The organism is Sphingopyxis sp. YR583 (genome assembly GCF_900108295.1).
GTDB lineage: Bacteria > Pseudomonadota > Alphaproteobacteria > Sphingomonadales > Sphingomonadaceae > Sphingopyxis.
Map to the genome: position 1 here is coordinate 1 of NZ_FNWK01000002.1, position 57,671 is coordinate 57,671.

A 57,671-nucleotide genomic window follows, 5' to 3' on the forward strand; every position below is an offset into this window, starting at 1 on the left:
CGGGCAGCATTTCCTTGGGGATCGCCTTGGTCGCGGGCAGGAAGCGGGTGCCGAGGCCGGCGACGGGAAAGACGGCTTTGCGGATCGGTTTCATGCCGCTGATGCTAGCGAGGCGCCTTCGTTTGAAACAGCCGGATTTTAGCTGTTCTCAGTTCCACCTTTCCCAAATTCGGACACCGGAGGAATGAGCGGGGTCGGAAAGCCATTAGTTTTCGGCGAGACGTCATGCCATGCCGGAGAAATTGGCGCCTTTCCGAACTGGGGCCGGAATGCTAGACCATGGCTTCGAGCCAAAGGGCCGCAATGGGCTGCGGTTCGACCTGCAGTAGCAGGCAGAGGGGGCGGGACGTGGAAACATTTTGGGACTGGCTAACCGTGTTTACATTCGCCGGGCTCGCCACTTTGCTCTTGCAGAGATCGGCGGAAGAAGAGCCCCGCGATCATCTTTGGCAATATGCCCCGCCGGCCGTCGGCTGCGCTCTGGTCAACTTTCTCGGTAACGAAGGCTATTCCGCCCCGGCAGCGGTGCTGTTTGTCGCGGTCGTATTCTACATCTTCAAAGTGCTGAACGTTCAACTGCCATTCGCAAAAAAATAGGCAAATCCCGATCCGGGAATATGGCTCGGGATCAAGATATTACAGAACTTAACAGCGGTTGTTTCATCCTGTAAGCCGGGAAGGCGAAGGAGCAGCGGCGACTTGCCGCATGCCCGCGCGTTTGAGGCGAGGCTGTCATGTTAATTTTGCTGCATTCTCGAATGGCGCCACCGGTCGCGAGGCCGGAAGCCGGTTTGGACTGTTGCCTGCTCATGCCGGCTGCCGGATCTGATACTTCGACATATCTCCCGATTGGAGCTGAATTCCTCCAGTTTCGACATTTTTGCGATGCGTAAGGAAGCGCCACTAGAGGCGCAGCGGATCGGCAAGGCTCCGGCGGACAATGCCAACTGGCACATCGCGCCCGCGCCGATCGGATTTGGTGGAGGTTTCGTAACAGGTATCGACATTGCCTCCGACGGATCGTTCATGGTCTGCAATACCGATGTGTTCAACGGCTACATCCGGCATGCCGGAGATGATCGCTGGCGCCTTTTGCTGCGTCAGGACAATCTTCAGAGCTCGGAATATGATCCAAGGCCCGACAACAGCAAGATATTGCGAGCGAAGGTCGGCAGCGGTGCCAACAACGGGACCTACTGCACGCGGATTGCGCCGTCGGATCCCCGAGTTATCTACACGGCCTGGAATGGCTATTTTTACCGATCGACGGACGGTGGCGCGAGCTTCCGCCGAACCCCGCTCCCGCCAAAGGCATTTCTGTCCGACACCGGTCCGTCGCGGCGGTTCAATCGCTCGATCGATGTTCATCCACGCGATGCTGCGCAAGTGCTCCTCGGTACCAACGGGGACGGCTGCTATACGTCCACTGACGGGTTTGCCTCCTTCCAGGAGGTGAAGCTTCCGGACACGGGGAAGGATTTCAGTGAAACCCCCGGTCGCTATCTCGTTGCGTGGGGGGACGATGGTAGCGCGTGGATCCACGTTTTTGGTGTCGGACTGTACCATTCGCCCAAAGGCATTTCCGGGCAGTTCCTCTTCGCCGGTGGGCCGCTCACCGCCTCGAGCCTGGTGGCTGCCAAGGACGGTGCCGTTTATGTGTGCGAGTTTCGGACAAGCGCAACGCAGATACCGGACGCACTGCATGTCCTGAGAGCCGGCGTGTGGCGGCGCGGCGCGGGCACGTTGAATGCCGATCAGGTTGCTGTAAGTCCTTTCGATCCTCTCCATCTGGTCTGGGCGAACGAGAATTCGGGGCAATGGTGGCAGAGTTTCGACGGAGGCCTGACGTCGACGGATTTCGGCAACGAACGAAGGGGCGTCGGCGAGAGCAAATGGTTGTCGAACAGCAGCAAGGCTGTTTTTCCCGCCCAGATATTATTCGATCCTGTTCGGCGCGGACGCCTTTGGATATGCGAGGGCGTCGGAATCAATTACTGCGATCTGCCGTCCAAAACCGCCGATCCGGTGATTTTCCACGACATGAATGCCGGGATATCCGAGTTAGTCTCGACTTGCGGACTAACGTCGGCGGACAACCCGATTGCGCTGCTCGGAGTCATGGACAAGGGCGTATGGCAGGTTGCCGGCGACACCGAAACGGGATGGGCCTATAGTCCGCCTCAAGGCCGGATTGCCGACCCGAGCGCCGTTGCCCATTTGCGCAGCATCGACAATGCGTCGGACGATCCCGATTTCGTGGTCGGCCTCTTCCAACAGGATGGCGGCAACGGTTGGTCCGACGACTGGGGCCGGACATTTACGTCCTTCCCGCCTCCGCCCGGTCAGGAGGCCTGGCTCCCGGGCGGTGATTGCGCCGTGTCGACGCGCAGCAATATCATCATTGCGCAGGGAAACCGCGGAGGCGCTTGGTGGACGAAAGCGGGCGGGCTGCGTACGGAGGACTGGCGTCCGGTTTCCTTCGGCGGATATTCGCCCGTCACATCGTGGCTCAATGCTTATTATGTACACCGCGACTGCATCGCAGCGGACAAGACCAGGCCCGGTGTCTTCGCGGCACTCGTAAACAACATTTACAAGCTACCGAACAACGATGACGCGATTGGGCGCGACATCGCCGGTCTCTGGCTCAATCGCAGTGGCGGCGAAGGGGAGTGGGAACATCGAGTGAAGGGTACACTCGCCCCGCTCGGATCCAAAAACCATACGTTGAGCCAGTTTTGGCAGGCGCGGCTCGCCTATGTCCCCGGACGCAGCGGAGAATTGCTATACGCCAATTGCGAGGGCGGAAACCGAAATGATCAGCTGATGTGGCTGCGGGACGATGGTGCAAAGATTACTGGACTTCCCGCCTTTCGCCTGTTCGCGTTCGATTTCGGCAAGGCGGCTCCCGGACAAGAGCGGCCTGCCATATATTTTTACGGGACGGCTGGCGGTATCCAAGGGCTTTATGTCAGCTTTGACTGGTTCGCGACCGATCCCATCCTGATCAGCCGGTTTCCAAACAGCAGCTTTGACATCGTTTCGGCGGGTCTCGGCCTTGTAGGTGACATGCACAGCTTCGGTCGATGCTATCTGGGCTTTGGAGGCAATGGGTGGGTCCGCGCTGACCTTGCCGAAGGCCAAGGTCCGGCCAAGGCAACGCAAAATCCACACTTATCGTCTAACAGAATGCGGAGCGTCTAGGGAAAGCGATGAACCGATCGAGAACAGACCTGTCGGCAGAAGGGCACGCCCGCCTTCGCGTCGTGGATCCTTCCGCAGGCGCGCGCCCGATATTTTCGTCGGCGCGCGACAAAAGGACGTTTCTCTATTGCCTCTCGCTCCTGCTCGATATGCTCTCGCTGGTCGCGGGATATCTGGTTGCCCTTGAGCTTCGCGAGGAGAAATGGCTCGCCGCCGGCGGTCAGTCGATCATCTATATCGCGCTTCCCATATTTCTGATGTTCGAAATTGCGCGCGAAGCTCAGGACGTAGAGACTCTGGGAAACCGTCTCACCGGAATACAGCGATCCCTGAGCGCGCTCGGCGCAACCGCGATCTTGGTGATCGGCATGGGATTTTTGTTCAAGGCCGAGGAAATATCGCGCCTCGGTCTAGCCGTCACCTTTGGCGCCGCGGGTGTTTTCATCATCCTGTCGAAGGTCTTTCTCAATTTCGTCGTGAAGAAAACGATGGGCGATGCGGTTGTCGCGACGATCCTTCTGCTCGACGGCCTGCCGGCCCGGGCGGAGCCGCATGCCGCGGTCGTCGACGTAGCCGCCGACGGGCTCTGGCCGGACCTCGACCGGCCCGACATGATCGACGCGCTCTCGCGCCTCATTGCGCCCTACGACAGAGTTGTGGTGGCGTGCAGGTTTGACCACCGCCCGGCATGGTCGACCTTTCTCAAAGGTCATGATGTTGGAGGCGAAATACTGCTTGATCGCGATCTCCTGCACGGTGCCGTCGCGATCGGACGATATGACGAGCATGATACGATCATCTTGTCGCGCGGCCCGCTTAATCTCATGAACCGCATTCAGAAGCGCGCGTTGGATCTCGTCGTCGCAGTGATCGCTCTTGTCCTTCTTGCGCCGTTCCTCGCTATCGTGGCGCTCGCGATAAGGCTTGAGAGTCCGGGTCCCGTTCTCTTCACCCAGCTACGGGTAGGGCAGGGCAACCGGCAGTTCAGGATTTTCAAGTTCCGCTCGATGCGCGCCGACAGCAGTGATGCCGCCGGGACCATGTCCACGGGACGCGACGATCAGCGCATCACGAAGGTCGGGCGTGTGATCCGGCGCACCAGCATCGACGAGCTGCCGCAATTGTTGAATGTCATCCGCGGTGACATGAGCATGGTGGGGCCGCGGCCGCACGCCCTGGGGTCGACTGCCGGCGACGAGCTTTTCTGGCATGCGTCCCAGCAATATTGGCTGCGCCATGCATTGAAACCGGGTATCACCGGCCTCGCGCAAATCCGGGGATATCGCGGTGCGACCGAGCGCGTCGAAGATCTGGCGCGAAGGGTCCGCTGCGACCTTGAATATCTGTCCGACTGGTCGTTATGGAGCGACGTCCTCATCCTGCTCAAGACCATCCGCGTCGTGATGCACAAGAACGCATATTGATGATCTCTCTACATTTTGAGGAATTCCGGCTCCACCCCGGTTCGAAAAGTCGGGGGCGAGCGCCTTTTGCCTGCGCGCTCACATCCCAGGGGCGTCGCTGATGAGAATCGTCGGTATCCTGATCATCATATTCTCATTGCCCGTCATCATCGCGTGGTTACGTCGCTATTCCAAGCGGCGGCACTGGGCCTATCTGACGGTCGGATTGCTCCCCTTCATCATCAGCGCCTTCAATCTTGATGCCGCCTTCATCAGCTGGGAAGGGTGGCCGGGTTACAGCAAAGGCCTCGTGGTTTCCCTCCTCGACTGCCTTGCCCTCGGAATACTCTTCACCAGCAAGGCGCCGTTTCGCAAGCTTCCCTTCGTGGCCGTGTTTCTCCTTTATATTTTTGCCGCGGTCGCCTCGGTCGCGGCTTCGAACCTGCCGATGAGCGCGGCGTTTTATGTATTTCAGCTGATGCGCGTTTTCGTCGTTTTCGCGGCAGTTGCCTCCTTCGCCGGCCGCCCCGGCGCGGTACGTTGGCTTTGCTTCGGACTGGCTCTGGGTGCGGTATTCCAGGCGGTTGTCACCATTGATCAGCGGTTTTCGGGCGCTATCCAGGCCACTGGAACGATGGGGCACCAGAACCTCTTGGGGCTGATGCTGCATTTCGTGACCTTGCCGCTGCTCGCCCTGCTCCTTGCCGGTGAACGGAACAAGCTGATCATGGCCGGGGTGCTGGCAGCGCTCGTCGCCGTGGCACTCGGCGTGTCGCGAGGCGCGATCGCCTTCGTCGCGCTCGGTATCGGCATCCTCTTCCTTCTTTCGCTCTCGCGCCGTCCGACGCCCCACAAATGGAAAATCACCGGGCTCGCTGTTCTATCGTTGGCGGTACTCATCCCGATCGGGATCACCAGTTTTCAGGAACGCTTCGCAGGCCGATCGGTCTACGAAGGTCCAGATGGAGAGAGGCAGGCCTTCGAGCGCGCGGCGAAGATGATGTGGAGCGACCATCCGATGGGCGTTGGCGCCAACAACTATGTTGTGACGGCGAATTCGCAAGGTTATTCCGAGCGGGCGGGGGTCATCTGGAACTATGCCAGTCGATCCACAAATGTGCATAACATGTACTTGCTCACCGCGGCAGAAATGGGCTGGATCGGCTTGTTGTCGCTGATCTTGCTCGTGACCTGGCCCGTGATGCGCGGGCTGAAGTTCGCGTTTGAATACCGAAAGGATCCTCGCGGTGACGTTGTTTTGGGAGCAACGGTCGCGATCTTTGTCACCTCGATCCACGGACTGGTGGAATGGATCTTTGTAACCGGGCACGCGCAATATGTCTTTGCCATCTCTTTGGGAATTATCGCCGGAGCGATCCGGCAGTTGCATCGCGAGGCAATTTTGCAGTCGCGGACGGCGCGCCGCCGAGCAGCGCTGCGGCGAACCGACGCGAAGAAGGAAGCTGCCGATGAGAGCGTCGCTTCGTCCGGGACGCAAGCGCGGGGGAACATATTAGGTTCGCCGTTATGAGCTTTGCTTTCCTCGACTCGAAACTGGGACGTCCTCTTTGACGGTCAGTTCTGCTCCCCGAAGGCTGGTCTCGAGCCTGCGGCTTATGCTCCGCTCGCGCCGGTCGCTCTTTGATGCCGCGGGGTGGGTGACTTTGACATTTTTGGCCACGCAGGTCCTGCGTCTGGTCTCGAACGTCATTCTCGCCTGGCTGCTCGCGCCGGCGCTTCTCGGCACAATGCTCCTGATCAACACGCTTCGAACGGGCGGGGAACTGTTGACCGACGTCGGTGTCGGGCAAAGTATCGTCAACGACCCGCGGGGAAATGATCCCGTATTTTACAACACCGCCTGGACGATACAGATCGTGCGCGGCCTTCTTCTGTTTGTGGTCGCACTCCTCCTCACGGTGCCGATCGCGCGGGGCTATGACAATCCCGAACTGCTCTATCTGCTCCCGGCCGTCGCCCCCATTTTTATTCTGACCGGCGTGACATCGCCGTCCCGGTTTATTCTGCAAAAACGCTTCGAGGTGCGAAAGCTTGCACTGTTCGATCTCGGTGCAGCTGTTTTCGGTGCCGCGGCGCAGATTGCGCTGGCCTATTTTATGCCGACGATCTGGGCGCTTGTCTTGGGTTTGCTCATCGGCGCAGCCGTGCCGGCGGCCGCGAGCTTTTTCCTGATCGAGTGGCGATCGCACCGATTGCGCTGGGACAAGGAGGCCGTCGCCTCGATACTTCATTTCGGGAAATGGATTTTCCTCGCGTCGCTTATCTACTTTCTCGCGATGAATTTCGACCGTCTCTATTTTGCGGATGCGATCAGTCTGGCGCTGCTCGGTATCTACGGTATTGCCCGAACCTTTTCGGAAACGGCAATGCTGCTGTTTCAGCGCATGGGCAGCCTGCTGATTTTTCCGAAGATCGCGGCCTCTGCGCAGCGGGGCTACGATCTTCAACAGGTCATCCGCCCGATGCGGCTTGCCGCCCTTGTCGTTGTCGCGATCGGGCTGGCCGGAGGGATCGCACTTGCGGATCAGTTCATCTATCTCGTTTATGATGAGCGATATCACGCCGCCGGTTTTTTTCTCTCGGTGCTTCTCGTCGGAAGCTGGTTCGGGATCCTGGCCTCAATGGCAGATGCGATGATGATGGGCGTGGGAAAACCTTCCGGGGTTGCGTTCAGCAATGTCGCCAAGCTTGCGGTCATCGTGATCGCATTACCCCTCGTCCTTACACGTTACGGGATGAACGCGGCGCTCGCGGTATTTGTGGTGTCCGAGGCCGGACGATATGCCGTGCTCGCTTGGCGCAAGCGCGGCGTGGGCCTGAGCTTTCTCCGGCAGGATGCCGCAATGACCCTGTTGTTTTTCCTGCTTGTCATTCTGTTTCGGGAAGCAAGCATGCTCGCCGGCCTTACGGGCGGGCTGGAGGCTTGGGTGTCGCAGGCGCGGATGTCGCATGGATAAAAGTGGTAAGATCGGAGTGGTCGCGATCGGCCGTAATGAAGGCGAGCGACTCCGCCATTGTCTTCAGTCGATCCCCGAAAATGTGCCAGTGGCATATGTCGACAGCGCGTCGACCGATGGAAGCGTGGTCTATGCAAGGACGCGAGGCGCCGAGATCGTGGAGCTCGACCTCAGCCGACCCTTCACAGCGGCGCGGGCACGCAATGAAGGGCTTCAGGCGATGCTACGTAAATGGCCTCGGCTGGAATATATCCAGTTCGTCGATGGCGATTGCGAAATCGAGGAAGGATGGCTCGGTGCGGCTGAGCGGTTTTTAAGCTCGGAGCAGTCGGTCGCGGCTGTATGCGGGCGGCGGCGCGAACGCTATCCCGAGCGCAGCTTCTATAATCGCCTATGCGATGCCGAATGGAATACGCCCGTGGGAGAAGCCGACGCATGCGGCGGCGACGCGATGTTCCGAACCGACGCGCTCGCGCAGGCTCGCGGTTATGACCACACGCTCATAGCTGGAGAGGAGCCCGAGCTCTGCCATCGGCTCCGCGGTCTGGGCTGGCGCGTCTGGCGGATCGACCATCCGATGACGATCCACGACGCTGACATGCATCGGACCCGCCAATGGTGGATGCGGACCGTCCGCAGCGGATTTGGCTATGCGCAAGTCTGGCGGAAGACGCGGCAGGGTCTTGGACGGCCTTTATATGGCCGCCAGCTATTCAGCGCCCTGGCCTGGACGGCCGGCGTGGCGCTCGTCGGCATTCTTCTCGGGATGCTAATAGGGCCTGTCGGGTTGGCGATCGCACCAATGCTATGGTTGCTTCAATTTGGAAGATTGGCGCTGCGAGGGGGTGCCCGACCGGCTCTCCACACGCTAGCAGGCAAGGTCGCCGAAACCATAGGGGTGCTTCGATACGCATGGAGCGTCATCGCCAGCACGAAACCCGGTGCGATTTTCTACAAATGACGCGCGTCGCCTATCTTGTGAGCGATTATCATGCTCCGTCCCATACTTTCGTCCGGCGCGAGATCGCGGCGCTGCGTGCGCTTGAGGTCGATGTGGTTGCATACAGCGTTCAGCGCGGGAACAGCGCCAGCGCAGCCGCTGAACATCTACTCGGCCGATCGCCGTTCGCTTACCTTGCCGCGCTCGTGAGCAACCTATGCGCGGGCCCCGGGCGGTTCATCTCGGCTTGGTGGTTGGCAACCCGGCACCGGGCGCCTGGCGTGCGCGCCCTTATCTGGTCGCAATTTCATTTTGTCGAAGCCATGCTCCTTGCGCGTCTGATGCACCGTGCGCGTGTCACGCATCTTCATAGCCATTTCGCAAACAGCGGGGCGACCGTCGCGCTCATCGCATCGCGCTACGCCCGAATTCCCTGGAGCCTTACCCTTCATGGAATTTCCGAGACGGATTATCCCGCAGGCATGCTCTTGGCGGACAAGATCGAAAGATCGACCTTCGTCGCCTGCGCGAGCTTCTTCATGCGCGCCCAAGCCATGCGCATTGTCGCTCAGCACCACTGGGCGAAGATGTCGGTGGTGCGGTGCGGTGTCGACCTCGCTTCGTTGCCGCAGCCCGCGCCTCATAGCGAGGACGGACCAGCCCGGATCATCTGCGTGGGCCGCCTGTCGCCGGAAAAAGGCTATCTCGGCCTGCTCGACGCGCTGGCCGCCATCGCGGCCGAAGATCTCGAATTTGAGTTGCTCATCGTCGGTGACGGCCCATTGGCAGGCGAAGTGCGAGCAAAGGCCTCAGAAATGGGACTTTGCGATCGCGTCGATTTTGTAGGCGCATTGCCTGAATCTGAAACGCTTGCCGCGATCGCACAGGCCGATATTCTCGTCCTGCCTAGCCTCATGGAAGGGCTTCCTGTCGTCCTCGTCGAAGCGATGGCGATGGGACGACCGGTCCTCGCAAGCCGCGTCGCCGGGATACCGGAATTGGTCGAACAGGGCGGAGGAGGCTATCTGTTCACCCCATCGGACCAGTCCGACCTTCTGCGGGGATTGAGAATGCTCATATCGGACCGGAGTCATTGGCAAGGCATGGGTCTCGCCGGTCGAACAAAAGTCGAGGAAGAATTTCAGATCCAGAGGTCCGGCTTGCGCATGAAAAGGCTCTTCGACGGCGAAAAATTGTCCTGACGCTGGCTTGACCTTGCGCCGCTACAAACTTTTTGCAGCCTGGTTTTCTCAGTTCGCGATCGCCTCCAGTTATGACGCGTTCGCTGCGACGTCTGAAGGCTCAAGCCGCGTCCGCAGCGAATTCTCCGGGGTGATGACAGGCACGGCGCTACCGCGATACAGGCGCGGCGAAGAAACGGCGACGGCGTCGGAACTTGGTCACCAGAAGCCGGCCGATCCCTTTTGGCGCAAGATCCTGTTCGCTTGGACTGCCGGCCAGATATTGAGGATCGTCGCGACGAGAGAGAAGGGCACCCGCGTCAAGGCTTTCCGGAAGCCGATTCCTTTGAGGTTGTGAAGCCGCCAGGTCAGAATACGCGGCGGCAGGGCCCATCGACGTCCGGCAACGCGGCTTTCGACAAGGCGTCCGACCCACTCGGGATCGGCTTCGTTCCGGTCGCGGATCGACGCGCCTGCATTCTCCTTATAGCCTCCCGCCCACAGGAATTCGCAGATCCAGCCGTTTATGACCGTCCCGACTGCCATCCGCCGTTCATGGCGAAAAAAACCGGAAACGGAATGCGCCTCGAAATAATGGGTTGGATGCGCGATCTGGGCGACAACCTCCGGGCGTGCAGGATGTGAGAAGCCGTCGGTATGGATGAACGCGGTCAGCAATCCGTCTTCGCCCGGAGTTGGAACGGGGAGCCAGATCTTGCGCAATGCCGCCATATGCGCGGCATACAGCGAACCATTGATTGCGTGCGGTGCTACCGACTGCCGCGACACGATAAGCGAGAAGCGATCGATCAGCGTTTTGTGCGTCTTTCTTGCAATATCCTTGATGGGATGACCCGAGACAGCGAGAAGTTCCGGATCCCCGAGCAAGGTTTCGACAAGCAACTTCAGGACGCCAGCATCGATAAGTTCAATGTCGGCGTCGAGGAAAAGAGCGACGTTGACGTCATTATCGACAAGGTCGTGCACCGTAACGTTCCAGGAGCGGGCCTTTCCGCCCAGCGGGGTTTCATGGACCAGGGGTCTAGCCGCATGGTCGCGGAAAGCCGTGTTGAGGGCGGCTCGTGCCACTCCTGGAGTATTGTCGGTGCAGGCATTTGCCAAAATAACAATCTGGAACGCGTAAGGCTGGGCAAGTAAAGACTGGCGGGCCAGCTGCGCGATCAGCGGACCGATTGACGCCTCTTCATTTCTCGCAATCACGCAAATTGCGATCTTCACGCTACAGTCTCCGTAGGGGCCGACGCTTCGGTACCCCGGGGTCGAAATTGCGGCACGCTAAATCTCTTTGCCGTTACGCGTCCGGGTCACTTCGTGCATAATATTTGCCATAGTCGGGTCCGCCATAACCATAACCATAGCTGTCACCAAGGCCGCCGCGATAGCGGTTGAGGATCGAGCCGATGCAAGGCGTCGGATAGAGCATGCTCATGACATCCTGCACGTGGCGCCGCGTCGTTTTGCCCGAATCCACGACAAGGACGAAGGCGTCCAACTGGGCGAGGCTAATCATTGCGTCGTCGTTCGCGAACGCGGGCGGAAGGTCGAACAAAATGACCGACGCTTCGCTGCGGTTACGCAAGGTGTCGATCATCTGGGCGAAACGCTCCCCGGCGAGCAATTCCGCCGTATTTCGCGTGCGCCGAACCGTGGGGAATACCGCGAGCTTCGTGCCCTCGATCCGGTGCCCCACTTCGCGAAGGTCCTCGACGGCCCCCTCTAGGTAACTCTCGATGCCGCGGTCCGGCACGAGCCCGATCTCGTCGGCAAGCGAGGCGCGGCGGATATCCAGGTCGACGAGGAACAGCGGCTCTTCGATGACCCGCGCAAGCGAACTTGCAAGATTCATCGACAAAAAGGATTTGCCTGCCGCCGGCGTAGCCGAGGTGATCCCGATGAGCCGATGGCCTTCTTCCTTGAGCTTCTTCGCAAAACTCGTTCGCAGGAGATTGAACGGGCGCGCGCGCGCGTCCCGATTGTCGAAGCCCACGATCCGATGCTTTTTGATTGCGGTCAGCGGCGGCGCGAATGAAGCGAGGGCGGAAAGCGTCAGCAGCTGCTGGTCTCTCGAGAGGGGCATATCGGCATCAGCCATCGGTCCACCTTAATGATATGGAAGTCAACGATTGCCGCGTAGCGGCAGGAAGCGGCGCCATCCCGCGCGCCGGACGGGCAGGCTGTCGACCAGAGGAATGATGCCAAGCGGAGGGGCGCCTAAAATCGCCTTCAAAGTGGAAGGGTCGCGTATCGGCCGGAGGAAGAATTCGACAGCGATTGCAAGGATGAAACCGAGCCCGAGACCGCCGGCCAAGCCCAGCGCCGCGATAATGAGGCGGTTGGGCCAGCTTGGCTGGTCGGGGATCACCGGCGGTTCGACAACCGACAGCCGTTCCGACATCTGCTCGTCTTCCGCCCGCACCCCGGCGCGCGCGCCCATGAGCTGGTTTTGCACCTGCTCATATTGCGCATTTACGGCTGTGAGCCTCTGCTGGAGCTCCCCGAGCTGCTGCTGCACAAGCGGCGCGCGGGCTTGCGCCGCGAGACGCGAGCTTACCTGTGCGGTCTCGCCCGCCTTCGCGCTGCGAAGCGCTGCGATCTGGGCGTTGTTGAAGGCGATCTGCTCGTCGAGGGTTTGGAGCGGCAGTTTCTCGCTATTGTCCTTGGCCAACCGCTTGGCTTCGGCGAGCGCCTGTTTTGCCATCACCACATCGGGATGGGTTTCGGCATAGACGGCCCGGGCGCTGGCGAGCCGCTGTTCCGCCGCGGCAACGATCGGATCGCGCTGGTCGCTTGTCTGTGCGAGATTACGCTGCTGGATCAGCAGCTGATTATCACGCTGGATTGCGGCAATCTGGACATCGTAGCTGCCCGTACCGCCTCCCATGATCATCCCGCCCCCTGCAAGAATATTGCCGTTGCGGGCGTTGATCTGCGCGATCTGGGATTGGAGGGCGGCAATCTGGGTTTCCAGCCCTGCCGACTGATCGCTCAGAAACTGGACAGTGTTGGTGGCCTGTTCGGCGTTGCCCCGGGCGTCGAGCTGGAGCACACGGTCCATAAGGTCCTGGGCGACGGCCTGCGTCTGCTCGGGACTTGAATACTCAAATGCAAGCTCGAACGCTATCGCCCGGTTCTCCGTGCCCCCGCCAGGCATGCTCGTTTCCGACGGCGTCAGGGTGATCGCGGAACGCATGTCGGTGAGGATTTCGGAGAGCGGCGTACGCTTGCGTTCACTGGCGTAGAGTCCATGCCGTTCGATCAGTTGAACCAAATCGGGCCGGGCAGTAATCTGCTGCCGGATAGCAGCGACGCGTCGTTCGATCATGGTCCCGGGATCCAGCCCGATTACTTCCTTTGGAAGCTGGGGCGACTCCACGAGCATGATAGCGTTGGCCCGATAAGTTGGCGGGATCAGGATGATCGCCGCGATGGCAGCGACGATCCCGACAAGCGTCGGAATGATGATCCACCAGCGACGCTGCGAAATAACAATGGGCAGTTGCTGGAGAAAGCTGCCACCGGATTCATCGTCATCAAACGCTGCATCGAAATTGCCGTCGTCCACTAGCGCCGCTTTCCAAATTTCATTGTCAAACCGACCATCAGCGAATAATTCGCACTGCGTCGCTGCGTGTCGTCGAAGATCTTCGAATAACCCGGCGTCACCGTGAATGCCAGCCGATCGTTGAGATCGCGTGCATAGGTCGCCGAAACGCCGATGAAATCCGTCACGCGGACGACAGGCAGGCCGGCGCCGTCCTGGTTTGTGCGGCCGTATCTTGCCGACACGGACAAGCGATCGATCCGGCTCAACTGCGCATTATAATTCAGCGAAGCCGTCGTCACGGTTGATACGCCGCCAAGCGCGGTCGGCTGGGCGCTTCGTCCTCCCGACAGGCAAAGCGTCCGGTTCGGGCCGCGATCGCAAAGGCCGACGCTGCCCGCGAAGGACACCAAATTGCTGCGATCGCCGCCGCCGACATCGGTGCGGACGTAGGATATGCCCGCATCGGCGACAACGCTGAGGCGATTGGTGAGCTGCTGCTGGATTCCAACGCGCGGCGAGACGATCATGCTGTCGCCGGTTCGCCGGCTCAGATAATCGACAAATCCAAGCTGCGTATCGAAAGTAACTGTCGTTCGCTGCGTGAGCTGGCGGCGATAGCCGGCATGGCTCGAGACGCTTCGATAATCAAAGCCCGCACCTTCGTCGATATATGTCCCGTTGAGCTCGATCCCGGCATCGAGCGAACTGCGTTCGTTCAGGACATGCGAGAGCCCGAAGCTCGTGCTGAGCGACGTAATGCGCGCGCGCGTTCCTGCGAGCGTCGTATCGATGATCGGCACCGTTGGCGGAAGAAGCGGGCCCGGACCTTGCGATCCTCCGCCGCTTTCGAAGATCAGGCCATCCTGGATAGCCGATCGCAAACGCTGTGCCGAGGCTGAAACCCGCACCGTGTTGCGCTCGTCGAGCCTTCGTTCGGTGGCGGCTTCGATACGTGCCGACACGTCGTTGCCGTAGAATTTGCTATATTGTGTAAAGCGAAGATTCCCGTTGATACGGGTCTCGCCAAGCTCGTCTTCGACAACCACATATGGCGCAATATCGACATTCGCCGATACCGCAGTCTTGCCGTCTGCATAGAGGAACGGGTTGGTGGAGACACCGCCTCCCACGGAAACGTCGACGCCAATCTGAGGCTCATATTGAGCGTAGGCCATCGGTGAGCAGCAGGCATATGCTGCCAGCACGATGGAAGAGGCAATCTTCCTCACAACCTAACTCCCCCCGTTCGATCAGCGTACGATAACCGTATCGCCTGGTTCGATTAGCAAAATATTTCCGTTGGCAACGTCTTTCGCATCGGTGCCGGCTTTGAAAAGCGGAGCGAGGCGAGCGTTCAGCGTTCGTAGCTGGTCGCCCGACTTGCGAATAATGAGGACATTGTCGAGGTTCGCGAACTCGGCCGGTCCGCCCGCCATACTGAGCGCCTCGAGCACGTTCACATAGCGGCCGGGCGAGAAGGTGCCCGGCGCCTTGACCCGTCCCATCACGGAAAATTGCATTCCTGCGGGAACGAGAACCGATACGGTCACCTGCGGGACCGCGCCCACATATTGCGCGCTCAGTCCGCTGGTGATGAGCGCTTCGACTTCCTTGGGAAGAAATCCCTGAACCTTGATCTGGCCGACCAGCGGAAACGCCATGGTCCCGTCGGGAAGGACCTTCACCTTGCGCTGAAGTCGCTCCTCACCCCAGACATAGATCTCAAGTTCATCGCCGGCGTTGATGCGATAAGTCGACGCGGCCGTGCTCACCTGCGCGGCGGTCGCAGCGATTGCGGGCTTGGGCGCGGGGACGGGCGCTTCAGCCGACTGAGCCTGCGCGGCGGACGCGACAACAGCCAAAGATGCGACCACGACGGATAGCCAATTTTTGATCATGCAATGTCTCTCAGTTCAGCGGTCGACAGGTTAACACAATATACTATAAAATCTGCTAAGGCCTTTGGCTACCGCGTTAACCCTAGGAATCGTGGCTCTTGATGCATCGTTTCAATACAGTACCACCTGTTTCTCGCGGCATAATCTTTACATTTGCTTTAGGCATGGCCGCCACGCTCGCGGCCTGCGGTCAGTCAGAAGCGGCCGCCGCGAAAGATGCCGCGGAGGCGCAGTCCCTGCTCGACCAGCGCCGCTTTGCCGAGGCCCGCCTGGCGATAAAGGAAGCGATCGCGACACGCGATGACGAACCGGAATTCCATATCCTTCGAGGACGGATCGAGCTCGCCGCGGGTTCGGTCTCTGGCGCCTATGACGCATATAGCGACGCCATATCGCTCGATCCGGCAAACAGGGAAGCGCTCCAGGCTGTTTCGCAATTGGGCCTGCAAACAGGCCATTTTCGCGAGTCGCTGCAGGCCACCGACGCCATCTTGTCGCTTGCTCCCGATGAGCCGAATGCCCTTCTTGTGCGCGGCCTTCACGCTGTCATTCGCAGTCGTTTCGATGAGGCGGACGCATTTGCCGACAGAATATTGAAGCAGGATGCCAGCAACGAAGGCGGTGTCATTCTGAAAGCGCGGGTCGCGGTGCGCAAGGGCGCGCCTCAACGCGCGCTCGAGGTTCTTCAAGGCTACGGAACCTTGAAACCCAACACCCTCGGCGTCGTCATGACCCGGCTCGAAATTTATCGGGTGATACGCGATGCGGCAGGGATGAGAGCCCAATTTTCTCTTTTGCGCAATCTTGCGCCCGAAAATCGCGAAATAAAGATGGATGAGGCAAATTTCGCGTTCAAGGACGGGCGACCGGCCGACGCCAATTCCGTGATGATTGCATTGCTGGCCGACCCGAAGTTGCCCGAAGAGCAGATACCTCTGATTCTGGCAATCTGGCGAGAATATGCGGCTGCAGGCCCCGGCGATGCAGGCCTCGCAAAAGTGGCGTCGACCGGGACCCCGGCGGCGCGTCTCGCGGCGGCCGAGTTTCTGGTGGACCGGCAGCGCTTAGCTGGCGCGCGCAGCCTGCTCGATGGCCTTCCTCAGGGGCAGCGGCAAGCGGTCGACGCCGCGATCGAGCTTCGCGAAGGGCGGATGCGCGAGGCATTGAGCGCAGCCGACGAAGTCCTTCGCAGCGATGAAACACATTGTCTGGCGCTAACCGTTCAAGCGGAAAGCCTCCTGAAACGAAAAGATTTTCCGGGCGCGCTTCGCGCTGCGCAAGTGGCTGTGAGCCAGTGCCCGGGGCAGACGAGGGCCTGGGGACTGGCTGCCGATGCTTACGCCGGTCGCGAGGACATGGAAAATGCACGGCGTATGTGGCGGCAAGGCGTTCGCGCCAACTCGCAGGATTCGTCAATGTCGAAGTCCTATGTCGAGTGGCTGCTAGTGCACCGCCAGGAACGAGAGGCGCTTGCCGTCGCTCGCCGGCTTACCCACGAAGCGCCGGCGCTCCTTGGTGGATGGCAGCTTTACCGCAACATCTGCCTTCGCCTGCAGCAAGATTGTGCGCGAGCGGCCCAGGCTGGCTTCGAAAACGCGTCAACGCTTTACGGGATCGATCTTTTGCCGGGCCAGGCACCTCCCAATGGGCTTTTTGGCAGGATAATAACGCGGTGACCGTCGTCTATGGACCACAATGCGAGTTCCTCGGAATTCGGTTCGATCGCCTGGACCCGCCGGCGGCGGCGGCAGAGGTCCTGTCGCTCTCCACCCGTAGCGATTTCTCTTATGTCGTGACGCCCAATGTCGATCATATCGTCCAGTTGAGCAGCAAGGACGATCCCGTGCTGACGATGAGTTATCGCGACGCTGCGCTGCGCCTCTGCGACAGCCGGATATCGTCGCGCCTCGCGTATCTGTCCGGAATAGACCTTCCGGTCGTGACAGGAAGCGATCTGACGGCGGATCTGCTGGGCCAATGGCTCACGCGCGAAAAGCTGGTGGTCGTCGGCGGCGATGCAAAGCTCCACCACGCACTCAGGTTGCGCTATCCGCTATTTCACTGGCAATTTTATCAACCCCCGATGGGGGTGCGCCACGACGCGAAGGCGCGCATGGAGATAGCGCAATTTGTTGAGGATGCCGCCGCGGATGTCGTCTTCTTCGCCATCGGTGCGCCGCAAAGCGAAATTGTTTGCGCCGAAATATTGGCGCGGGGCCAGGCCCGGGGCGTTGCGCTGTGCATCGGGGCTTCACTTGAATTCCTGACCGGCGCGAAAACGCGAGCGCCGCGCTGGATGCAGCGTGCGGGCTTGGAATGGCTGTTCAGGCTCGGCACCGAGCCGCGGCGTCTGTGGCGCCGCTACCTCGTCGAAGGGCCGAAGATATTCGGCATCTGGCGGCGGTGGCGCAAGCTCAACGCTGCTCTCCCTCGCGCTTCGTCCGGTTCCAGTGTGTCTGGCTGCGAGTAAATAATCCAAGATAGATCGGAATCTTCCAGACAATATAGAGCGGAACGCGAAGCAGGGCAGCGAATGGCAACATCGCGCGGCCGTATCTCCACCATGCGACCGTCAGCAGCGTGCAGGCATAGGCGAATGCCGTTCCTGCAAAAATGGCAGGCACCCATGTCTCCGATATGGCAGCGATGACGACCAGGGCCGCGATGGCGATCGACGAAAGAAGCATCAGGAGCGCGAGCGGCGGGACCATCAGATGCGCGCCGAGCGTCATCAGGTTGCGCGATGCTTTCGCAAGCCCGCGCAAGAACAGGGGCAAGCCTTGTTTGGCAGCCGTGCGCAAGAACCCATGCTCCCACCGGCTCCGCTGTGCTCTGCTGCTTTCCAATGAAGCAGGGGCACTCGTTACCAGTGCTTCGTCGTCCATGCCGACCTTGATCCCCTTTTTTGCGAGCCAGAGGCCTAGGCTCAAATCTTCGACCACATCGCCCGTCGCGAGCGGAAGGCGCGCGAACAGCGGCCAACTGAACGCCATGCCCGTTCCGAACAACATGGCTCCGCCGCCGAGCCGCAGGAGGCCGCGGGCGCGTACAAGGTTTTTGATCAACATTGCGAAATTCGAGACCGCGACGAGCGGCGCGGGCTTTTCGGCCGAGACCAGCAGGTTCGCCGACTGGACCGGCCGGCCGCTTGCGATCGCTTGCGCTGCAAGTCTCGAGGCGCTGCCATCGCCGAGCCGGCAATCGGCATCGACGATTATAACGGCCGCAGGGGGATCGTGAGAAAGTGCATCCCGCCCGAAGGCGAGCGCGTAGCCCTTGCCACGGCGATCGGGATCGCTTCGTTCCGCGACCTTTGCGCCCGCCTGCGCGGCAAGCGCCGCGGTCTCATCGGTGCAATTGTCCGCAACGACCAATGTTTCCGCGCCGGGTGCGGCGCTTTCAAGCGCCAGAACCGTTGCCGCTATTCCGGCGGCTTCGTTATGAGCGGGGACAAGGATGGCGATCCGCACGGGCGTGGGCTGCGCCCCGCCGGGCTGGCCGCGAAGAGGGCGCAGTCCGAAAAGGATTTCGGTGCCGAGATATAGGAGAGAAAGGGACAAGGGGAGCGCGATCAGCCACGCAATTAAGACGATCATCGCGGTACGCTCTCTGTGCGACGCCGCGGTGCCAGCAAGACTTCCAGCGGCTCATGTCCCATATTGTCACTCTTCCCAATGCGTGCTTTCAAACAGCTGATAGTCAGTTTAGACGCAAACAGGCAATCAGGGGTTAAGCATCTATGGCGCGCGAGTATTTTTCGGCCCGCAGGGTTCTTGTTACCGGGGGTGCCGGCTTTGTTGGATCCCATCTTATCGATCGGCTGATAGCGGCCGGCGACGAGGTGCTCTGCGTCGACAATCTGTTCACCGGCGCGAAGGCCAATGTGGCCCATTTGCACGGCCATCCGCGCTTCGAATTCTTGCGGCACGATATCTGCCTGCCCCTGTTTGTCGAGGTCGACGCGATCTTCAATCTCGCATGCCCTGCATCGCCCATTCACTACCAGCACGACCCGGTGCAAACAACGAAGGTTTCGGTCATCGGGTCGATCAACATGCTCGGGCTCGCGAAACGCATCAAGGTACCAATCCTTCAGGCCTCAACCAGTGAGGTCTACGGGGATCCGACACAGCATCCGCAAACCGAAAGCTATTGGGGAAACGTGAACCCGATCGGCTTGCGCAGCTGTTATGACGAGGGCAAGCGCTGCGCCGAGACCCTCTTTTTCGACTATCATCGTCAACACGGCCTCGACGTGAAGGTCGCGAGAATCTTCAACACCTATGGCCCGCGCATGCATCCGGCCGACGGCCGCGTGGTGTCGAACTTCATCATGCAGGCGCTACGCGGCGACGACATTACCATTTTCGGCGATGGTTCGCAGACGCGCAGCTTCTGCTACGTCGACGATCTGGTGGAAGGCCTGCTTCGCCTCATGGATTCCCGGGACGGGTTTACCGGGCCGGTCAATATCGGGAATCCGGTCGAATTCACGATCCGAGAATTGGCGGAACTGGTGATCGAGATGACCGGGGCCGGCTCGAAGCTTGTTCAATTGCCCTTGCCGTCCGATGATCCGACACAGCGTAAACCCGATATCTCCCTTGCGAGGAGCGAACTGGACTGGGAACCTTCGATCGCGCTGCGCGACGGTCTTGCGAAGACGATCGACTATTTCCGTCGATTATCCAACTGACGCGCGAGCGGCGAGCAAGCTGGCGATGAAATCGCGATATTGATCCGCTATCGTGGACCAGGCAAACCGCTTTATTCCTTCGGGCGGCTCAGCACGCACGGGCCCCCTTGCCAACGCGGTGCCAAGCATCGCAATCAGCGCGTTGCTGTCTTTAGTGTCGCAGAGAAATTCCGCGCCAGAGCCCAGAATCCAACGCAGGCGCTCGCTGTCATGGCCGACGACCGGCAGCCCGCTTGCCCATGCTTCGACAAAAACATTGCCGAAGGATTCCAGAAGCGAAAGGTGAAGGAAGGCGTCCGACGAGCGGTACAGCGCCGGCATGTCGGCTGCGGCGAGGCTCAGTCGCTTGAATCGTCCCGGTAGCAACCTGTCCGCGAGTGCCTGGCCTTCATCACGCAGGGGGCCGTCTCCGGCAACGACGAGAAACGCATCGTCAAGCTGTGCGACCGCCCGAATGCCATCGAGGACGCGCTTTGTTTCGATAAAGGCGCTCACCATCAGAATGATCGGGCGATCCTCGGGCAAACCGAAACGGGCACGCTCGGCTGCCCCTGGACGGAAACGGGAAAGATCGACACCATTGGGTATCAACGCGCAATCCCACTGGTCGCGATTGCGCTCAAGATAATCCGGATTGGTGCAGACAAGCCCGTCGCACTGGAAACTGCGATATTCGGAGTTTGAGGCAAAGGCGGGCCAGTCCCCATTCTGTGTCACGAAGATTTGCAGAGGCTTGTTTCGCGATGGCCGCCGCAGCGCCCAATGGGTGAAGGGAAAGGAGCAGGTTACGACTGCGTCATAGTCAGCCGGGCGGTAGGCGTTGAGCAGGCCGGGCACAAAACTGGCATCTTCCCACGCCGTCTCGCTGCGAAGCGGAGGGAATTTGGGAAAGCGCTCGAACCTTTCCCTGCGCACCGAAGGCACGGTGCGGAATTGGTAAGCTGCATCGGTCCTGCTCGAGCCCGAACCCATGACCGTGACGGCGTCGCCGCCCCTAGCGATTGCATCGGCAACCGCGAGCAGGGCAACCTCCGCACCCCGGTCGTATCGATGAAAGCCGGGCAGCGCGAATAAGAGGTTCATCTACGTTTCAATCCCACTTTCCGGGCCTCGATGAGCGCCCCCGCGAGCGTTACCGCACCGAGCATCAGCCAAAGCCACCCAATCACCAACAGCCCGCCGACAGGTCGATAAAGCACCGCATCGATGTCATGCAGCGAAATGGTTTCCAAGACAAAAAGCAAAGCGGACAAAAGCGTCGTCGCTGCAGCGGCATTGCGGGGCCGACCGGCTTTGTCTGTGCGCTGACGGAGGAGCGATACGATGCCGAGGCCTAGTGCCAGGAGGATCAGCAAAATCTGGACCAGACCGCGGCCGGAATAATATTCGCCCATCGCGGCCGCGACGGCATTGTGCAGTCCGTGCCGCAAGCCCAGCGCACATTCTGCCGCGAAGCAGCCGTTTGCCATGAAAAGTAGGGGCCACGGCCGACAGGCCGTGACCAGGCAGATCAGGGAAGCCAGGCCGAACGAGATGACACCTGCCCATTGCGTCGCATCCATGTGCTTCTCATTTCTTCTTCTTTCCGCTCGAAAGCGGGTTACAACCTTCGCGTGATGCTCGCCCTATACAGCTGTTGGATCTTGGCTGCGCTCTGCCTGTTCCGGTTCGTCCGCCGGGACGTGGCGATCTGGATCGTCATCTTCGGCGGCTGGCTCCTGCTTCCGCCCGGAAATTACGTCGATCCCGGCGACCCGCGCGTCCTGCCCTACTGGATCGTCGGCGGAGCTCTTCCCTCCGACATCCTATTCGCCAAGGCGTGGACGGCGCCGGCCATCGCAACTCTCTGCTCGCTGATCTTCGACCGCGGCCGATGGCGCGAGCTGCGGTTTGTCCCGATCGATATCCCCATCCTCCTCTTTTGCGCCTGGCCTTTGGGGCAGGCGTTCTTCACGGGGCCTGCCGATCCCGCCGGTCTTGCAAGCGCCGTATATCTCGCTGGAGTATGGGGCTTGCCCTGGCTGATCGCCAAGCTCTATCTGCGCGACCTCAACGATGCGGTCCGTTTTGCAGGGGCGCTTGCTTATCTATCGCTGGCGCTCGTTCCCATAGCCGTGATCGAGGGCGTGACGAGCTGGCGGCTGCACAGCGCGCTTTTGGGTGTGCACCCGTTCACATTCGACGGCATGATGCGATATGCGGGGTTCCGGCCTCAGGGCTTGTTCGAGCACGGCAATCAATATGGGATATGGTGCGCCGGGGCGACCCTGGCGGCTTGCTGGCGGCTGCGCGAAGAGTGGGCAGGGAAGGGGCGGCTCAATTGGTCCGTCGTGGCGACGCTCCTTTGCCTTATGACGCTGATGTCGCAGTCGGTTGGCGCGATCATCCTGCTCGCGGCGTGCGGTGCGATACTCATCGTCCCCGGTATTCCGAACCTGGCAAAGATTATTCTTCCGCTTGGAATCGCTGCATCGCTTGGTCTTGGCGCCCTCCATGTAAGCGGCGCCATGCCGTTGCGGTCTCTGGCGGACAGGACGGTCGCGGGCCAGGCGGCGCAAGATGCTTTTCGCGCACTTGGCCGCCAGTCGCTTCCCTGGCGCATCGGTCAGGACCTCAAGACAATACCGATCATCAGGGAGAATTGGATTGTCGGCCATGCGCGCTGGGACTGGTTCGAGCCGGCACACAGCCGCCCCTGGGGGCTACCCCTGCTGCTACTCGGTCAATTCGGTCTTGTGGGCTTTGCCTGTCTAACCGCGTCGATAATCGCCGCCGTTTTTCGCCATATGGCGAGGGCGGCCTTGGGCAGCGCCCCCGAAAGGCTTTTTGCCACATTGCTCATGCTGTTTGCCGGCGACGCGCTGCTCAACAGCTTCCTCTTCTACCCGGCGATACTGGCCGCAGGCGCGGCCGCGGCAACACGCAATGGCCAGCGGAGTTTGATGACCGTCCGGGCGAGCGAAAAGGTCCGTGCCAAACGCCGCGCTTGATCCGGGCGTTATTTTTTGGAGGCTGAAGCCGGGGAATTGGCCGCAGGGGCAAACCCCGGTTGATATTCGATCTCCGCTGCGGCCCGGCTCTGCTTCAGCCGCTGCTGGATCGTATCGGTAAGCTGCTTGTTGCGAATAGCCTGGACCGCGATCGGTCTCGCGTTGGCCGGCGAAACCGGTTCGGCGCGTTCGCCGGTTATAACGCCGACGGTCACAACGCCATTTTCCGGAATCACGAACGGTTCGCCGGCCGGCAGGGCTTGGATCTGCTGAAGGCGTTGCTGGCCGAGTGCCGCGGAATCCACTTGCGTATTGTCGCGGCGGAACTCGATACCCATCTGCTGAAGTCGCGCCGCGACCGCATCCATCGAATGATCATCCTCGAGCGCCTTCAGCTGATCCGGATTCTTGGGCAGCGCGAACTGAATGCGGTCGACCATGAGCTGCTTGCGATTGCCGAACATGACGGGATTGTCCGCAATGAATTTGTCGATTTCCTGCTGCTCGGGCACCTTGAGAGAGCGCTCGGCACGCTGTCCCATAAGTTGGACGAGGAGCGCATCGCGCAGCTGGCGTTCGCGTAAAAGATAATCCGGCGTCTTGTCGAGCTCGTCATCGCGCGCAGCCTGCGCGAGCAACCGGCGCTCGACGATCCGCTGGAGCGCGGCCTGTTGCACGGCCTTCTTGTCAACGCCGTCGGGAATGGCCGTACTGCCAAGCTCCGCGTTGATTTCCTGCAACGTGATCTCTTCGCCATTGACGACCGCCGCGACTTGGCCCGTCGCTTCTTTTCCGCATCCCGCCACCGAGAGGGTCGCAAGGGTCAATGCAATGCTGATAGTGCGGTTCAATGCCTTATCCTTTCGAATCTGGTCCGAGCAGCAGGCGCTGCATTCGAGGGTTTGAGTGTTCGATGAATTCACGGGAGAAGCCGGCGAGCAATGGCTGCGCTTCCTGCCGGTCGATACCAAGCGCCGAGACGCGCATCATCATCCCATCGGGAATATCGCCCGCAAGATTGGCGCGAATAACGGCAGCTCGCTGCTCGCTCCACTTGCGTGGATAGGATGCGCCGAGGCGCGTGAAATAGGCCACTTGCTCCACACGGTTCGGTGCCGTCGCCGTAAAGAAGTTCGCGGGAACGTCCTTGCCGCGCACCTCGAGCATGATGTCGCGGGTGTCGCTGAGCACAAATCCTCCGACGGGATAGCAAAATTCCGGACGGTGTACCTGTAGGACGCCATCCTGCGCATTGTTATACGCCAGTAGCAGCATCACCGGCGGCCGATCCGCCGCTGTATAAACACGGGTGACGAGATTGTCGTAGAGGCGATCGCGAAGCGTGTCGGGAGGTGGAAGCACGACACCGCTTTGCGATACCGACTTCCAACTGCCAAAGTGCTCGGGAACCCAGCTCTCGAAGACTTTCTCCGCAACGACCGGGTTGGCGATGGCCGGCTGACGAAAGAATGCTATCGCCGATGCGCCGCCAAGAACCGCGCCCAAAAGCATGTTGCGCCGGGAGACGGCGAGATTGGCGATTTTGCGAGATTCCCCATGATCAGCCATGGGAAGGCTCCGTTGTTGTGCCAATGTAACGATCCCACAGCGGCTTCAGGATGATATCGAGCGCGAAAATCGTCACCAGAGCGATCGCGAACATCAAAATGCCAGCGAAGTTGTGCAGGAAGCCCTGCGCCGCCGCTTCGCCCGCATGATAGGTCAGAAGGATGAGGATGAGTACGCGGAAGAAGTTCGCCACCAATGCGACGGGAACGATCAGGAGGACAAGCAACAGCGCATACTGCCAGTGAGCCTGATGCCGCATGTAAATATAGAAGAGCGAAATCGCGGAAAGCGAGATAATGGAGTTTATGCCCGAGCAGGCCGCTGCCACCAGAAGCTCATATTGTCCGATGAATATGCGCACGCCTTCGCCGCCGATCGGATATCCGAACATGTCGAGGAACCATATCGCTGCCTCGGACAGCCAGATCTTCATGGGAACGGTTACGAACGCCACGACAGTTTCAGGAGGTGGGAAAATGAAGGCGAGATAGAAGAGAGGGAACCAGAGCTTCTTGATCGCCTCGAGGCCGACCAAGCTGTAAAGGATCACGAGCAGGATCGCGTACATGAGATAACCTTCGATCTCGACGATCTGTGTGATCCGGGTAAAAATCTGCATCGGGATCAAAACGGCGAGCATGATCCAGACAGGCGCCGACGCGGCGGGCGCGGCGAGATGCGAAATCTCTTTCCAACGCCGATAAAGGAGCCAGAGGCCCGTCACCAGGACGATAGGGCCGTGGGCGCCCTCTTCACCCGTCCACGACTGGCGTACGACGAACAACATCGTGGGGATGGAGAAAATCAGGGCACCGAGCGCGAGCGCGATCGTCCCGGCCGAAAGGTTTCGCGCAAAGGGACCTGAAAGACCCGGTCGAGCTTCTATGTCGGCGGCAGTAGCCATTACTTACCTGACTTCAGTTTCGACCTTGCGATAGAGCAATTGGCGAGATGTGCCAACGCCTGTATCCGCATAAACCGTATCGCGACGGGACATAAGCCAGTTTCGGTGCGCGTTGCCCCTATGGACCCGGCGTATGCTTTCACTTAGCAGCGTATCACTATATTCGATGGTAAAGCGCAAACGATGCAAAAGGTGATATTGAAACGCTGGCGCGATCGCCGGCGGGCTGGGATCGTAGGCGGATTGCTCCTCTTAGCTTCCGTCATCGCCGCAGCCTCCTGGTGGTGGTTCGCAGATGGTATCGGACCAGATGGCATGGCCCCGGCGGATGCGCAGCGCAGGGCCGCCGCGGTTGCGAATGCTACGCCCCCGGCGCCACCTCCCCAAATCTACAAGCCTCTCGCGCCCGACGACGCCATAGCGGAAAATGCGACCTTGCCATTTTCCACTGCGCCGATCGAACGGGCCTTGCCGCTCGTCGTGCCGTTGAGCGCATCGGCGTTCGTCGGACGCCGTTCGGCCATGGATTGCCTGACAGCGGCGATCTATTATGAGGCCGCGCAGGAATCCGAGACGGGCAAGCGAGGTGTCGCGCAGGTTATCCTCAACCGGGCGCGCCATCCAGCCTTCCCGAACAGTATCTGCGGGGTCGTATATCAGGGGGCCGAACGAAAGACCGGTTGCCAGTTCACTTTCACCTGCGACGGGAGTCTGGCGCGGAAGCCATCGCGCGCTGGCTGGGAGGCGGCACGCCGCGTGGCGCTAGCCGCCCTGTCGGGATATGTAGAGCCGAGCGTAGGCATGGCGACCCATTATCATGCCGATTATGTCGTGCCTTATTGGGCTTCCTCGCTCGCGAAAATCGCACAGGTCGACCATCATATCTTCTACCGATGGTCGGGGTCCTGGGGGCGCCGCGCCGCGTTCGCTCAGTCAGTCAGCCAGGAACAGTTGCTCGCCGACCAGCCGCAGATGGCCGGAATGACCGACTTGGGAATGAACCCCGTGGAACCTCTCCCATATTCTGACGTCACTCTGCCGGCATCGCGAATAATTGCCGACGAGGGGCGAGGGGCTTTAACAAGAGGCGAGGCGACCCCGCTTTCTGGGCCGGCAGTCACCCCTTCTATCAGGGCCGATGAAACGGCCGAGAAGCCCGCGGCCGATCTGGCTAAAGGGTCTCTGAAGGTTGATTGACCTGTTTCGGCGGAGGCGAAATTTTTGCTCCACGGACGGCCGAATGGGTCGCGGCCCTTCACATTGCCGGGCTCGCTATAGCGGCAAACGAGGATTTCCTCGGCACCGAGGCGGCTGAGCCCGCAACCGACCTCTCCTGAACGGCCCCAGATCAACTGGGTGTAATGCGAGACGTCCTGAGGGCGGCCAGTGCGGCTGTTCGCCGGAAATACGCCGGGGATGAAATCCTTCTTCTCGTCGATCCATAATTCGACCATGGATTCGGGCATGAACGCGCCGCTCGTTCCACCCCAGATATTCTCGCCCTCGAGCGGACGACCCGGGATATTGGGTGAATGTTCGAATTTTCCGGTTTTCGAGAGATGATCGGCCCAAGCCTGTGCCCGGCCGGCCAGCTCATCATTCCAGCGAAGCGCAGGAACACCAGCGAGCGCGCGTTCGCGGTTGTGGCTCGCAAGAAGCCGGTCGTTCAGGCCGCCAAGCCTCGTCTGCGCACCCGTCAGAAGTGCGGCAGCCGCTGCAAGAAACGCAATTTTGCCCGCCGTCTTGATGAGCCGTTGCATGCCAAATCCCCAAGAAACTTGGGGACGCTACGTCGACGCGTCCTAAAACAACGTCGCAAGCTTTGGTTAATTCGGCGTTAGCGAGCTTCGCGGCGGCTCGCTCGCAGCGGATTGGCGTTCGATCGCGTAATCTGAACTTCGTCGCCCTGATTTGCCGCCGCGAACAGAAGCCGCGCGAAATCCACCGGTAGGCCTATGCAGCCGTGGGTGGCGCGCCGGCTCGACATCGGGCTACCGTGCAAGGCGACGCCCGTGTTTGTGATGAACAGCGAATATGGCATGGGCGCGTCATATGTGCGGGAGTGATAGTCGCGGTGCTTTGAGAGGATGGGAAAGATGCCGATGGGCGATTGCATCGTGTCGGCCCCATAGACGATCACCGACGTTCCGATCTCGTGCCCACCGCGAAAGACCGAGATGAGCTGGGTCCGCAAATCCACCCAAATGGTGACCTTGCCCGGTGCGACGCCTTTTTCGTCCCATTTATATTCCCCATGCCGCATCCTGCCCGTCGTCGCCAAAAGCGACTTTGTTCCAGAAGGGAGAACGCCGGCCCGCGTTGCGGTCAAAAGTTGAGCTGATGTGAGAGTCTCTCTGCCATTCTCAATGAATGGCGAATTGGCCCGTTCAGTGGCGATGGTAACGGGAGGCTGGGGCGCCGCGGGATCGGCTATCGTGTTGTTCCCGATGATAACTCCGCCGATCGCAGCCAGGGCAATCAGCAGCGCTGCAATCAGGCCGCGCCGCATCGTGCGGCGCCCGAAAACCCCGCGGGGGAAACTTCGCGGCGGCGGCGGAGAAGGGCGCCGCAAAGGCCGAAGCCGAGCAGCATCAAGGCCCAGGTTTGCGGCTCGGGAACGGCCGGAACCGGAGTTTGTTCGCCCGGCGTTGTCGGGTTGCCGGGAGTAACCGCCGTCGTCCCCGGAGGAACTACCGTGCCGATGCCACCAGGGAATCCGGAAACAGGGTCCGGAATGGCAGTCGGGCTCCCGATCTCACCAAGCGGTAACAAGCCCGAGCCCGGCGGCGAAGTCACGTCCGTCGGCGCGGGAGGACCAGCAGTCAGTTCCTTCACCGAGTCCTCGGGCGGAGTGTCGAAGATTTTTCCCAATGCGCGCTGGTCGGGACCGCCTGCATTTACTCGGCGTCCAAAAAGACGGTCGGCGACCGACGGGCCTTTGCGAACCTTGCCCTTCAAAAGATCGGTCTCACTGCGCTCGCCGGGCGACCGTCCGACGAAGCGATCGAGCGCGTCGGTTGTCTGGGCAAGCAGAGTTCCGCCGTCGCCGCTCAAGGCGGGGATGGTCATCGACATGGTCGCGAGCAGAAGCAGAGCGACTGCCGTCGCCCCCACGCGCATCCTCGAGCCCAGAAAGGTTTTTATAACGGTCACACCTCTGGCTACCGCAAAGATTACATTTAGTGAAGATTTTTGTTTCGTTGGAAACGTGGCTAATGTCCCGCTGAGGTACAACGGATCCACTGGCAGCACTCTTCGATTGCCGAGGGCGATGCGAACTTGCAAGTCGGGAATTTGTAGATAATCGTTCAAAAATATACGGTTACATAATAGCATTCGATAGGCTTCGGGCCGTATTGTTGCACAGACCGGCAGCATCGCGGTCGTATCAAGAGAGGTCATCCCGAACGAGACGGATCGAACCCGGCAGCCGAATATGTAAAATATTAGTTTGGAAAATTACATATTATCCCAAGCGCTTGGAGTTCTCGTCTCAGCGACTCGGTAAAACACTGCGGAAATCGCGCGCGGTTGGTTCGGGCTCAGAAACGAGGCGTAATGTCGACGCATTGGCCGAATTCTTGCGCCGCGTTAGTTCTATAGGGACCGGGTGAGGAAGGAGCATGGCTTGCCGTGCGCTAATATGGTTCAATCGGTCGATACTGTCCGGCCTTGGGCGACGCCACCGTCGATCGGTTTACAGGCGTCCTTCGGGGATCGCAGGAACGCTCCGGCTCGTTCCGGAAAATGGGTCATATTAACTGTTCGGGATTGCAGGGATAGCTAAATGCAAGACGCACTGCGCATAAGGCACGTATAAATCCGGGGGCTGGCCGGATTTATGAACAAGCTTCTTTTTTCCTGTGTCGCTTTGCTTTTCGCTTCCGCAGCCGGCGCTCCAATTCTCGTCTACGAGACCGGCGTATCCGCTGCCAGCGCAAGCTACGTCTTCGTCTTGCTGGCGGAAGGTCCGGGTACGGACATTTTCCTCGCCGGCGATCCGCTACCATCCTCTTCAAACATGTTGGCGATCAGTTTACGCGCCAAGGGTGTTTTGTATCGGCGTGCGTCCGTGCAGCGAGTTTCTATCGTCTGAGTTCCCGCGGGTCGCGCTGCGGAAAGCCGCGCCGAAGACGGCGCGGCGTTTTGCATTTCTCCGATAAGATCTCAATTCGGGCCGCATCAGCTTCTGACGATATTGGCTGCGATAGCGGCAGAACCCGAACGCTTAGCTAGACGCTTTCGTCGAGCCAGGCCTCGACTTCGTGGGCAGCGGGGTGCGCCTCAGAATTGGCGCAGGATATTCTAACATGCCTGGCCGGATAAGCATGGGGATGGAGTGTTGAATTTGTCATGGTGCTGCGTGTGGAGGGCGGCCGTCTTTCGCCAGCCCCGGTTCGTCGAAACTCGGTGCAAGCAGGGCTTTGACCGCTAGACACGGGGCGTTGGAACGCGCAGGAGCATCTGCCAACTATTTGAGATCATGATGCGATTCTCGTGATAAGTAGTTGTTAACTCGGTGCCGCGAATAATAACATTATGGTAATTTCAGCATATCTGCGACCGCCGATCGAGGGTGCGTCCAAACGCCAGTCTGCGCGGCGTCAACTGCAGCTCGAGGTGCGCGGAACCGATGCCTCGGACGCGGTAATCGATGTTAAAATTCACAATATCTCGCTGTCGGGGATGCTGATCGAATGCAGCGCAGAAATGACTGTCGACGACCAGTTTGACGTTCACCTGCCGCAGGCCGGCACCGTCGTGACGCGCGTGATCTGGTCCAGCGAGAGCCTGTACGGGTGCCAGTTTGAGACGCCGATTTCGCCCGCCGCTCTCAGCGCCGCCCAGTTGCAAAGCACAACCGTTGGCGGAGCAGCCGTGGACGGAAGGACGGAGGCGCCGCCTGCCGTTGAGAGATCGGTGCGCGATGGTGTGGCCGATCCGCGCTTTGGCCCGAATCTGAAAAGATTGCGCATCAAAAAGAAGCTGAGCCAAGCCGACATCGCTCTGGCTCTTGGCGTCAGTGCGCCGTCGGTATCGGGTTGGGAAAACGGGCGCGCGCGCCCGAAGCATGACCGGATGGGCATACTGGCTGATTTGCTGGGCGTGCCGGTGTCGCAATTGCTCGTCGACATATCCACCGAACCATCTCAAGAAATGATCAGCGCGGGCCGGGATCTCATCGCACGGGCAAATGGGGTCGACGCGGATCGGGTTCGCATCTTTATCGAGGTTTGACACTGTCGCGGCCTCCGGCAATGGCGGCCGCCTATCCTCTACATTGTGCCGAATGCGATCGCTAACAAGTGGTCTGATGAATGGAATTGCACCCGAATGCTGCGAACGCCGGTCGCGGGCATATTAGGGCGAAATGCCCGGGCGCCCAACTGTCGGCTGCTGCCTTTCGATTGGAGGGCTCAGCCTGCAGGCCCGCGTCGCAGCTAAAAGGTGAAGTGCGACGGGCGGAGCGCCGATGCAGTGCGAACGAAAATGACGTCGGTTTGCACCAGGTCGATCCCGTTCGGCCTGATGAAGCCCGCAAAATCATACGGTGAGAAGCCCCATTTTTCCATCTGGACGAAAACCTCGGCAATTTGCGGGGCGCCGTCATTGTAAGGAAGCAGTGCGGTTTCGAGTTGCACAACCTCGCAGCGCTCAAGAATTTTCAGGCCGCCCGACAGCACGTCGAGTTCGGCGCCCTGAACATCGATTTTGATGAACAGTCTCTTCCCGTCCTGTCCCCCCGCCTCATCCAAAGTCTGCGTCGTCATCAGCTTCTCGTGGCGTGCGACGTTGCTGTTCTCCGCGCGTATCGACGATCCTGTCTCCATCTCGTAAAAGGGGACCAGCGATCCGCTGGTTGGCCCGAGGAGGGCCGACACGAGTGTCACGCCCGGAAGTTTCCGGCAAACCGCCTCGAGCGCGGCCTTTTTCCCCTCTTGGGCTTCTATCATTGTAACGGGCGAGCTTTCGAACACGCCGCGCACGAGACGCGTCCAGTCGCCTTCATAGGCACCAACGTCGATGATCCGGTCGGGGGTGAAGCCTTTTGCTTTCAATCTTTCGTACGCGGCGATTTCTGGCAATGGCGGAGCAGCGATCCCCAACACTCGTTTAAGTAGGCTACGCATGACATCTCACTCCGATAAAAAGGGGAAGTTTCACGAGCCGCGTTCCATTACAGGCGGCTCCGTCGGTGGGCGAGGCCGGCGTGGAAAGTTGCATTTGGCTTCTGATGAATTGGCATCAGGCTGGTCCAACTGCACACTCAGGTACCAGCGCGCGCTGTGCGCCAGTCAATTTAGCCTCGTGCGTCGATCCGCCGGAGCGGCGGCGCTGTGTCCACTGGCCAGCGCGCCTTCGCGAGGTGCCGTGAGACGGCGTCCCAATGCGTTCCAGCGCCGCTCAAAATAAAATGTCGACAAGTGCGCCGAGGCAAAGGTTGCGGCGAGCAATAGCGGACGCTTCGCATATTTTATGAGGGTGTCCCCGGTGCCGAGCCAAGTGTGCACGAATATGCCGTGGAACACGTAAAGCGCGTAAGATGTCTGAGCGACATAGGTGACGGGATTCCACTCCGAGAGACCGCGAAGCCACCGCGGCGCGTAATAGAGCGACGTGCCGATGAGCAACGCCGATAGATAAGGGCGCAGATAAGGCAAAAAGCCCGTCCGCATATCGGCGCTGGCAAATAGCAGCGGAAGCAGAAGGTAAATGCTGGGCAGTGAAATTAATTTGCGAGCTCGCTCACCGAGCCATCCTTCATATATCAGGGCCAGTGTCGCACCGGCTAGTATCTCATCGCCGCGGAACCATGTCACGATCGTGATCGGCTGCCCCCAATAGATTCGGGCACATGTGATGAGGATGCAGATCAAAGGTATGGCGAAGAGTGCGCGCTTTCCGCCAACCGCGACGAGTAGCGCAATGGAGAGGTAGAACTGTACCTCCAGGCAAAGACTCCAGAAATGCTCCCCCGGCTCGACCAGCGAGGCGGGCGGGAGATTGGCTACGAAGAACATATTTCCCGCGACTTCGCCCGCCGTGACGTCGCCATCAACAAGGAACACGAGAAACATGCCCAGCCAACCCAGCGGGACGATGCGCAGCAGCCGGCGGATCAGAAAACGGCGGATATTGCCGTCTTCGATCAAAAAGCGCGTGATCAGGAAGCCGGACAAGGTGAAAAACATCACCATTCCCGTTGCCGCTACAGGCGCATTGAGTTGCCATGCACTCGGGCCGATAGGGAAGAGGTGACCGAGGATCACGAGGGTGATGCTGAGCGCGCGCCAACCGTCCAGCATTGGCAAATGCTGTAGCCCTGTCCTTTGCGCTCCCCCATTCGATCTCATCAGGATATCCCACCATGGCTGACCCCCTCGACGCTAGGCGGATCGCGGAGAGTGTCCAGCGTGTTAACCGAAAATTGATCGCATCGTATCGGTACATCTTTTCTATGGGCTCAGGGCGACGAGGCTAGCCGAATTTGCATTTCTCCCAATTCTAGCTGCGCGTCGGGAATGTCGTCCTAGTTATCCGGATCGTAACAACATGTTTATAGCAATGCGCAGCTATTCATCGGATTTTCACGATTTTTCGGTAATTCGTCGGCGTGCCTTCTGCGACCCTAAAGGCATCTTTGCCCCGTCGAGATGTCATCTCGGCGGGGCATTGTTCGGCTATGCCATATTTACAAAATAATAGCCGGTCTCCGCTGCGAAGCCGGATTGTCCCGAAACGTCAGGAACGCTTTTCGAGGCGCTCTGAAGCATTGAAAGCTCGCGGGCCGGCGAAGTTGTCGGTCAGGCTGACTTCCACCATCGGTACGTCACATTGCCCCGTTCGGTGAGCAGCAGTTAGGGTAGCCAAACGGTGACGCTGAAGAGAACCTTTTGAGGTTTTTCGAGGAGACGCACGATGGACGCAGCCAATTCTGGCGGAAGAATCGGGGCGGCCTCGACATAGCGCGCGATGAGGATCTGCGACACCACGTCTAGGCCCCATATGAGAAGCAGCATGCGCAATAGGACTTTCGGAGTAGCGCCGTGAACAAATACAGCAAGTGGTAGGCGATGATCGCCGGGCGCGTCTAAAGAAGATCAATGGCGCCGGCCAGAAGGCCGGCGCCAAAGGCTGGGGAGCCTTGCCGGTCAGGTGGGGGCCCGGCAAAAATCCCCCGCTTCGGGTTAGAGCTCGATCGTTATTTTCACTCGGTCCTCGCTTACCCCCGCCGCTCTCGCGATAGTTTCCCGCGCACTTGCAATTTGAGCAGGCAGCGTCGCCATAAGTTCCTGCTGACCCAAGAGCTCTGCTAGGCTGACCTTCAATATTGTCGCCAGCGCTTCCATTCGGCCGGGTTTGGGTCGGGTTCGATTGAGTTCCCAGCCGCAAACGGCGGGATCGCTCACGCCCATCAACTTCGCCAACTGGCCTTGCGACATTCCAAGTTCGAGCCGCAGCCGCTGTACGCGCATCCCGAAACTTTCAAGGTGGCGAGCGGTATCGACCATATCAAAATTGTCGGTGACGGCGTCGCGGAGTCTTTTGGCGCCTAGCGATACCCGGGAAATGGGCATGTCGAAGGAGAAGCCGGTCAACTTTCCGCTCTTCCAGGCCACGCGCGCTCTCGCGGCCCCGCTGTGCGGCAGCTTGACTTCAATAGGAAATCCGATGGCAAAATCGTGATCGGCTTCCAGCACAAGGCCCAGCTCGGAGATATTATGTACCAGGACCTCGGCTTCGCCATCCCGCGGAACGGCGCCCTCGAACCGCATTCGCGTGCCACCAGGCTGGTCCGGCGAATCTTCGTTTTGTATGATATAAGCGGGCACGGTCATACTTGTGTCCTCGTAGACGATGCTTGAACAGCGGCCGCCACCGGTGACGAGGCAGGGCGGATAAAGAAAGGGTTCTGTCTCGCGGGCCAATCAATGGGAGAATTCGAGATAACGGTTTCGTGCTTACGGACCGTCTTTTGGCCGGGTGAGCACGTTTGTGGTCGTCGGTGGCCAGCTCCCAATTCCGTTACGCGTCGACTATTGTTGCAACGAGGTAGCGTCTTATGCAACCCCATAGCGCAGGCGTTCCTGCTGCACTTCGTTCCGGCCCCACCCATAGTTTGCCTCGATCAGCTAATGGCCCAAATGCTTCCCATCCATTCTTCTGCGACTCCGAACCCCGTAACAAATAAGCCACAAAAAGGCCCAGACGGATAGCCTGTCATTCATGTGGGGGAAAATACCAAACTCTTGCGAATAGGACCCGAAAACAGGGACATGTAATGGAGGCTGTCTGAAGTGGGACAATCGGGTTGTGATCACCGTCGGCCGTCGTGCCGACATAAATATCCCGAAAAGCAACCCGCGGTTGCGTAGTGCGGGTTCGAGAGAGACAAATGTCATCCGCCATCTGCGTCTGCGGAGACTGAGCAAGCAAAACACAAATAATGCAAGGACGTTCGAACTGGTGGGCTAATCGAGTCTAGCCCGGTCGCTGGTGGTGCCGTCGTTTTCCCCAGACGTTTTGTTTTGCGCGGTAGTGGTAGATGTGCTGGTGTCCTGCTGATGCTGCTTGAGGTCAGCTCCCACGACATTTTCTTGAACCCGATCATTTGGAGATTCTGTGGCGCCACATCCCGAAATCAGGGGCAGCAGTAACCAGAAGAAATTGGATTCCGATCTCATCATGTTTTCCTCTTCCGCTGAATGTGAGAACTGTCGAGCAGGCTCGGGATAGAGGCCAATTATCACGGCCGCATCCGCGGCTCCAAGCAAATGCAAGACTGCAAAAGCGATGCCGAAAATCAGACTTATCATGGGAGTTAAATGGTGCGGAGACGCGATGCGGCTCTCAATCAAAGACGGGTTATGAGTCTGGCCATCATTAACTGTGGCGAAACGGGCATCAACCATGATATTTCGAGATCAAGTCTCGGTGGAGGGCGATTTATTCAAGAAGTGAGAGCGGGCTCAGCGATAGCGTGCCCGTTAGACGATCCAATGCCCAGTGCTGGGGAACGGAGCAGCTTAGTGTCAGCGCGTTTGCGCGGAGCTTTCATGGGAGACCGCCATGTCCAAGCTTGCAGCTCACTTGCATTCTGCGGGTGTTAAATCGAAGGCGTCTGCCGTCTTGACAGCCATTCGGATGGGGCACCGAGAGATCGATCATATCGCTCGTCAGACGGGTTTGGCTCCCACCACGGTCATACGGGTTTCCGGCATCCTACGTGACCTTGGGCTTGTCGGGAAAATGGATGGGTCTGATCGGATTGAACTGTTGCCTATATTCCAGTCGAGTGGTTCGGATGACTGACGAGACGTAATCTTCGGCAATGAAAAACGGCCAGATCGATTGAGTGCCGCGGCCGCAGTTCGTGGCTTTGATTTCAGGACCATCGTTCCAAGACGAGCACGTAGGTGCTGAGCGATTCGTGACCTGCGCCTAGCGAGGATCTCTATCACTGAGGGACCGTCCGTGCCTGCTTCTGCATAAGCTCAGCCGCGTTCATAGCCCGGCCGATTGGCCGACTTGTGATTCGGAAGGCGATATGTCATAAGAATTAGCGACCATTCTTGAGAGAAGAAGACTCGAACCACCTCCAAAAAATCGTTGTAGGCCAACCTTCGGGCCATCATTATATCCAAAATGGATAAAGAAAAACATATCAATATCATAGACTTAGATATCGATTCCGGCCAGGGGCACCAACGGAAGACTGACGATGAGAACGGGGCCGATTGTGGCCGCCCTGTTTGTCGATGAGGGGTTGGGCAATCGGCTGCGTATTGTTCCAGAAGGGGCGAGCAGGATCGGCCGATGGACGAACTCAGGATATTGAACACGACGGTGATGCCACAGGCACTTGATGCGCTGGATTCTCGCGTTCTCGATGCGCTCGCGACGCGGCGGCGGGAGACCATCAGTTTGCGTCGCGCTATGGCGGTCGCCGCGCTGGTGTCGCTCGGCGGCGGAGTCGTCGCGGGTAGTGCTTTCGTTCCCGATGCGGTCGCGGCGAGTCCGCTCACGCCCTTTGCGCCCGACAGCCCATTGGCATCGTCGACGCTGCTGAACGGTCGCTGATGCCGTTTCGCCGGATTCTGATTATCGGCTGCATCGCCTTCCTAGCCGCGATCGTAGGCGTGCTCGTCGGCCGGATGCTCGTCGATACGCCGCGCGCGGACGAGACCGAACTGCATGCGCTGCTGCACCGCGAGGCGAAGCTGACGGCCGAACAGGAACGCAAGCTGCACGCGATCGAGACGCGCTTCGCCGAGCGACGCGAAACGCTCGAGCTTGAGATGAAGGCGGCGAATATCCGGTTGGCACAGGCCATCGAGGCCGAGCATGGCTATGGCCCCCGCGTCACCACGGCGATCGATGATACGCATCGGGTGATGGGCGAGCTGCAGAAAGAGACGCTCGAGCATCTGTTCGCCATGCGCGGCGTGCTCGACCGCGAGCAGACCGCGACATTCGACCGGATCGTGGTCAAGGCCCTGACCGCCGATGCGCGGTGAGCCTAGACCTTTCGCAATGTAGCGACGGCGAACTGGCCGCGCTTGCCGGCACTGGACGCGACGATGTCTATCGCGAGCTGTTGGCGCGCTACAAGGCGCCGGTCTTTCGCCTCATCCGCCATCATGTCGGCGATGCCGACGAAGCGATGGATTTGTCGCAGGAGACCTTCGTCGCGGCCTTCGCCGCGATCGAACGTTACGACGGCGACCGCGCGTTCCGGACATGGATTTCGCGCATCGCACTCAACAAATGCCGCGACTGGGCACGGCGAAGGGCGGTGCGATCCTTTTTTTCGCGCGCGCTGCCGCTCGGTCATGCGCATGATGTGGCGATCACGGCGCCGGCTCCCGATGTCGAAGTCGGCGACCGCAAGGAACTGGCGCGCGTGCGGAGCGCCATATCGCGATTGCCGCATAATCTGCGCGAAGTGCTGATCCTGCGCGGTGTCGAGGAACTCAGCCAGCCGGAAACAGCTGAATTGTTGAATGTCAGTGAAAAGACCGTCGAAACGCGTCTTTATCGGGCCCGGACAAAGCTGCGGATACTGCTCGACGAAAAATGAGCGAGGGGTGAGCCGGTGCGGCGCGTATTGCTCCTGAAAACAATATCAGGGAATGTGAATTTTCATGCAGATCGACAGACGCGGATTCGTGAGCGGAGCGCTGGGTGGGGGCGCGCTGGCGGCGTTGGCGCCATTCTATCCGGCCTGGGCACAGCCGGTGTCGCGGGGGATCGCGTCGACGCTTCCGACGGTTTCCGGAAACGACATCACGCTGCGCATCGCCCGGCAGACGATGCGTGTCGATGGAAAGGTCAGTCGCGCGATCGGGATCAACGGCACCGTGCCCGCGCCACTGGTGCGCTTGAAGGAAGGGCAGCAGGCCCGGCTTACCGTTGTCAACGATCTCGACGAAGATAGCTCGATCCACTGGCACGGGCTGATCCTGCCCTTTCATATGGACGGCGTCCCGGGGGTGAGTTTCCCCGGAATCAAGCCGCGATCGACCTTCGTCTACGAGTTCCCGGTCGTCCAGTCGGGCACCTACTGGTATCACAGCCATTCGGGGCTTCAGGAGCAGATCGGCCATTATGGGCCGATCGTGATCGATCCGGCGGGAGCCGATCCGGTCGCTTATGACCGCGAGCATGTCGTCGTCCTGTCGGATCACAGCCAGTTGTCGCCCGAGGAGATTCTCCGCAAGCTCAAGGTCAATCCCGGACATTTCAACATGCAGCGGCAAACGCTCGGTGGGCTGCTTGCGGGGAAGGACCAGCCGCTCAAGGATCGTATCGCGTGGGGGGCGATGCGGATGGATCCGGCCGACATCGCCGACGTCAATGGTTCGACATACAGTTTCCTCGTCAACGGACATGGCCCGCGCGACAATTGGACCGCCTTGTTCCAGCCCGGCGAGCGCGTGCGGCTGCGCATCATCAACGCCTCGGCGATGTCGATCTTCAATGTCCGCATTCCGGGGCTCCGGATGACGGTGGTTCAGGCCGACGGCCTCAACGTCGTTCCGACCGAGATCGACGAGTTCCAGATCGCGGTCGCCGAAACCTATGATGTCATCGTCACCCCGGTCGAGGATAGGGCCTACACGCTCGTCGCCGAGGCGAATGACCGGTCGGGCATGGCCCGCGCGACGCTTGCGCCGAGGGCGGGGATGATCGCCGAGGTGCCGCCGCTCCGCGAACGTCCGCTCGCGACGATGAAGGACATGGGGATGGGCGCGATGGCGAGCGGCGATGCGTCGTGCACGCCCGAGCACGCGGCTATGGGCCATTGCACGCCTCCCACTACCGACGCTGCCGCCGTGAATCACGCCGCGATGGGGCATGACGCCGGCGGCATGAACCACGATATGCGCGACTTCGGTGTCGCGCCGCAGGTCAAACGCGACCCCGGTGTCCAGTCGATCTCGCCGATGCCCGTCGATCGCATGGGCGAGCCGGGACAGGGGCTGGAAGATGTCGGGCACCGGGTGCTGACCTATCACGACCTCGTCGCGCTCGATCGCAATCCCGATGTGCGCGCCGCCTCGCGCTCGCTCGATATTCACCTCACCGGCAATATGGAGCGCTTCATGTGGTCGTTCGACGGGGTGAAGATGTCGGACCATCACGAACCGATTCCCTTCACCTTGGGCGAGCGGGTGCGGATCAACCTGATCAACGATTCGATGATGAGCCACCCCATTCATCTGCACGGCCATTTCTTCGAACTGGTCACGGGGAAGGGCGACCGCTCGCCGCGCAAGCACACGGTGCTCGTCCAGCCGGGCGGAATTGCGCGCTTCGATTTTACCGCCGATGCGCTCGGCGACTGGGCGTTCCACTGTCACCTTCTCTATCACATGCATGCCGGAATGATGCGTGTCGTCAGCGTCCGTCCGAAGGGAGAGGGCGAATGATCCGGGCCGCACTCCTACTCGCGGGCATCGCCCCGATAACTTTCGCGGTCCAGGCCACCGCGCAGGATCATTCGATGCACGCTCCGCAGCGCGCATCGGAGTCCGCGCCCAAAGCGCCAGCCTGTACGCCCGAGCACGCCGCGATGGGCCATTGCGCGCTTGGGGACGCTCCTTTCGAAGAGAAACCCGACGCCGGAATGCCGGTGGATCATGGTGCGCCGGCATCGGACCCCGACTGTCCGCCCGAACATGCGAGCATGGGGCACTGCACCCCTAAACAGATGCCCGCGCACGATAGGATGGCCATGCCCGAAAGGGGGGGCGCCAGCGGCACCGACCTGTCGCCGGGCGACGCGCCTGCGCCCCCGCTGCCCGATGACTGGTATGCCGACCGCATTTTTCCGAAGAGCGAAATGGAGCATTCGCGTCACGCGATGATGACCGAAAATGGCGCGCAGCAGATCGGCTTCATCAGCCTGAACCTCGCCGAATATCAGGCGCGCAAGGGCCGCGACGGTTTCCGCTGGGAAGGCGAGGCGTGGTATGGCGGCGACATCAACCGGCTGACGCTGAAGAGCGAAGGCGAGACCGTCTTTGGCGAGGGGCTTGAAAGCGGGGAGGTGCAGGCGCTCTACAGCCGCTCGATCGGTCCCTATTTTAACGCGCAGGCGGGCGTCCGGCAGGATTTCGGCCATGTGCCGGACCGCACCTATGCGACCTTGGGCTTCGAGGGGCTCGCGCCATATTGGTTCGAGGTCGAGGGCGCACTGTTCCTTTCGAATAAAGGCGATCTGCTTGCCCGCCTTGAAGCGAGTTACGACCAACGCATCACGCAGAAGCTGATTCTGCAACCGATGGCCGAGGTCAATTTCGCGCTGCAGGATGTTCCCGAAAGCGCGATCGGTTCGGGTCTTTCCGATGTCGAGTTCGGGCTCCGGCTTCGTTACGAGATCGTTCGGGAGTTCGCGCCCTATGTCGGGGTCGAATGGGCCCGAAAGGTTGGCGATACCGCGCGCTTTGCCCGCGCGGGCGGCGAAGATATCGACAGTGTCAGCTTGGTGGCCGGGGTGAAGGCCTGGTTCTAACCGCAGGATTGTCGGCGCGAATTCTCAGCGTCGTGCCGCGAGCCATCGGCCTGCCGCGAGCGCCAGAAAGCCGACGACAAGACCCCAGAAGGCCGATCCCAGCCCGAACAGCGTCAACCCCGATCCGGTCGCGAGAAATGTCAGGATGGCGGGATCGCGGTCTGCCTTTGCCGTAAACATCGCCTCCATCGCGCCGAGCAGCGCCGGGATCAATGCCACGCCGGCCAGCGCCGCGATGACCGTCGGTGGCAGCGCCAGAAAAACGCGGACGAGCAACGGAGAGAAGATGGCGAGGAGGAGATAGAAGCCCGCGTAGAGCATGCCGACCGTCCACCGCCTCGCGTGGTCGGGATGCGCCTCCTTGGCCGTGCAGATGGCCGCAGTGATCGCCGCGAGGTTGAGGCCGTGCCCCCCGAAGGGGGCTGCCGCGAGCCATGCCATACCGCTGCCGACGATCAGGGGGCGTGACTGCGGTTCATAGCCAGCGCTCCGCAGCACGACGAGGCCCGGCAGGTTCTGCGACACCAGTGTAACGAGGAACAGGGGTACGCCGACGCTGAGGATCGCGCGGACGTCGAATGCGGGCGTGACAGGCGCGAGCGCGCCGAAGGTCGCGCCGGGGGCGAGCGCCCCGACGTCGCCGCGCAGCAGCGTAAGCGCCATGCCCACCGCGAGCGCAAGGAGCAGCGCGTAGAGCGGTAGACGCGCCCGCGCCGCGACAAAAACTGCCACGAGAAGGGCAACGAGCAGCGGGTCCGCTGCGCCAAGTGCGAAGAGTTTGAGGCAAAAGGGCAGGAGCACGCCCGCGAGCATGGCCGAGGAGATCGGCGACGGGATGCGCTCGGCAAGCCGCCCGAGCAATGGCACGACTCCGAGCAGGATCATCATCGACGCGGCCGACAGGAAGATGCCGATCGCGACGGGCCATGACAGTCCGGATGCCGTTGCGGCGAGCAGCGCCGCGCCCGGCGTCGACCATGCGAGCACGACGGGCATGCGCAGCCGCCACGACAGCGCCGCGCCGGCTAGCGCGATGCCTAGGCACAGCGCCGTGACCGCCGATCCGGTCTGGGCGGCCGTGGCGCCGAGATTGCGCATCGCCTGCACGACGAGCGCGATCGTCCCGCCGAAGCCGACGAGTGCGGCGATCAGCGCCGAGGACCAGGCCGGGACGGGAGGCATGCTACGCAGCATCTTTTTTCATTCTCGGATTGTTCGAGCGCTTCAGGTCGAAGCGGGAGCCGGATCGTCGCGGTCGGGGGCAAGCTGGCGGCTGTAGAGCCAGCCGATCCCGATCAGACTGAATCCGAGCGCGACGAACGAGCCGATTCTCGCGAGCCCTTCGAGCCCCGATGCGTCGAAGAGGAAGACCTTGCCTGCCGCGCCGATCATCAGCACCAGCGAGGCGATGCGCCAGTCGTGGCGCTTGGTCCGGATACCCCATAGGAGGAAACCGAGCGCGAGTGCGAGGATCAGGATCGAGCGCAGGATATTCTCCGCCTCGGTAACGCCCGGCGCGGCGAGAAGCGAGCCGTGGAAGAACTGGCGAAGGACCGACCAGGCAAACAATGCGACGAGAAGCATCGTAGCGATCTGCACTGTGCGCTCGATCAAAACCGGCGTCTTGCCCAGCATTGCAGGGATGCGCGTCAGCCCGAGCCAGGGCAGCAGGTAGAGTGGGACGAGCAGGTTGATCAGCGGCCAGCCGCCGACGGCCTGCGCCGACCACAAGGGATTGTGCAGCATCAGGCCATAGAAGAGGGCATGCGCCGTACCCGCGACAATCAGCGGACGCGCCGCGGCAGTCATTGCGCGGGTCATCGCGAACCATCCCGCACCGGTCAGCAACGCCTCCCATATCAGCCTTTGAACAATACCTGTTGCAATAAAGTCCGTGCCCGCGGCAGCCGTAAAGCCGATGCGATAGAACGAATGGATCGCAATGCCGGCGACAAGGGCGGCGAGGCTGAGTGCCGCGATCCATAGCCAGCGGGGCAGCATGTCGCGGATCAACCAGATCGGCGCCCCGAACAGCAACGCGGGAAGCAGCAGTCGCATCAGCAGCGGCTCGGCCATGAGCAGCGCGGTATCGAATTGCATCGGTATGGCGACGAGCGACAGCAAGGCTTTCGTCGACCACGCGAAAAGCGGGAGTGCCGCCCATGCGAGGCTGATCGTTGCGAGAGTCGCTGCAGCCGCGTCGACACGGCCGAAGGGAACGTGCCTTGCGGCAAGAAGCACTGCCGCGCCGCCCAGCGCCGGCACGAGCATCAACGCATTGGCCGGAATGACCTGCGCAAAGGCGCCATATGCGAGCAAGGCTGCCGCGATCTGACCAAGACGGCGCACGATGGGGCCTTCGCCGCGAAACGCGAACAGCAACGCCGCGGCCGCGAGCCCGACCCAGCGCAGGATAGCGAAGCCATCGGTCGTGCCGGCACCTTCGACGAGCCGGGGCAATTCGTCCAGCGCGCGCGGCGTCGCAACCAGCGCGACAAGCGCGGCGCCGACAAATCCCGCAGCCACGCGTTCGATGCGCGGATCGCTTGCGGCCTTCCCGAAAAAGAGAAGGAGGATCGCGACCGCCCCGATACCGAGCGGGGCCAGCCAGACAGGCAGGACGAGCAAGATGGCAAGCGCGAGCAAGGCAGCGCTCGTCGCCGTCAGCCATGCAACGCGGTTGTCGGCGGTGCGTCCTTCGACGTTCCAGCCCCGCGCGATGCCGCCTGCGGCCAACAACGCGCCGCCCAGCGCCACCAGCGCGAGCGTTCCGTCAGCGATCGCCCAAAAATGCCATTTAGCAAGCGGCGCGCCTGCGACCGCGATCGCGCAAAGCTCGAGCGTCGGGCGCAGTCTTTTGGGAGGAGTCCACATCCGCATGATGAGCGGGGCGGCGTGAATGGCCAGGAGCGACAGCCCGATCAGCGTGAACCAAAAGCGTGTGGGATCGGGCCAGGCGGTGAGCAGGGCAAGCGACAGCAGCAGGCTGATCGTGGGAACGATCGCGAAATTGCGCTCGCGCCAGGCCAGCCACTGACCGGCCGCGGCGATCAGCGCGAACAGGCCCCAATGGAGCTGGGTAAAGCCACCATAGCCGACGAGCAAAGTCAGCTGGAGCGCCCCCACGACGGCCGAAGCGGTGCGCAGCGCGGTCGAGCGCGGCCCCTCGAACGCCATCATCGGCAGCGCGATAGCGAGAAGAAGCACGAATCCGCCGATCGAGAGCGACGCGACGACGTCGAGTGCCGCGCTCGCGACGACCATCCACAGACCCCAGCCGATTCCGCCAATCAACGCCGCGAGCGCGAGCCAAGGCCAGCGCCGCGCGCGCGCAACCCCCGCGAGCCCGGCGATCGTGAGCGCCAGATAGACGGCGAGCAGCGGCACATTGGGCTCGACCGCGCCGACCATCGCCGGTGTTGCCAGTCCGCCTGCCAGACCGAGAAGCGCGCTGGGCGGGCCGAAACGGAGCGAGAGGCCGAGCGCCGCAGCGGTGACGAGCGCAAGCGCGAAGAAGGCGAGCAGCGGCCCGATCAACTGATAGACGTTGGCGGCGACGATGATGGCCGCATAGAGCGTCGCGATACCCGCACCGGAGAGCGCTTGCGGCACGCGCACGTCGCGCAGCTTCGCCTCGTTTCGCCAAGCATATTCGGCGCCGCCGATCAGTCCGAGGCCGAAGATCAGTCCGGCGACAATCTGCACGCCGGGGGTGAAGATGCGCGCAAAGAAGCCGGCATCGATGGCATAACGGACGATCAAGACACCGGCGATGGCAAGGGTAAGTCCGCCTGCCCAGATCGGCAGCGTCTTGCCGAATAGATTTTCGAATCGCGATGCGAGGCTCGCTTGGGGTTCGGATGGAGTGGGCTTGACGCGCGGTTCCGGTGTCGGGCCGGGGGCGCCTGTGGGTGCCGGCCGTGCCTTCGGCTCTTCGACGGCTTTGGGTGACGATATGGACGGCTGCGGTGTGACATGTGCCGCGATGGCGGCGGATTTGGCCGGTGCGATCGGATCCACTTCCTGGGCGTCAGGTGCAAGCTTTTGGGGCTGCGCGCTCTCCTCCAGCGATGAGCCAGCCCCGCGTTGTAGCGCGCCGATCCGCTTCGCCGCTTCGAGCAAAGTTGCCTCGGCCCGTTTCAACCGGCTGCGCGTGTCCATCAACAGGATGAACAGGATAAAGATGGCAAGAAACGCGAAGAAGTCGAACACGTTAATCCCTTCAGCCTGCCTCCCTAGCAGGCCGCGGGAGCAATTTCGATCTGTTTGGCAAGGCGAGCAAATTTCGGCTCGCCTTCGGTCGCGGCTGCGGCGGACCCACGTCCGCCGCAGCCGGTATCGTCAGCTGCGAATGAACGCGAGCAAGTCGGGGTTGATGACGTCGGCGTGGGTGGTCAACATGCCGTGCGGAAAGCCGGGGTAGATTTTCAGCGTGCCATTCTGCAGCATTTTGACCTGCAGCAGGGCGGCATTGGCGTAGGGAACGACCTGATCGTCGTCGCCCTGCAATACCAGCGTCGGAACCGAGATGGCTTTCAAATCCTCGGTCTGGTCGGTTTCCGAAAAGGCTTTGATGCCTTCATAATGCGCCAGCGCGCTGCCCATCATGCTCTGGCGCCACCAGTTGCGGATTATGGCCTCTGACACCTTCGCGGCGGGGCGATTGAAGCCATAGAAAGGGCCCGATGCCACATCGAGGAAAAAGCCTGCGCGATCGGCGGCGAGTGCCTTGCGGAAATCGTCGAACATGGCGAGGGGCGTGCCGTCAGGATTGGCTTCGGTCTGGACCATCAGCGGCGGTATTGCGCTGACCAGCACCGCCTTCGCGACGCGGCCCTGCGGCTGGCCATATTTGGCGACATAGCGTGCGACCTGCCCGCCGCCGGTCGAATGGCCGATATGCACCGCGTTTCTGAGGTCGAGATGTTCGACAACCGCTGAGGCGTCGGCAGCATAATGGTCCATGTCATGGCCGGTGTCGGTCTGCGACGAACGGCCATGTCCCCGGCGGTCGTGCGCAACGACGCGGTAGCCGTTGGCGAGGAAGAAGAGCATTTGCGTGTCCCAATCGTCCGACGATAACGGCCAGCCGTGATGGAACATGATCGGTTGGGCATCCTTGGGACCCCAGTCTTTGTAGAAGATTTCGGTGCCGTCAGAGGTGGTGACAAAAGCCATGATCATTCTCCGTTACCGCGAAGCGGGCCAAATGCCGTCGATGGCCGGAACATCGTCGCTGCGATCCGGTGACGCCATTATACGCAGGTTTTGGGTCGCACCGATGACGCTAAACTTGCGTATAATGGCCTGGAACTGGCCGATCAGCGACCATCTGTTCGATGTCATCACTGTTGCGCTCTGGCCTTCGCTCGTCCAGCCTGTTTTCACCCAGGCATTTCCGTCCCGGGTGGCTGCGGGAATTGATGATGCGCGACGATGCCGAGGGGGTGCAATTGTCAAGACGCCTGCACGGCGCGGCGGCTTTACTCTTCGCACTTGCGATCTTTTCGCTGGATGTCCTGACGCCGCTGCAAGGCGCGGTCGCGGTTCTTTACACCATCGTCGTCCTTATCATGGCGCGCGCGCATCACCGCGCGTCGATGCTGTTTGCCGGCGCCGTCTCGGCGCTTCTTGCTTTCGGTGGCTATTACATCAGCCATTGGGGCGACCCGCCGGGTTCGGCGACCATGCGGCTCGGGGTCAGTCTCGTCGCGATCGGCATCACGACGCTGCTGTGCGTCCGCCATCAGGCCGCGATCGAAGAGCGGCGCCGGTCCGATGCGCGCTATCGCACCATTTTCAATGCGGCCGGCTTGCCGATCTGGGAAGGCGACTGGTCGGAGGCCCATGCCGCCGTGCGCAGAGGCGAGCCGCTTGATCCGTCCACAATCGACCGGATTGCGCGCGCGGCGACCATTCTCGACGCCAACGATGCGGCGGCTCGGCTCTTTGGCCTGCCCGATCGAAAGGCGCTGATTGGCAGGACGATCATCGATAATCATACGCCCGCGGCGCAGGCGACATTGGGAGCGATCGTCGCTGCGCTGGCACGGGGCGAGACGCTGATCGAGCAAGAAACGCAATTTGTTTCGGCATCGGGCGACATCGTCGATGTGGTTTTGCACATCACCCTGCCGCCCGGCGACTACGGCTGGAAACGCGTGCTGGTCATGGCGCTCGATGTGACCGAACGGAACCGCGCGCAGGCCCGCCTTGCGCAATCGCAGGCAGAGTTGACGCATGTGTCGCGGGTGACAACCCTGGGGCAGCTTGCCGCGTCGATCGCACATGAAGTCAATCAGCCGTTGTCCGCGGTGGTGACTTACGCGAAATCCGGCAAGCGCTGGCTTGCGCGCGAAGCTCCCGAGGCGCCGGAAGTTTCGGAATGCCTCGACCAGATCGCGGCAAATGGTACGCGCGCGGCCGACGTGATAGCGCGCATCCGCGATATCGCGCGCAAGGCCGATCCCGAACGCGGCGTCATCGAATTGGCGCCGCTGATCGACGAAACGGTGGCATTGCTGCGGCGCGACCTGCAGACGCACGGCGTTGCAATTCGGGTGACGGTTCCGGAAGGGGTGGCGCCTATTGCTGGCGACCGGGTGCAAATCCAGCAGGTGCTCATGAATCTGATGCTCAATGCCGAGCAGGCAATGGCGGACACACCGCTCGATCAGCGCGGACTATGTGTCGATGTGATACCGGACGAGGATGCGATAATTGTAGCCGTGAGTGATTGCGGCACGGGGATAAAGGTCGATCCCGAAAGTCTGTTCGCGCCCTTCTTCACCACCAAATCGACAGGACTTGGGATGGGGCTTTCGATCTGCCGTTCGATCATCGAGCAGCATGGCGGCTCGCTGTCGGCCGCCGATAATGAGCAACGGGGCGCGACTTTCCGGTTTCGTCTCCCGATCGCAGATGCGCAGGAGCGACGGACATGACGGATGAAGCGCTGGTCCATGTGATCGACGATGATCCCGGGATGCGCGGTGCGTTGGGCAGCCTGCTGCGCTCGGCGGGTTTCGAGGTCGCATTGCATGCGTCCACGGACGGATTTCGCGATGCTGTGACGGTCGATATTCCGTCATGCCTTGTGCTCGACATCCGGCTGCGCGGTGAAAACGGCCTCGATTTTCAGGACTGGCTGGCGGCCGAGCGGTATGAGATTCCGGTCATTCTCATCACGGGGCACGGCGATATTCCGATGACCGTGCGCGGCATGAAGGCGGGTGCGATCGATTTCCTGCCCAAGCCATTCAGCGATGAGCAAATGCTGGACGCCGTTGCGAACGGTATCGCGAAAAGCAGGGAACGGCTTGAAGCCGGGGTCGAGATCGCCCGGTTGAAGCAGGGGTATGCAAAGCTGACCCCGCGCGAGGCCGAGGTGATGAGCCTGGTCGTCACCGGCTTGATGAACAAGCAGGTCGCTGCGCGGCTGGATCTGTCGGAAATCACCGTAAAGATCCACCGCGGCAACGTGATGAAGAAGATGGAGGCCCAGTCGCTCGCCGATCTTGTGCGCATGGCCGAGCAACTCGGCGTTCGCGACGAGAGCATCCACAGGTTTAACATCTGAGTATGATGGCGGAACCGGTGATTAGGCTGCAAACAGGCAGGGCAATGTGGCGCGCCGCGCCGTAACTTTTTGCTGGAGTGACCGGGTTCGTGTCTGTTTCCCCCGCCATCGCGATCGTCGATGATGACCCCGACGTTCGGGGCAGCCTCGACAGCCTGCTTCGTTCGGCGATGATGAGCCCCCATTGTTTTGCCAGTGCGGAGGAAATGCTCGTCGCAGGAATAGAAGCCGAACTCGCGTGCGTTGTTACCGACCAGCATATGCCCGGCATGACCGGACTCGCGCTTCAGGCCGAAATTCGCCGGCGCGGCTGGCATCTCCCGGTCATCATCGTGACCGCCTATCCGACGGAGGTCGTCCGCGAACAGGCGGAGAAAGCCGGGGCGGCCGCTTTCTTGACCAAACCGGTCGATCCGGACGGCCTGATCGAGGCCATCGAACGGGCCATCGGCTAGATCGCGATCGCTTCCGGTTTCGCCCTGGCGGCCAGCCATGGTTCGATGCGCCGGATCGCCTCTTCGATCAGATCGGTCGAGACGGCGAAGCTGAGACGGATGAATTCGTTACCCTTCACGGGGTCGAAGTCCACGCCGGGGGCGATGGCAACGCCCGTATCGAGCAGCAGGGCTTCGCAGAAGGCGAGGCTGTCATTCGTCAGATGGCCGACGTCGGCGTAGATATAGAAAGCCCCGTCGGGTGGCGCGATCCGCCGCAAACCCATTCGCGGAAGGGCTTCGAGCAGGAGGTCGCGATTGCGCGCATAAGTGTGGATATGACCCTCAAGCTCCTCGCGGCAATCGAAAGCGATCAGGCCGGCGTGCTGGGCGAGTGACGGCGGCGTCAGAAACAGATTCCCCATTCTGGCCCGCGCAGCGTCGATCAACGTCGCGGGAACCACGAGCCAGCCGAGGCGCCATCCAGCCATGCTGAAATATTTCGAGAAGCTGTTCACGATCAGCGCGTCGGGCGCGTGCTGCAGCATCGATTCGGCCGGAAGCGTGTAGCTCAGTCCATGATATATCTCGTCCGAAACAAGCGCGATGCAGCGGCGTTTGCAGACGTCCGCGATGGCCCGGAGTTCTTCCGGCGGTATAATCGTACCGGTGGGGTTGGCGGGGCTCGCGATAATCAGGCCATCCGGCGCGGGCTCCAGCTGTTCGATGGCGTCGGCCGTGATCTGGAACCGTTCGGCTTCGCCGCAGGCCAATTCCACCGGGACGAGATGCAACGCCTTGAGCGTATTCCGGTAAGCGACATAGCCGGGACGCGCGAGTGCGACCTTGTCGCCGGGCGAAAACAGGCAAGAGAGGGCGAGCACGAAAGCCGGCGAGGCGCCGCAGGTGAGGATAACCTGTTCGGGGTCCACCGCGACACCATAGGCATCGTCATAATGCGCCGCGATCCGGGCTTTCAGTCCCGGACTTTCCCAATAACCCATGCCATCGGTGTCGAGGATGTCGTGCGCGGCCGCAATCGCTGGCGCGGGGGCGCCGGTCGAGGGCTGACCAAATTCCATATGAATTACCGACCGGCCCTCCGAACGAAGCCGGTGCGCCAGCCGACTGATCGTTATGGCATGAAAGGGGTCGATCTCGATCGGCATGAAAACTGGCTCCCCCTGAATATCGGTGCATGCCTTACGGCTGCTGATCCCTGCGGAAGGGGGTCTGGCGGAGCGGGAGGGATTCGAACCCTCGATACGCTTTTGACGTATACTCACTTTCCAGGCGAGCGCCTTCGACCACTCGGCCACCGCTCCGCATGCACTGGAAGGGGCGCCCTAATCGCTTGGCGGGGCTTTCGCAAGCCGATTGGGCGTGGCAGACATCGGCCATGAAACATCTCGTCCTGACGGCCGTCGCGGCCGCTTCGCTCATCCATCCCGCGTCGGCCGAAGAGCCAGCGTCGATTCCCTCGCCGGGTGAGATCGTCGCTGCGGCGCCGGCAAGCGACTGGGTCGCGATTGCCCCATCCGATTTGCTGGTGATGGACCTTGTTGCGGACGCTGGCGGCGAGGCGCGCCGCGTCGTCATCCAGTTGATGCCCGCACCGTTCAGCCAGGGGTGGATCGGCAACATCCGCAAGCTCGCAGCCGCGCATTGGTGGGATGGGACGAGCATCAACCGCGTGCAGGACAATTATGTCGCGCAATGGGGCGATGCGACCGAGAAGAAGGCGCTGCCGGCGGGTTTGGCGGTGGTGCCGGAGAGCGGATATGCGATCTCCGACCCGGCGAGCGGGCGAGTGACCGTCGGTGGCAAACCAGCCATCCGGCTATCGAAAGACGAAGCGAACCGGCGGTCGAAACGGTTTGAACAAACCGGGAAGGGCGATATTTTCGGCGGACGGTCGATGGCCGATGCCTATGCGCCGGAAGTGATGTTCGAATCCGGATGGCCGATCGCCTATTCCGGCAGTCAGGTTCCAGACAGCCGCTGGCCCGTCCATTGCTATGGCGCGGTCGGCGTCGGCCGCAATATGTCGCCCGATACCGGGTCGGGGGCAGAACTATACGCCGTAATCGGCCATGCGCCGCGCCATCTCGACCGCAATATTGCGCTGGTCGGCCGCGTGATCAGCGGAATCGAGCATCTTTCCAGTCTGCCGCGGGGGACCGGCGCGCTCGGATTCTACGAGGATGCGGCAGAGCGCGTCGCGATCACTGCGATCCGCGTCGCGACCGAATTGCCTGCCGCAGACCAGCCGCGCTTCGAATATCTGTCGACCGACAGCGATAGCTTCGACCGCTATGCCGATGCGCGGCAGAACCGGCGCGACCCCTTTTTCATCAAGCCCGCTGGCGGCGCCGACATCTGCAATATTCCGGTGCCCGTGCGCCCGATTCAAGCGAAATAGGCCCTTGGAGGATTTCACCGTCACGACGCCGCTCTGGCGCTGGCAGTCGGCGACCGCGCCCGCCGCGTGGTTCTTCGTCACGATCGCGGGTGAGGTTGCCGACGGCATCCGGCTGGCCGCAATTGGCGGTCAGTGGCTCGACGGACGAAAGGGATTCGGCTCGGCGAAGGTTCGCGCGACAATCGGCGATACGAGCTGGAGCACGTCGGTCTTTCCGCACAAGGAAAGCGGTGGATGGCTGCTTCCGGTCAAGGCCGCGGTGCGCAAGGCCGAAGGAATCATCGAAGGCGACGAGGTGACGGTGACCGTCAGTCTTTAGGCGCGGTGTCAGGCTTCGCTTCGCGAGCCTGCGCCTTGCGTTTGCGCAGATTGGCGCGCAGCGCCTCAGCGAGGCGGCGTTCGCGTTCGATATCGGCGGGGGAGGGCGTTTTGCTCACGAAATCGGCCATGCCCGCGAAATCGCCACATCGTCAAGCCTCGCACCTTGACAGGCGGAAGGCGTCCCGCCATAGGCCGCGCCTGCCCCGGCGACATGCGTCGGAGGCGTATCGGTTGCTGCTGTAGCTCAGTGGTAGAGCGCGTCATTGGTAATGACGAGGTCGACAGTTCAATCCTGTCCAGCAGCACCATTTCCTTATCACGATCAAAAGCCCGTCAAGCGGCGGTCAAACGGCGCCGATCGAGCCCTTGCAATTGCGTCCCCGGATCGATGGACCATTTGATCGGAACCGCCTTGTCGTCGACCTGCCATTTGCCGAACTGAATCAGCGGCAGGGCGTCGCCCCGAACTTTCGACAATACCATGAACCGGGCCTTTGGATGCGATCGCACCAGTTCGAGCCGGCGAAATTCGAGTGCGACATCCTTGCGTTTCAGGTCGGTCGTTCGCCACAAGACGATCCGCGACGCTTGCGGTGCATCGACCGAAACATCGATGATCGCGCGGCCGCCATAACGGGCATGGCGTCCATAGTCGTCGCCGCTGGAGCCCATATTGATGGCACCGGCATTTGACGGAAGGTCGGCGCCAGTGGTCCGAACCCGGCCCGTCACCAGAAAGCTGTGGCCGTGCATTTCCGAAAAGATCAACGCGCTTTGCCCGCTTTTGCCAATGAATTCGCCATGGGCTTCATTATGGTTGCCCGCGAGAACGACACCGTTGGTGAACAGGCCCCGATAGCTGCTGAATTCGGTGTTTCCGTGGAAATTTGCTCCGGCAAGGCCCCCTTTGGCGTCCGACGAGGCCGTCCCTTCGAAGTGAATGTCACGGTTCATGCCGATCAGTCCGTCGGTGCCTTTGCCGCCGCCACCGGTCGCAATTCCATTGAAATATCCGTGGGCCATGCCGCTCAGCCGGATCGACTGGCAGGCGTCAATGGAGATGCCGTAACCGTCGAACCGGTTCGATCGTTGGCGCGCTTGCAGATTTTTGCCCGCCATCTCGAAGCAATCCAGAATGTCGATTGCCGCGACGCTGCCACCTTCTGCTTGCACATTGCTGATATCGGACCGATCGAGGCCGATAAATCGAGCGGCGAACTGGATATTGTCGGGTGCCAGGACGCGGAGTGTCTTGCACTTCTGGGAAAAACTTGACCCCGGTCGATGCCAGCAGGTGACGCCGGACGCCGGGTAGCTGTCCCGGCAAGCGCCCTCGATCTCCACCGTTCGGGCGTCGATCACGCGGGCGACGCGGAATATCTCCCCTTTGCGATAATAAGGTCGATAACCATTGCCCGCGAAATCCACTGTACCCGAAAGCTGAAAGGCCTCGCCCATGGTCATCTTGTGGGCCGCCTTGAACGCGACGCGTCGATCGCCGATTTTCAGGCTCTCCAAAAGCCCGGGAAGGGGACGTTTGACGGCGCCGTGGACCAGCAGGCACGCGCCCGGGAAATTGGCGGGGTCCGCGCCCCTGAAATCGAAGGTGACGTTGTCGCCGACGACGATGCCGGGGGGGATCGCGATCGGCCGCGAGATTTTGTAGACGCCCGCAATCGGTATCGAGCGGCCTGTCACCGCCATCTCCGCAAAAATGTCGAGCAATTTGTCGGTGGCGTCGGTGCGGCCATCTCCGAAGGATGCCGATTGCGCCTCTCCGCAATTGCCGAGAGCGGATGCAGCGGCAAATCCCGTGGCGAGTGTCAGGGCTTCGCGGCGTCCGATTATCATGGCTGCTGAATCTCCGATAAGCGATGAATAACCGCTGAATTCCGCCGATGCGCTATATTTGCGCTGCGAGCAGCCAATCGTGAAACAGCTTGACCGCCGGCTGGCGCAATGCGCGCGGTCGGCAGACGAACCAGTAACTGTACGGGCTCTCGACGTCGAAATCGAAGAGGCGGACGAGGCGCGGGTCGTGCGCGTCGTCGAAATGGTGGCCGTGCATGAATGCGACGCCGATGCCTTGCGCCGCGGCCTCCAGCATCAGGGGCCCCGAATCGAAATAATCGATCCCCGCTGGTTCGAGATAAGGCATGCCGATCGCCTTTTTCCACTCGGTAAAGGTCTCCGGCATTTCTCGATGGAGCAGGATGGTCATCCGCTGCATCTGTTCGGGAACCGTGATCGCGCGGTCGCCGTCGGTCAGCGTCCGCGACGCAATCGGGAACACTTTGTCCTGGTCGAGCCGCGCTGCGTAGAGCAGGGGATCGATCGAGCGGGAGAGGGCGATCGCAGCATCGATGCCATCGCCCAGCCGTGCTTCGGCATGGGACATGGTGTCGATATCGATATGCAGTTCAGGATGCTGTCGCCGCAGTTCGGGAAGGCGCGGAAACAGACGCTGCTGCGCGAAGAGGGGCAGGACGTTGAGATGCAGGCGAAGCGAGGCTTCGGGGCTGCCGACCCGCTCGATCACCATACGTAGCTCGTCGAGAATCGGCGACAATTGTTCGTGCAGCGCGCGTCCGGTTTCGGTGAGGCTGAGCCCATGGTGATGGCGGTTGAAGAGTGGCCGCCCCACGCCATGTTCGAGCGTCTGAATCCGCCGCGACAGCGCGGGCATCGAAAGGCCGAGCTCGATCGCCGCCGCCTTGACCGTGCCATGGCGGGCGACTTCCAGAAAGGCTTCCATGCTGCTGATGGGGGGAAGGCGTGGCATATCGGTCACGGATGATGGCATGGGGCTGGCGGACATGCCAGAATTTTGTGCGGTGCGTCATAAATTGGATCTGACGTGGGGGTCGCAAATCGGGAACCACCATCCTATCTTTCGCATTCTGACGATTTTGCGGGAGACACGCCTTGGCCGACGCAGAGGTAAAAGAAAAGCAAGTCAAACTGCAGGTGGCGAATTCGCGTGCCGAAGAAAGCGGGGGCGGAATTGCGCGCATTCCGCGGTCGGCGATGGCCGAACTCGGCGTCACCGAAGGCGATATCATCCAGATCAGCGGCAAGCGGGAAACCGCCTCGCGCGTCGTCGCGCCCTATGCCGAGGACGAAGGGCTCGAAGTGATCCGGCTCGACGGTCTCCAGCGCGCGAATGCCGGGGCAGGTGCGGGTGATATGGTTGTCCTGAGCCGCGTCGAGACACGCCCGGCTACGCGTGTCGTATTCGCTCCCGCGCAGGAAAATTTGCGGCTGCAGGGTTCGGCCAATGCACTGAAGCGCAGCTTCTTCGGCCGTCCGTTGGTGGCGGGCGATACGGTCGCGACGGCAGGGCAGCAGCGGCTCGAATCGGGCAATATGCCGCCGCAGCTTCGGCAGATGCTGAACGCGCCCGCCTATGCGCTGGCCGAAGTCCGCCTGCTCGTCGTGTCGGCTAGCCCGAAGGGCGTCGTTTTTATCGACGAAAATACCGAAATCGAACTGCTCCCGGAATATCAGGAACCGCAGGACGCACGCCGGACCGACGTCACCTACGACGATCTTGGCGGGCTGGGCGAGACGATCGACCAACTGCGCGAGATGGTCGAACTGCCGCTGCGCTATCCCGAACTGTTTCGCCGTCTCGGCGTCGATCCGCCGCGCGGTGTGCTGCTTCACGGGCCGCCGGGAACCGGCAAGACGCGCCTTGCGCGCGCGGTCGCCAACGAAAGCGATGCTCAGTTCTTCCTGATCAACGGCCCTGAAATCATGGGCAGCGCCTATGGCGAATCCGAAAAACGGCTGCGCGATATCTTCGAGCAGGCGACGAAGGCTGCGCCCTCGATCCTGTTCATCGATGAAATCGATTCGATCGCTCCCAAGCGCGGGCAGGTGCAGGGCGAAGCCGAGAAGCGCATCGTGGCGCAGCTTCTGACACTGATGGACGGGCTCGAGCCGCGGACCAATCTGGTCGTCATCGCGGCGACAAATCGGCCCGACGCGATCGACGAAGCCCTGCGCCGTCCCGGCCGTTTCGACCGCGAGATCGTAATCGGGGTTCCCGACGAAAGCGGGCGCCGCGAGATATTGGGTATTCATACGCGCGGCATGCCGCTGGCCGAGAATGTCGACCTGACCGAACTGGCGCGGACGACATTCGGCTTCGTCGGCGCCGACATGGCGGCGCTGACGCGCGAGGCGGCGATCGAGGCGGTGCGGCGTATCATGCCGAAACTCGATCTGGCCGAGGGCACGATTCCGCCCGAAGTGCTCGAGGAGCTTCGCGTCACGCGCGAGGACTTCCATAATGCCCTGAAGCGCGTCCAGCCCTCGGCAATGCGCGAGGTGATGGTGCAGGCGCCGAAGACGCGCTGGAGCGACATTGGCGGGCTCGATGCCGCGCGCGACAAGCTCATCGAGGGGATCGAGCTGCCGCTCAAGAACCCCGAGGCGTTCCGCCGGCTGGGCATCCGCCCGGCCAAGGGCTTCCTTCTCTATGGTCCGCCCGGAACGGGCAAGACGTTGCTGGCCAAGGCGGCGGCGCGCGAATCCGACGCCAATTTCATCTCGATCAAATCGTCGGATCTGCTCTCGAAATGGTATGGCGAGAGCGAGCAGCAGATTGCGCGCCTGTTCGCGCGCGCACGCGCCGTCGCGCCGACGATCATCTTCATCGACGAACTCGACAGTCTGGTCCCCGCGCGCGGAAGCGGGACGTCGGGTGAACCGCAGGTCACCGAGCGTGTCGTCAACACGATCCTCGCCGAGATGGACGGGATCGAGGAGATGCAGTCGGTCGTCGTCATCGGCGCTACGAATCGCCCGAACCTGATCGATCCGGCGTTGCTGCGTCCGGGACGGCTCGACGAACTGATCTATGTATCGGTCCCGAATGCCGAAGGGCGCAAGCGTATCCTTGAAATCCAGACGGGCAAGATGCCGCTGGCGAAGGACGTCGATCTGGGCGTGCTGGCTGAAAGAACGGATCGCTTCACCGGCGCCGACTTGGAGGATCTGACCCGGCGCGCGGGCCTTGCGGCGCTCAAGCGTTCGCTCGACAGCGACACGGTGACGATGGAAGATTTCGAAACTGCGCTGAAGGATACCCGCGCGTCGGTGACCGAGGCCATGGAAAAGGATTATGAAAAGATCCAGGGCGAGATCAAGCAGGCGGCAATGAGCGTCGATCCGATCGGCTTCTTTGCGCCGGGCATGCTCAAGCCCTCTCGTGAGCGCAAGCACGAGGAACCGAAAGACTGAGCTGCGACGATCCTAGGGCTGGCTTGGTTTCAACGCCGACCAGCCCCACAGGACCAGCCAGCCGCAGAAACCCGCCATCAGGCCATAAGCGACCATCGGGTGCCAATTATAGAGCAACACCCCGACCGCCGGCGATACGATATAGGCCGATCCGTTGATCGACGCCGTCATCCCTGCGACGCTGCCCTGATCGCGGCGCGGCACCGACAGAGACGCGCCCGCAGTGAAGCCCGGACGGAATAGCCCAAAGCCGAGCGACGCGAGGGCGAAACCGATAATGATTCCGTGAAAATTGAATGACAGGCCGGTCATCACGGTTCCAAGGCCCCCAAGGCTGGCGCCGCACAGGACGGCGGTACGCGGTGACATTTTGAGCAGAGGGATCAAGCCCCATTGCGACAGCAATGTTGCGAAGGCACCTGCCATCAAGACGATCCCTGTCATTGCCGCGCCTTCGTCGGGACGCAGGCGCAGATGCAGTCGGTCGAGGATCAGGAAGCCGATAACGCCGAGCACCATCGCCTGCGCCTGACCGCCGAGCAGGCCCGCGAAAAGCCAGGGGCGCACGCGCTTGTCGGTCCAACGAAGGGGCGGGGCGGTGGCGGCTGAAGGGTCGACGATCTCGTCTTCGCTCTCTTCGGCCGTGGCTTCGGGAGAAGCTGCGGCAGCCGGATAGGCTGCGATATTGCCGCGTGCGGCATAGCGCGGCATGTCGTCGGGCAGGCGCCAGCGCAGCATGATCAGCACACCGAGGCCGATCAGCGCAAAGATGAGCAATGGCCCGGCGAGGCCGACGATTGGCAGGATGAAGAAAGGCGCGATCGCGGGGCCGATGACAGTTCCCAGGCCGAAGGAGGAGGAAACGAGCGACAGCGCCTGCGTCCGCTGCTCGGGATCGGTGCGTGCGGCGACGTAGGCCTGCACCGCGGGAGGCGACGCCGATCCGAAGCCACCGTAAAGGCTGCGAAAGACTGCGAAGACGATGAAGGTAACGCCAGCGGCCAGATAGCCCTGGAGTCCGGCCCAGAGAGTCAATCCGCACAGTGCCATCGAGGACAGGAAGCCGACTACGCCGAGCGCCATCAATGCCTTGCGTCCGCGCTTGTCCGACTGGCGCGCCCAGTGCGGCGCGGTGAGCACCCAGAGCAGCGCGGACCAGCTGAAAGCGAGGCTGACCCAGACGTCGGGAATATGAAGTTTGGCGCCGATCGCGGGCAGTATGGACTGCATCGCCGTATTGCCTGCTGCGGCGACCAGCATAACGGCAAACAGCACGGCCATGCGGTCGGAGGGAATGGAATGCGATGTGGTCGCCATATTC

Annotated in this window: 52 protein-coding genes, 2 tRNA genes and 2 pseudogenes; 26 read left to right on the plus strand and 30 right to left on the minus strand. The window is 61.2% G+C overall.

The genetic code is table 11. From position 1 onward, the window contains the following. Positions 1-94: pseudogene (locus tag BLW56_RS20410) on the minus strand (UTP--glucose-1-phosphate uridylyltransferase); the annotation flags it as partial. 254 nt (positions 95-348) lie between these two features. Between BLW56_RS20410 and BLW56_RS12015 the strand changes: the two are divergent. The 7 genes from BLW56_RS12015 to BLW56_RS12045 all read left to right on the plus strand — a co-directional run bounded on the left by BLW56_RS12015 (position 349) and on the right by BLW56_RS12045 (position 9,727). Continuing rightward, complete coding sequence (locus BLW56_RS12015; protein ID WP_093511565.1) at positions 349-597, plus strand: XrtV sorting system accessory protein; 249 nt, start codon at positions 349-351, stop codon at positions 595-597. Between the two features lie 252 nt (positions 598-849). Beyond that, entirely contained in the window at positions 850-3,204 is a 2,355-nt protein-coding gene (locus BLW56_RS12020) for a hypothetical protein (protein WP_093510952.1), read from the plus strand. 257 nt (positions 3,205-3,461) lie between these two features. After that, positions 3,462-4,628 carry a sugar transferase gene (locus BLW56_RS20880; protein ID WP_256203433.1) on the plus strand — a complete coding sequence of 389 codons (1,167 nt, stop codon included), beginning with the start codon at positions 3,462-3,464 and terminating at the stop codon, positions 4,626-4,628. Positions 4,629-4,728: 100 nt separating this feature from the next. Continuing rightward, positions 4,729-6,138, plus strand: a complete 1,410-nt coding sequence (locus BLW56_RS12030) for an O-antigen ligase family protein (RefSeq protein WP_093510954.1) — start codon at positions 4,729-4,731, stop codon at positions 6,136-6,138. An 85-nt stretch (positions 6,139-6,223) separates the two neighbouring features. Continuing rightward, the gene (locus BLW56_RS12035) at positions 6,224-7,585 is read left to right on the plus strand and encodes an oligosaccharide flippase family protein (RefSeq protein ID WP_093510955.1); all 1,362 of its coding nucleotides are present in this window, start codon (positions 6,224-6,226) and stop codon (positions 7,583-7,585) included. A 16-nt stretch (positions 7,586-7,601) separates the two neighbouring features. Then, positions 7,602-8,546 (plus strand): glycosyltransferase, encoded by a 945-nt coding sequence (locus tag BLW56_RS12040; protein ID WP_256203434.1) that lies wholly within the window; start codon positions 7,602-7,604, stop codon positions 8,544-8,546. After that, complete coding sequence (locus BLW56_RS12045; RefSeq protein ID WP_177175946.1) at positions 8,543-9,727, plus strand: glycosyltransferase family 4 protein; 1,185 nt, start codon at positions 8,543-8,545, stop codon at positions 9,725-9,727. The genes BLW56_RS12040 and BLW56_RS12045 overlap by 4 nt, the downstream gene beginning before the upstream one ends. A 198-nt stretch (positions 9,728-9,925) precedes the next feature. Here the strand turns inward: BLW56_RS12045 and BLW56_RS12050 are convergent, their stop codons facing one another. The 5 genes from BLW56_RS12050 to BLW56_RS12070 all read right to left on the minus strand — a co-directional run bounded on the left by BLW56_RS12050 (position 9,926) and on the right by BLW56_RS12070 (position 15,169). Further along, positions 9,926-10,945 carry a glycosyltransferase gene (locus tag BLW56_RS12050; RefSeq protein ID WP_177175947.1) on the minus strand — a complete coding sequence of 340 codons (1,020 nt, stop codon included), beginning with the start codon at positions 10,943-10,945 and terminating at the stop codon, positions 9,926-9,928. A gap of 73 nt (positions 10,946-11,018) precedes the next feature. Further along, on the minus strand, positions 11,019-11,804 hold the full coding sequence (locus BLW56_RS12055) for a CpsD/CapB family tyrosine-protein kinase (protein ID WP_143043448.1): 786 nt from the start codon (positions 11,802-11,804) through the stop codon (positions 11,019-11,021). Positions 11,805-11,843: 39 nt separating this feature from the next. After that, complete coding sequence (locus tag BLW56_RS12060; RefSeq protein WP_093510960.1) at positions 11,844-13,289, minus strand: GumC family protein; 1,446 nt, start codon at positions 13,287-13,289, stop codon at positions 11,844-11,846. Further along, complete coding sequence (locus BLW56_RS20640) at positions 13,289-14,500, minus strand: hypothetical protein (protein WP_177175948.1); 1,212 nt, start codon at positions 14,498-14,500, stop codon at positions 13,289-13,291. Before BLW56_RS20640 ends, BLW56_RS12060 begins: the two co-directional genes overlap by 1 nt. 21 nt (positions 14,501-14,521) lie before the next feature. Then, a complete protein-coding gene (locus BLW56_RS12070) occupies positions 14,522-15,169 on the minus strand; it encodes a polysaccharide biosynthesis/export family protein (RefSeq protein ID WP_093510962.1) in 648 nt (215 codons plus the stop codon). A 164-nt stretch (positions 15,170-15,333) separates the two neighbouring features. Here BLW56_RS12070 and BLW56_RS12075 point away from each other — a divergent pair, with 164 nt between their 5' ends. Continuing rightward, positions 15,334-16,845 carry a tetratricopeptide repeat protein gene (locus tag BLW56_RS12075; protein ID WP_177175949.1) on the plus strand — a complete coding sequence of 504 codons (1,512 nt, stop codon included), beginning with the start codon at positions 15,334-15,336 and terminating at the stop codon, positions 16,843-16,845. Continuing rightward, complete coding sequence (locus BLW56_RS12080; RefSeq protein WP_177175950.1) at positions 16,842-17,639, plus strand: WecB/TagA/CpsF family glycosyltransferase; 798 nt, start codon at positions 16,842-16,844, stop codon at positions 17,637-17,639. The genes BLW56_RS12075 and BLW56_RS12080 overlap by 4 nt, the downstream gene beginning before the upstream one ends. Here BLW56_RS12080 and BLW56_RS12085 read toward each other — a convergent pair. Then, on the minus strand, positions 17,584-18,765 hold the full coding sequence (locus tag BLW56_RS12085; protein WP_093510965.1) for a glycosyltransferase family 2 protein: 1,182 nt from the start codon (positions 18,763-18,765) through the stop codon (positions 17,584-17,586). The two genes, BLW56_RS12080 and BLW56_RS12085, sit on opposite strands and share 56 nt — an antisense overlap. A 143-nt stretch (positions 18,766-18,908) precedes the next feature. Between BLW56_RS12085 and BLW56_RS12090 the strand changes: the two genes are divergently transcribed. Then, positions 18,909-19,865 carry a UDP-glucuronic acid decarboxylase family protein gene (locus tag BLW56_RS12090; protein ID WP_093510966.1) on the plus strand — a complete coding sequence of 319 codons (957 nt, stop codon included), beginning with the start codon at positions 18,909-18,911 and terminating at the stop codon, positions 19,863-19,865. Here the strand turns inward: BLW56_RS12090 and BLW56_RS12095 are convergent. Together BLW56_RS12095 and BLW56_RS12100 are read right to left on the minus strand one after the other, a co-directional pair. Then, entirely contained in the window at positions 19,854-20,948 is a 1,095-nt protein-coding gene (locus tag BLW56_RS12095) for a glycosyltransferase family 4 protein (protein WP_093510967.1), read from the minus strand. The two genes, BLW56_RS12090 and BLW56_RS12095, sit on opposite strands and share 12 nt — an antisense overlap. Beyond that, a complete protein-coding gene (locus BLW56_RS12100; protein ID WP_143043450.1) occupies positions 20,945-21,427 on the minus strand; it encodes a hypothetical protein in 483 nt (160 codons plus the stop codon). Before BLW56_RS12100 ends, BLW56_RS12095 begins: the two co-directional genes overlap by 4 nt. A gap of 81 nt (positions 21,428-21,508) precedes the next feature. On the opposite strand from BLW56_RS12100, the gene BLW56_RS12105 reads away from it, so the two are divergent. Further along, positions 21,509-22,855 carry a hypothetical protein gene (locus BLW56_RS12105; RefSeq protein WP_093510970.1) on the plus strand — a complete coding sequence of 449 codons (1,347 nt, stop codon included), beginning with the start codon at positions 21,509-21,511 and terminating at the stop codon, positions 22,853-22,855. An 8-nt stretch (positions 22,856-22,863) separates the two neighbouring features. Here BLW56_RS12105 and BLW56_RS12110 read toward each other — a convergent pair whose 3' ends face one another. The 4 genes from BLW56_RS12110 to BLW56_RS20885 all read right to left on the minus strand — a co-directional run bounded on the left by BLW56_RS12110 (position 22,864) and on the right by BLW56_RS20885 (position 25,852). After that, positions 22,864-23,706, minus strand: a complete 843-nt coding sequence (locus BLW56_RS12110) for a SurA N-terminal domain-containing protein (protein WP_177175952.1) — start codon at positions 23,704-23,706, stop codon at positions 22,864-22,866. Between the two features lie 4 nt (positions 23,707-23,710). Continuing rightward, a complete protein-coding gene (gene epsI / locus BLW56_RS12115; protein WP_093510973.1) occupies positions 23,711-24,424 on the minus strand; it encodes an exosortase-associated protein EpsI, V-type in 714 nt (237 codons plus the stop codon). Beyond that, positions 24,417-25,328 (minus strand): exosortase V, encoded by a 912-nt coding sequence (gene xrtV, locus BLW56_RS12120; RefSeq protein WP_093510974.1) that lies wholly within the window; start codon positions 25,326-25,328, stop codon positions 24,417-24,419. Before xrtV ends, epsI begins: the two co-directional genes overlap by 8 nt. A gap of 389 nt (positions 25,329-25,717) precedes the next feature. Further along, complete coding sequence (locus BLW56_RS20885; RefSeq protein ID WP_256203502.1) at positions 25,718-25,852, minus strand: hypothetical protein; 135 nt, start codon at positions 25,850-25,852, stop codon at positions 25,718-25,720. On the opposite strand from BLW56_RS20885, the pseudogene BLW56_RS20890 reads away from it, so the two are divergent. Continuing rightward, positions 25,851-26,207, plus strand: a pseudogene (locus BLW56_RS20890) (cell wall hydrolase); the annotation flags it as partial. The gene BLW56_RS20885 and the pseudogene BLW56_RS20890 sit on opposite strands and share 2 nt — an antisense overlap. Positions 26,208-26,257: 50 nt before the next feature. Here the strand turns inward: BLW56_RS20890 and BLW56_RS20895 are convergent. The 3 genes from BLW56_RS20895 to BLW56_RS20420 form a co-directional block, all read right to left on the minus strand. Next, a complete protein-coding gene (locus tag BLW56_RS20895) occupies positions 26,258-27,088 on the minus strand; it encodes a CAP domain-containing protein (RefSeq protein WP_093510975.1) in 831 nt (276 codons plus the stop codon). Positions 27,089-27,165: 77 nt separating this feature from the next. Further along, entirely contained in the window at positions 27,166-27,837 is a 672-nt protein-coding gene (locus BLW56_RS20900) for a L,D-transpeptidase family protein (protein WP_256203435.1), read from the minus strand. Continuing rightward, a complete protein-coding gene (locus BLW56_RS20420) occupies positions 27,822-28,640 on the minus strand; it encodes a PEPxxWA-CTERM sorting domain-containing protein (RefSeq protein WP_256203436.1) in 819 nt (272 codons plus the stop codon). The genes BLW56_RS20900 and BLW56_RS20420 overlap by 16 nt, the downstream gene beginning before the upstream one ends. 529 nt (positions 28,641-29,169) lie before the next feature. On the opposite strand from BLW56_RS20420, the gene BLW56_RS20425 reads away from it, so the two are divergent. Continuing rightward, on the plus strand, positions 29,170-29,424 hold the full coding sequence (locus BLW56_RS20425) for a hypothetical protein (protein ID WP_143043451.1): 255 nt from the start codon (positions 29,170-29,172) through the stop codon (positions 29,422-29,424). Between the two features lie 443 nt (positions 29,425-29,867). Continuing rightward, positions 29,868-30,566 carry a helix-turn-helix domain-containing protein gene (locus tag BLW56_RS12145; protein WP_093510979.1) on the plus strand — a complete coding sequence of 233 codons (699 nt, stop codon included), beginning with the start codon at positions 29,868-29,870 and terminating at the stop codon, positions 30,564-30,566. A gap of 203 nt (positions 30,567-30,769) precedes the next feature. Here BLW56_RS12145 and BLW56_RS12150 read toward each other — a convergent pair whose 3' ends face one another. The 5 genes from BLW56_RS12150 to BLW56_RS12165 form a co-directional block, all read right to left on the minus strand. Then, the gene (locus tag BLW56_RS12150; RefSeq protein ID WP_177175953.1) at positions 30,770-31,387 is read right to left on the minus strand and encodes an FkbM family methyltransferase; all 618 of its coding nucleotides are present in this window, start codon (positions 31,385-31,387) and stop codon (positions 30,770-30,772) included. 237 nt (positions 31,388-31,624) lie between these two features. After that, a complete protein-coding gene (locus tag BLW56_RS12155; protein ID WP_177175954.1) occupies positions 31,625-32,635 on the minus strand; it encodes an acyltransferase family protein in 1,011 nt (336 codons plus the stop codon). 552 nt (positions 32,636-33,187) lie between these two features. Beyond that, positions 33,188-33,319 (minus strand): hypothetical protein, encoded by a 132-nt coding sequence (locus BLW56_RS20905; protein WP_256203437.1) that lies wholly within the window; start codon positions 33,317-33,319, stop codon positions 33,188-33,190. Between the two features lie 198 nt (positions 33,320-33,517). Further along, positions 33,518-34,258, minus strand: coding sequence for a helix-turn-helix domain-containing protein (locus BLW56_RS12160; protein ID WP_177175955.1), 741 nt, complete (start codon positions 34,256-34,258; stop codon positions 33,518-33,520). A 543-nt stretch (positions 34,259-34,801) separates the two neighbouring features. Continuing rightward, entirely contained in the window at positions 34,802-35,242 is a 441-nt protein-coding gene (locus tag BLW56_RS12165; protein WP_143043452.1) for a hypothetical protein, read from the minus strand. 904 nt (positions 35,243-36,146) lie between these two features. On the opposite strand from BLW56_RS12165, the gene BLW56_RS12175 reads away from it, so the two are divergent. From BLW56_RS12175 to BLW56_RS12195, 5 genes are all read left to right on the plus strand, one after another. Next, positions 36,147-36,410 carry a hypothetical protein gene (locus BLW56_RS12175; RefSeq protein ID WP_093510986.1) on the plus strand — a complete coding sequence of 88 codons (264 nt, stop codon included), beginning with the start codon at positions 36,147-36,149 and terminating at the stop codon, positions 36,408-36,410. After that, positions 36,410-36,847, plus strand: coding sequence for a periplasmic heavy metal sensor (locus BLW56_RS12180; protein WP_093510987.1), 438 nt, complete (start codon positions 36,410-36,412; stop codon positions 36,845-36,847). Before BLW56_RS12175 ends, BLW56_RS12180 begins: the two co-directional genes overlap by 1 nt. After that, positions 36,844-37,410, plus strand: coding sequence for an RNA polymerase sigma factor (locus BLW56_RS12185; RefSeq protein WP_093510988.1), 567 nt, complete (start codon positions 36,844-36,846; stop codon positions 37,408-37,410). The genes BLW56_RS12180 and BLW56_RS12185 overlap by 4 nt, the downstream gene beginning before the upstream one ends. Positions 37,411-37,474: 64 nt before the next feature. Further along, positions 37,475-39,262: a copper resistance system multicopper oxidase gene (locus tag BLW56_RS12190; RefSeq protein WP_093510989.1), complete on the plus strand. Its 1,788-nt coding sequence runs from the start codon at positions 37,475-37,477 to the stop codon at positions 39,260-39,262. Continuing rightward, entirely contained in the window at positions 39,259-40,347 is a 1,089-nt protein-coding gene (locus BLW56_RS12195) for a copper resistance protein B (RefSeq protein WP_093510990.1), read from the plus strand. Before BLW56_RS12190 ends, BLW56_RS12195 begins: the two co-directional genes overlap by 4 nt. Positions 40,348-40,371: 24 nt before the next feature. On the opposite strand, the gene BLW56_RS12200 is transcribed toward BLW56_RS12195, so the two are convergent. The 3 genes from BLW56_RS12200 to BLW56_RS12210 all read right to left on the minus strand — a co-directional run bounded on the left by BLW56_RS12200 (position 40,372) and on the right by BLW56_RS12210 (position 45,525). Further along, entirely contained in the window at positions 40,372-41,541 is a 1,170-nt protein-coding gene (locus tag BLW56_RS12200; protein WP_093510991.1) for a benzoate/H(+) symporter BenE family transporter, read from the minus strand. 30 nt (positions 41,542-41,571) lie between these two features. Then, positions 41,572-44,559 (minus strand): DUF2339 domain-containing protein, encoded by a 2,988-nt coding sequence (locus BLW56_RS12205; RefSeq protein WP_093510992.1) that lies wholly within the window; start codon positions 44,557-44,559, stop codon positions 41,572-41,574. Positions 44,560-44,688: 129 nt separating this feature from the next. Beyond that, positions 44,689-45,525, minus strand: a complete 837-nt coding sequence (locus BLW56_RS12210) for an alpha/beta fold hydrolase (RefSeq protein WP_093511567.1) — start codon at positions 45,523-45,525, stop codon at positions 44,689-44,691. Positions 45,526-46,034: 509 nt separating this feature from the next. Here BLW56_RS12210 and BLW56_RS12215 point away from each other — a divergent pair. The 3 genes from BLW56_RS12215 (at position 46,035) to BLW56_RS12225 (ending at position 48,381) form a co-directional block, all read left to right on the plus strand. After that, positions 46,035-47,291, plus strand: coding sequence for a sensor histidine kinase (locus BLW56_RS12215; protein WP_177175956.1), 1,257 nt, complete (start codon positions 46,035-46,037; stop codon positions 47,289-47,291). After that, positions 47,288-47,926, plus strand: a complete 639-nt coding sequence (locus tag BLW56_RS12220; RefSeq protein ID WP_093510994.1) for a response regulator transcription factor — start codon at positions 47,288-47,290, stop codon at positions 47,924-47,926. The genes BLW56_RS12215 and BLW56_RS12220 overlap by 4 nt, the downstream gene beginning before the upstream one ends. Before the next feature lie 89 nt (positions 47,927-48,015). After that, positions 48,016-48,381, plus strand: coding sequence for a response regulator transcription factor (locus BLW56_RS12225; protein ID WP_177175957.1), 366 nt, complete (start codon positions 48,016-48,018; stop codon positions 48,379-48,381). On the opposite strand, the gene BLW56_RS12230 is transcribed toward BLW56_RS12225, so the two are convergent. Then, positions 48,378-49,529: an aminotransferase class I/II-fold pyridoxal phosphate-dependent enzyme gene (locus tag BLW56_RS12230; protein ID WP_093510996.1), complete on the minus strand. Its 1,152-nt coding sequence runs from the start codon at positions 49,527-49,529 to the stop codon at positions 48,378-48,380. The two genes, BLW56_RS12225 and BLW56_RS12230, sit on opposite strands and share 4 nt — an antisense overlap. Positions 49,530-49,594: 65 nt before the next feature. Further along, positions 49,595-49,685 (minus strand) — tRNA-Ser (locus BLW56_RS12235). A gap of 74 nt (positions 49,686-49,759) precedes the next feature. On the opposite strand from BLW56_RS12235, the gene BLW56_RS12240 reads away from it, so the two are divergent. Both BLW56_RS12240 and BLW56_RS12245 read left to right on the plus strand, forming a co-directional pair. Further along, the gene (locus tag BLW56_RS12240) at positions 49,760-50,782 is read left to right on the plus strand and encodes a peptidylprolyl isomerase (protein ID WP_093510997.1); all 1,023 of its coding nucleotides are present in this window, start codon (positions 49,760-49,762) and stop codon (positions 50,780-50,782) included. A 4-nt stretch (positions 50,783-50,786) separates the two neighbouring features. Further along, a complete protein-coding gene (locus tag BLW56_RS12245; RefSeq protein ID WP_093510998.1) occupies positions 50,787-51,101 on the plus strand; it encodes a DUF1905 domain-containing protein in 315 nt (104 codons plus the stop codon). On the opposite strand, the gene BLW56_RS20910 is transcribed toward BLW56_RS12245, so the two are convergent. Then, entirely contained in the window at positions 51,091-51,219 is a 129-nt protein-coding gene (locus tag BLW56_RS20910; RefSeq protein WP_256203438.1) for a hypothetical protein, read from the minus strand. The two genes, BLW56_RS12245 and BLW56_RS20910, sit on opposite strands and share 11 nt — an antisense overlap. A gap of 117 nt (positions 51,220-51,336) precedes the next feature. Here BLW56_RS20910 and BLW56_RS12250 point away from each other — a divergent pair. Beyond that, a tRNA-Thr gene (locus BLW56_RS12250) sits at positions 51,337-51,411 on the plus strand. A gap of 25 nt (positions 51,412-51,436) precedes the next feature. Here the strand turns inward: BLW56_RS12250 and BLW56_RS12255 are convergent. Together BLW56_RS12255 and BLW56_RS12260 are read right to left on the minus strand one after the other, a co-directional pair. Beyond that, positions 51,437-52,954: a hypothetical protein gene (locus BLW56_RS12255; RefSeq protein ID WP_093510999.1), complete on the minus strand. Its 1,518-nt coding sequence runs from the start codon at positions 52,952-52,954 to the stop codon at positions 51,437-51,439. A 52-nt stretch (positions 52,955-53,006) separates the two neighbouring features. Further along, positions 53,007-53,885 (minus strand): LysR substrate-binding domain-containing protein, encoded by an 879-nt coding sequence (locus BLW56_RS12260; RefSeq protein WP_093511568.1) that lies wholly within the window; start codon positions 53,883-53,885, stop codon positions 53,007-53,009. A 143-nt stretch (positions 53,886-54,028) separates the two neighbouring features. Between BLW56_RS12260 and BLW56_RS12265 the strand changes: the two genes are divergently transcribed. Further along, complete coding sequence (locus BLW56_RS12265) at positions 54,029-56,350, plus strand: CDC48 family AAA ATPase (protein WP_093511000.1); 2,322 nt, start codon at positions 54,029-54,031, stop codon at positions 56,348-56,350. 12 nt (positions 56,351-56,362) lie between these two features. Here BLW56_RS12265 and BLW56_RS12270 read toward each other — a convergent pair whose 3' ends face one another. After that, positions 56,363-57,667: an MFS transporter gene (locus tag BLW56_RS12270; RefSeq protein WP_093511001.1), complete on the minus strand. Its 1,305-nt coding sequence runs from the start codon at positions 57,665-57,667 to the stop codon at positions 56,363-56,365. Positions 57,668-57,671 lie beyond the last annotated feature (4 nt).

Coding starts and splice junctions, on each gene's coding strand:
- BLW56_RS20885 (WP_256203502.1), bottom strand. CDS start 25,852: ATGGCCGAACGGCGTCCGACGAACGCCGATGCGCTCAACGGCACGACG.
- BLW56_RS12030 (WP_093510954.1), top strand. CDS start 4,729: ATGAGAATCGTCGGTATCCTGATCATCATATTCTCATTGCCCGTCATC.
- xrtV (WP_093510974.1), bottom strand. CDS start 25,328: ATGGCTACTGCCGCCGACATAGAAGCTCGACCGGGTCTTTCAGGTCCC.
- BLW56_RS12085 (WP_093510965.1), bottom strand. CDS start 18,765: ATGATCGTCTTAATTGCGTGGCTGATCGCGCTCCCCTTGTCCCTTTCT.
- BLW56_RS12215 (WP_177175956.1), top strand. CDS start 46,035: ATGCGGCTCGGGGTCAGTCTCGTCGCGATCGGCATCACGACGCTGCTG.
- BLW56_RS12145 (WP_093510979.1), top strand. CDS start 29,868: ATGGTAATTTCAGCATATCTGCGACCGCCGATCGAGGGTGCGTCCAAA.
- BLW56_RS12240 (WP_093510997.1), top strand. CDS start 49,760: ATGAAACATCTCGTCCTGACGGCCGTCGCGGCCGCTTCGCTCATCCAT.
- BLW56_RS12035 (WP_093510955.1), top strand. CDS start 6,224: ATGCTCCGCTCGCGCCGGTCGCTCTTTGATGCCGCGGGGTGGGTGACT.
- BLW56_RS12220 (WP_093510994.1), top strand. CDS start 47,288: ATGACGGATGAAGCGCTGGTCCATGTGATCGACGATGATCCCGGGATG.
- BLW56_RS12260 (WP_093511568.1), bottom strand. CDS start 53,885: ATGCCACGCCTTCCCCCCATCAGCAGCATGGAAGCCTTTCTGGAAGTC.
- BLW56_RS12055 (WP_143043448.1), bottom strand. CDS start 11,804: ATGCCCCTCTCGAGAGACCAGCAGCTGCTGACGCTTTCCGCCCTCGCT.
- BLW56_RS20425 (WP_143043451.1), top strand. CDS start 29,170: ATGAACAAGCTTCTTTTTTCCTGTGTCGCTTTGCTTTTCGCTTCCGCA.
- BLW56_RS12255 (WP_093510999.1), bottom strand. CDS start 52,954: ATGATAATCGGACGCCGCGAAGCCCTGACACTCGCCACGGGATTTGCC.
- epsI (WP_093510973.1), bottom strand. CDS start 24,424: ATGGCTGATCATGGGGAATCTCGCAAAATCGCCAATCTCGCCGTCTCC.
- BLW56_RS12100 (WP_143043450.1), bottom strand. CDS start 21,427: ATGGATGCGACGCAATGGGCAGGTGTCATCTCGTTCGGCCTGGCTTCC.
- BLW56_RS12045 (WP_177175946.1), top strand. CDS start 8,543: ATGACGCGCGTCGCCTATCTTGTGAGCGATTATCATGCTCCGTCCCAT.
- BLW56_RS12210 (WP_093511567.1), bottom strand. CDS start 45,525: ATGGCTTTTGTCACCACCTCTGACGGCACCGAAATCTTCTACAAAGAC.
- BLW56_RS12090 (WP_093510966.1), top strand. CDS start 18,909: ATGGCGCGCGAGTATTTTTCGGCCCGCAGGGTTCTTGTTACCGGGGGT.
- BLW56_RS12175 (WP_093510986.1), top strand. CDS start 36,147: ATGGACGAACTCAGGATATTGAACACGACGGTGATGCCACAGGCACTT.
- BLW56_RS12155 (WP_177175954.1), bottom strand. CDS start 32,635: ATGCTGGACGGTTGGCGCGCGCTCAGCATCACCCTCGTGATCCTCGGT.
- BLW56_RS12165 (WP_143043452.1), bottom strand. CDS start 35,242: ATGGTTGATGCCCGTTTCGCCACAGTTAATGATGGCCAGACTCATAAC.
- BLW56_RS12270 (WP_093511001.1), bottom strand. CDS start 57,667: ATGGCGACCACATCGCATTCCATTCCCTCCGACCGCATGGCCGTGCTG.
- BLW56_RS12075 (WP_177175949.1), top strand. CDS start 15,334: ATGGCCGCCACGCTCGCGGCCTGCGGTCAGTCAGAAGCGGCCGCCGCG.
- BLW56_RS20900 (WP_256203435.1), bottom strand. CDS start 27,837: ATGCGGCGCGGCCTGATTGCAGCGCTGCTGATTGCCCTGGCTGCGATC.
- BLW56_RS12070 (WP_093510962.1), bottom strand. CDS start 15,169: ATGATCAAAAATTGGCTATCCGTCGTGGTCGCATCTTTGGCTGTTGTC.
- BLW56_RS12230 (WP_093510996.1), bottom strand. CDS start 49,529: ATGCCGATCGAGATCGACCCCTTTCATGCCATAACGATCAGTCGGCTG.
- BLW56_RS20880 (WP_256203433.1), top strand. CDS start 3,462: ATGTTCGAAATTGCGCGCGAAGCTCAGGACGTAGAGACTCTGGGAAAC.
- BLW56_RS20895 (WP_093510975.1), bottom strand. CDS start 27,088: ATGCAACGGCTCATCAAGACGGCGGGCAAAATTGCGTTTCTTGCAGCG.
- BLW56_RS12195 (WP_093510990.1), top strand. CDS start 39,259: ATGATCCGGGCCGCACTCCTACTCGCGGGCATCGCCCCGATAACTTTC.
- BLW56_RS12190 (WP_093510989.1), top strand. CDS start 37,475: ATGCAGATCGACAGACGCGGATTCGTGAGCGGAGCGCTGGGTGGGGGC.
- BLW56_RS12200 (WP_093510991.1), bottom strand. CDS start 41,541: ATGCTGCGTAGCATGCCTCCCGTCCCGGCCTGGTCCTCGGCGCTGATC.
- BLW56_RS12180 (WP_093510987.1), top strand. CDS start 36,410: ATGCCGTTTCGCCGGATTCTGATTATCGGCTGCATCGCCTTCCTAGCC.
- BLW56_RS12095 (WP_093510967.1), bottom strand. CDS start 20,948: ATGAACCTCTTATTCGCGCTGCCCGGCTTTCATCGATACGACCGGGGT.